The sequence below is a fragment of the Streptomyces mashuensis genome, assembly GCF_014654785.1.
GTDB lineage: Bacteria > Actinomycetota > Actinomycetes > Streptomycetales > Streptomycetaceae > Streptomyces > Streptomyces mashuensis.
This window is the reverse complement of sequence record NZ_BNBD01000013.1, coordinates 113277-165056: the sequence shown is the minus strand read 5'-3', so window position 1 is coordinate 165056 and position 51780 is coordinate 113277. Positions and strand designations below refer to the sequence as shown.

50 protein-coding genes (1 of these 50 cut by a window edge) are annotated in these 51780 nt (G+C 73.7%); 37 read left to right on the top strand and 13 right to left on the bottom strand.

The genetic code is table 11. From position 1 onward, the window contains the following. Together IE305_RS26140 and IE305_RS26135 are read left to right on the top strand one after the other, a co-directional pair. A partial coding sequence (locus IE305_RS26140; RefSeq protein ID WP_190132212.1) for an acetyl/propionyl/methylcrotonyl-CoA carboxylase subunit alpha occupies positions 1 to 1531 on the top strand: 1531 nt, incomplete at its 5' end. A gap of 4 nt (positions 1532 to 1535) precedes the next feature. Further along, a complete protein-coding gene (locus tag IE305_RS26135; protein ID WP_190132211.1) occupies positions 1536 to 2465 on the top strand; it encodes an AMP-binding protein in 930 nt (309 codons plus the stop codon). Positions 2466 to 2558: 93 nt separating this feature from the next. Here IE305_RS26135 and IE305_RS26130 read toward each other — a convergent pair whose 3' ends face one another. Beyond that, a complete protein-coding gene (locus IE305_RS26130) occupies positions 2559 to 3500 on the bottom strand; it encodes a hypothetical protein (RefSeq protein ID WP_190132210.1) in 942 nt (313 codons plus the stop codon). Between the two features lie 335 nt (positions 3501 to 3835). Between IE305_RS26130 and IE305_RS26125 the strand changes: the two genes are divergently transcribed. The 14 genes from IE305_RS26125 (at position 3836) to IE305_RS26060 (ending at position 18228) form a co-directional block, all read left to right on the top strand. Next, the gene (locus tag IE305_RS26125; RefSeq protein ID WP_190132209.1) at positions 3836 to 5326 is read left to right on the top strand and encodes an FAD-dependent monooxygenase; all 1491 of its coding nucleotides are present in this window, start codon (positions 3836 to 3838) and stop codon (positions 5324 to 5326) included. Positions 5327 to 5401: 75 nt separating this feature from the next. Next, positions 5402 to 5731 (top strand): TcmI family type II polyketide cyclase, encoded by a 330-nt coding sequence (locus IE305_RS26120; RefSeq protein WP_190132208.1) that lies wholly within the window; start codon positions 5402 to 5404, stop codon positions 5729 to 5731. A 37-nt stretch (positions 5732 to 5768) separates the two neighbouring features. After that, positions 5769 to 7037 carry a beta-ketoacyl-[acyl-carrier-protein] synthase family protein gene (locus tag IE305_RS26115; RefSeq protein ID WP_190132207.1) on the top strand — a complete coding sequence of 423 codons (1269 nt, stop codon included), beginning with the start codon at positions 5769 to 5771 and terminating at the stop codon, positions 7035 to 7037. After that, positions 7034 to 8251: a ketosynthase chain-length factor gene (locus tag IE305_RS26110; RefSeq protein ID WP_190132206.1), complete on the top strand. Its 1218-nt coding sequence runs from the start codon at positions 7034 to 7036 to the stop codon at positions 8249 to 8251. The genes IE305_RS26115 and IE305_RS26110 overlap by 4 nt, the downstream gene beginning before the upstream one ends. 153 nt (positions 8252 to 8404) lie before the next feature. Next, positions 8405 to 8674: an acyl carrier protein gene (locus tag IE305_RS26105; protein ID WP_190132205.1), complete on the top strand. Its 270-nt coding sequence runs from the start codon at positions 8405 to 8407 to the stop codon at positions 8672 to 8674. 152 nt (positions 8675 to 8826) lie between these two features. After that, the gene (fabG, locus tag IE305_RS26100) at positions 8827 to 9612 is read left to right on the top strand and encodes a 3-oxoacyl-ACP reductase FabG (protein ID WP_190132204.1); all 786 of its coding nucleotides are present in this window, start codon (positions 8827 to 8829) and stop codon (positions 9610 to 9612) included. Between the two features lie 50 nt (positions 9613 to 9662). Continuing rightward, positions 9663 to 10610: an aromatase/cyclase gene (locus tag IE305_RS26095; protein WP_190132203.1), complete on the top strand. Its 948-nt coding sequence runs from the start codon at positions 9663 to 9665 to the stop codon at positions 10608 to 10610. Between the two features lies 1 nt (position 10611). After that, on the top strand, positions 10612 to 12981 hold the full coding sequence (locus IE305_RS26090; protein ID WP_190132202.1) for an SDR family oxidoreductase: 2370 nt from the start codon (positions 10612 to 10614) through the stop codon (positions 12979 to 12981). Positions 12982 to 13101: 120 nt separating this feature from the next. Beyond that, the gene (locus IE305_RS26085) at positions 13102 to 14565 is read left to right on the top strand and encodes an MFS transporter (protein WP_190132201.1); all 1464 of its coding nucleotides are present in this window, start codon (positions 13102 to 13104) and stop codon (positions 14563 to 14565) included. Continuing rightward, on the top strand, positions 14562 to 15074 hold the full coding sequence (locus IE305_RS26080; RefSeq protein ID WP_190132200.1) for an acyl carrier protein: 513 nt from the start codon (positions 14562 to 14564) through the stop codon (positions 15072 to 15074). The genes IE305_RS26085 and IE305_RS26080 overlap by 4 nt, the downstream gene beginning before the upstream one ends. Further along, complete coding sequence (locus IE305_RS26075) at positions 15071 to 15838, top strand: 4'-phosphopantetheinyl transferase family protein (RefSeq protein WP_190132199.1); 768 nt, start codon at positions 15071 to 15073, stop codon at positions 15836 to 15838. Before IE305_RS26080 ends, IE305_RS26075 begins: the two co-directional genes overlap by 4 nt. Positions 15839 to 15844: 6 nt before the next feature. After that, positions 15845 to 17446 carry an acyl-CoA carboxylase subunit beta gene (locus IE305_RS26070; RefSeq protein ID WP_190132198.1) on the top strand — a complete coding sequence of 534 codons (1602 nt, stop codon included), beginning with the start codon at positions 15845 to 15847 and terminating at the stop codon, positions 17444 to 17446. Positions 17447 to 17474: 28 nt separating this feature from the next. After that, on the top strand, positions 17475 to 17723 hold the full coding sequence (locus tag IE305_RS26065; RefSeq protein WP_229891538.1) for an acyl-CoA carboxylase subunit epsilon: 249 nt from the start codon (positions 17475 to 17477) through the stop codon (positions 17721 to 17723). Positions 17724 to 17727: 4 nt separating this feature from the next. Further along, positions 17728 to 18228 carry a nuclear transport factor 2 family protein gene (locus IE305_RS26060; RefSeq protein WP_190132197.1) on the top strand — a complete coding sequence of 167 codons (501 nt, stop codon included), beginning with the start codon at positions 17728 to 17730 and terminating at the stop codon, positions 18226 to 18228. A gap of 22 nt (positions 18229 to 18250) precedes the next feature. On the opposite strand, the gene IE305_RS26055 is transcribed toward IE305_RS26060, so the two are convergent. Next, on the bottom strand, positions 18251 to 19135 hold the full coding sequence (locus tag IE305_RS26055) for an SCO6745 family protein (RefSeq protein ID WP_190132196.1): 885 nt from the start codon (positions 19133 to 19135) through the stop codon (positions 18251 to 18253). A gap of 204 nt (positions 19136 to 19339) precedes the next feature. On the opposite strand from IE305_RS26055, the gene IE305_RS26050 reads away from it, so the two are divergent. The 6 genes from IE305_RS26050 (at position 19340) to IE305_RS26030 (ending at position 23263) form a co-directional block, all read left to right on the top strand. After that, positions 19340 to 20632 (top strand): MFS transporter, encoded by a 1293-nt coding sequence (locus IE305_RS26050; RefSeq protein ID WP_229891537.1) that lies wholly within the window; start codon positions 19340 to 19342, stop codon positions 20630 to 20632. A 33-nt stretch (positions 20633 to 20665) separates the two neighbouring features. Then, positions 20666 to 21289 (top strand): DsbA family oxidoreductase, encoded by a 624-nt coding sequence (locus tag IE305_RS26045; protein WP_190132195.1) that lies wholly within the window; start codon positions 20666 to 20668, stop codon positions 21287 to 21289. A 62-nt stretch (positions 21290 to 21351) separates the two neighbouring features. Then, a complete protein-coding gene (locus IE305_RS26040) occupies positions 21352 to 21936 on the top strand; it encodes an NADPH-dependent FMN reductase (RefSeq protein WP_190132194.1) in 585 nt (194 codons plus the stop codon). Between the two features lie 142 nt (positions 21937 to 22078). Continuing rightward, positions 22079 to 22216, top strand: coding sequence for a hypothetical protein (locus tag IE305_RS26035; protein ID WP_190132193.1), 138 nt, complete (start codon positions 22079 to 22081; stop codon positions 22214 to 22216). Continuing rightward, on the top strand, positions 22213 to 22347 hold the full coding sequence (locus IE305_RS33580; protein ID WP_268255950.1) for a hypothetical protein: 135 nt from the start codon (positions 22213 to 22215) through the stop codon (positions 22345 to 22347). The genes IE305_RS26035 and IE305_RS33580 overlap by 4 nt, the downstream gene beginning before the upstream one ends. 1 nt (position 22348) lies before the next feature. Beyond that, positions 22349 to 23263 carry an alpha/beta hydrolase gene (locus IE305_RS26030; protein WP_190132192.1) on the top strand — a complete coding sequence of 305 codons (915 nt, stop codon included), beginning with the start codon at positions 22349 to 22351 and terminating at the stop codon, positions 23261 to 23263. A gap of 1 nt (position 23264) precedes the next feature. Here the strand turns inward: IE305_RS26030 and IE305_RS26025 are convergent, their stop codons facing one another. Beyond that, positions 23265 to 23609, bottom strand: coding sequence for a hypothetical protein (locus IE305_RS26025; RefSeq protein ID WP_190132191.1), 345 nt, complete (start codon positions 23607 to 23609; stop codon positions 23265 to 23267). A gap of 96 nt (positions 23610 to 23705) precedes the next feature. Between IE305_RS26025 and IE305_RS26020 the strand changes: the two genes are divergently transcribed. Continuing rightward, entirely contained in the window at positions 23706 to 24200 is a 495-nt protein-coding gene (locus IE305_RS26020; RefSeq protein ID WP_190132190.1) for a nuclear transport factor 2 family protein, read from the top strand. 279 nt (positions 24201 to 24479) lie between these two features. Further along, on the top strand, positions 24480 to 25952 hold the full coding sequence (locus IE305_RS26015) for a hypothetical protein (protein ID WP_190132189.1): 1473 nt from the start codon (positions 24480 to 24482) through the stop codon (positions 25950 to 25952). A gap of 56 nt (positions 25953 to 26008) precedes the next feature. On the opposite strand, the gene IE305_RS26010 is transcribed toward IE305_RS26015, so the two are convergent. Continuing rightward, positions 26009 to 28204 (bottom strand): alpha-N-acetylglucosaminidase, encoded by a 2196-nt coding sequence (locus tag IE305_RS26010; RefSeq protein WP_190132188.1) that lies wholly within the window; start codon positions 28202 to 28204, stop codon positions 26009 to 26011. Between the two features lie 254 nt (positions 28205 to 28458). On the opposite strand from IE305_RS26010, the gene IE305_RS26005 reads away from it, so the two are divergent. Continuing rightward, positions 28459 to 28917 (top strand): hypothetical protein, encoded by a 459-nt coding sequence (locus tag IE305_RS26005; RefSeq protein ID WP_190132187.1) that lies wholly within the window; start codon positions 28459 to 28461, stop codon positions 28915 to 28917. 101 nt (positions 28918 to 29018) lie between these two features. Beyond that, positions 29019 to 30245 carry a sensor histidine kinase gene (locus IE305_RS26000; protein ID WP_190132186.1) on the top strand — a complete coding sequence of 409 codons (1227 nt, stop codon included), beginning with the start codon at positions 29019 to 29021 and terminating at the stop codon, positions 30243 to 30245. Here IE305_RS26000 and IE305_RS25995 read toward each other — a convergent pair. Further along, on the bottom strand, positions 30242 to 30724 hold the full coding sequence (locus tag IE305_RS25995) for a GNAT family N-acetyltransferase (protein WP_190132185.1): 483 nt from the start codon (positions 30722 to 30724) through the stop codon (positions 30242 to 30244). The genes IE305_RS26000 and IE305_RS25995 overlap by 4 nt on opposite strands. A 68-nt stretch (positions 30725 to 30792) precedes the next feature. Between IE305_RS25995 and IE305_RS25990 the strand changes: the two genes are divergently transcribed. From IE305_RS25990 to IE305_RS25965, 6 genes are all read left to right on the top strand, one after another. Beyond that, positions 30793 to 31581 carry an exodeoxyribonuclease III gene (locus IE305_RS25990; RefSeq protein ID WP_190132184.1) on the top strand — a complete coding sequence of 263 codons (789 nt, stop codon included), beginning with the start codon at positions 30793 to 30795 and terminating at the stop codon, positions 31579 to 31581. Positions 31582 to 31644: 63 nt separating this feature from the next. Further along, the gene (locus IE305_RS25985) at positions 31645 to 31992 is read left to right on the top strand and encodes a DUF6247 family protein (RefSeq protein ID WP_190132183.1); all 348 of its coding nucleotides are present in this window, start codon (positions 31645 to 31647) and stop codon (positions 31990 to 31992) included. After that, positions 31989 to 32312, top strand: coding sequence for a hypothetical protein (locus IE305_RS25980; RefSeq protein WP_190132182.1), 324 nt, complete (start codon positions 31989 to 31991; stop codon positions 32310 to 32312). The genes IE305_RS25985 and IE305_RS25980 overlap by 4 nt, the downstream gene beginning before the upstream one ends. Before the next feature lie 206 nt (positions 32313 to 32518). Continuing rightward, on the top strand, positions 32519 to 34102 hold the full coding sequence (locus tag IE305_RS25975; RefSeq protein WP_190132181.1) for a flavin-containing monooxygenase: 1584 nt from the start codon (positions 32519 to 32521) through the stop codon (positions 34100 to 34102). Further along, on the top strand, positions 34099 to 34998 hold the full coding sequence (locus IE305_RS25970; protein WP_190132180.1) for an SDR family oxidoreductase: 900 nt from the start codon (positions 34099 to 34101) through the stop codon (positions 34996 to 34998). The genes IE305_RS25975 and IE305_RS25970 overlap by 4 nt, the downstream gene beginning before the upstream one ends. Positions 34999 to 35074: 76 nt before the next feature. Beyond that, positions 35075 to 35284, top strand: coding sequence for a hypothetical protein (locus IE305_RS25965; RefSeq protein WP_190132179.1), 210 nt, complete (start codon positions 35075 to 35077; stop codon positions 35282 to 35284). An 87-nt stretch (positions 35285 to 35371) separates the two neighbouring features. Here IE305_RS25965 and IE305_RS25960 read toward each other — a convergent pair whose 3' ends face one another. Next, complete coding sequence (locus IE305_RS25960; RefSeq protein ID WP_229891536.1) at positions 35372 to 38686, bottom strand: S41 family peptidase; 3315 nt, start codon at positions 38684 to 38686, stop codon at positions 35372 to 35374. 254 nt (positions 38687 to 38940) lie between these two features. Here IE305_RS25960 and IE305_RS25955 point away from each other — a divergent pair, with 254 nt between their 5' ends. The 3 genes from IE305_RS25955 to IE305_RS25945 all read left to right on the top strand — a co-directional run bounded on the left by IE305_RS25955 (position 38941) and on the right by IE305_RS25945 (position 42584). Then, the gene (locus tag IE305_RS25955; protein WP_190132177.1) at positions 38941 to 39549 is read left to right on the top strand and encodes a TetR/AcrR family transcriptional regulator; all 609 of its coding nucleotides are present in this window, start codon (positions 38941 to 38943) and stop codon (positions 39547 to 39549) included. A gap of 122 nt (positions 39550 to 39671) precedes the next feature. After that, the gene (locus IE305_RS25950) at positions 39672 to 41873 is read left to right on the top strand and encodes an MMPL family transporter (protein WP_190132176.1); all 2202 of its coding nucleotides are present in this window, start codon (positions 39672 to 39674) and stop codon (positions 41871 to 41873) included. Positions 41874 to 42113: 240 nt separating this feature from the next. Beyond that, positions 42114 to 42584, top strand: coding sequence for an NUDIX domain-containing protein (locus tag IE305_RS25945; RefSeq protein ID WP_190132175.1), 471 nt, complete (start codon positions 42114 to 42116; stop codon positions 42582 to 42584). A 42-nt stretch (positions 42585 to 42626) separates the two neighbouring features. On the opposite strand, the gene IE305_RS25940 is transcribed toward IE305_RS25945, so the two are convergent. From IE305_RS25940 to IE305_RS25910, 7 genes are all read right to left on the bottom strand, one after another. Further along, positions 42627 to 42995, bottom strand: coding sequence for a hypothetical protein (locus IE305_RS25940; RefSeq protein ID WP_190132174.1), 369 nt, complete (start codon positions 42993 to 42995; stop codon positions 42627 to 42629). A 159-nt stretch (positions 42996 to 43154) separates the two neighbouring features. After that, positions 43155 to 43955, bottom strand: coding sequence for an SDR family NAD(P)-dependent oxidoreductase (locus IE305_RS25935; RefSeq protein ID WP_190132173.1), 801 nt, complete (start codon positions 43953 to 43955; stop codon positions 43155 to 43157). A gap of 10 nt (positions 43956 to 43965) precedes the next feature. Further along, on the bottom strand, positions 43966 to 45156 hold the full coding sequence (locus tag IE305_RS25930) for a serine hydrolase domain-containing protein (protein ID WP_190132172.1): 1191 nt from the start codon (positions 45154 to 45156) through the stop codon (positions 43966 to 43968). Between the two features lie 108 nt (positions 45157 to 45264). After that, positions 45265 to 46026, bottom strand: a complete 762-nt coding sequence (locus IE305_RS25925) for an energy-coupling factor ABC transporter ATP-binding protein (protein ID WP_190132171.1) — start codon at positions 46024 to 46026, stop codon at positions 45265 to 45267. Between the two features lie 132 nt (positions 46027 to 46158). After that, positions 46159 to 46926 carry a cobalt ECF transporter T component CbiQ gene (cbiQ, locus tag IE305_RS25920; protein WP_190132170.1) on the bottom strand — a complete coding sequence of 256 codons (768 nt, stop codon included), beginning with the start codon at positions 46924 to 46926 and terminating at the stop codon, positions 46159 to 46161. A 1-nt stretch (position 46927) separates the two neighbouring features. Continuing rightward, positions 46928 to 48016: an energy-coupling factor ABC transporter permease gene (locus IE305_RS25915; RefSeq protein ID WP_190132169.1), complete on the bottom strand. Its 1089-nt coding sequence runs from the start codon at positions 48014 to 48016 to the stop codon at positions 46928 to 46930. A gap of 205 nt (positions 48017 to 48221) precedes the next feature. Beyond that, positions 48222 to 49418 carry a MarP family serine protease gene (locus IE305_RS25910; protein ID WP_190132168.1) on the bottom strand — a complete coding sequence of 399 codons (1197 nt, stop codon included), beginning with the start codon at positions 49416 to 49418 and terminating at the stop codon, positions 48222 to 48224. A gap of 229 nt (positions 49419 to 49647) precedes the next feature. On the opposite strand from IE305_RS25910, the gene IE305_RS25905 reads away from it, so the two are divergent. Both IE305_RS25905 and IE305_RS25900 read left to right on the top strand, forming a co-directional pair. Next, positions 49648 to 51423: a dolichyl-phosphate-mannose--protein mannosyltransferase gene (locus IE305_RS25905; RefSeq protein ID WP_190132167.1), complete on the top strand. Its 1776-nt coding sequence runs from the start codon at positions 49648 to 49650 to the stop codon at positions 51421 to 51423. 166 nt (positions 51424 to 51589) lie between these two features. Beyond that, positions 51590 to 51780, top strand: partial view of a penicillin-binding transpeptidase domain-containing protein gene (locus IE305_RS25900; protein ID WP_190132166.1) — the 5' end (the start) only. Its footprint extends 1420 nt past the window's final position; the window shows 191 of its 1611 coding nt (coding positions 1-191); its start codon is at positions 51590 to 51592; its stop codon lies off the right edge, out of view.

Below are 51780 nucleotides of genomic sequence, written 5' to 3'. Positions count from 1 at the left end.
CGTGCACCCCGGCTACGGGTTCTTGTCGGAGAACGCCGAGTTCGCCCAGGCCGTCCTCGATGCGGGGCTGACGTGGATCGGCCCGCCGCCGCAGGCCATCCGCGACCTGGGCGACAAGGTCGCCGCCCGCCACATCGCCCAACGCGCCGGCGCACCCCTGGTCGCCGGCACCCCCGACCCCGTCTCCGGCGCGGACGAGGTCGTCGCGTTCGCGCGCGAGCACGGCCTGCCGATTGCGATCAAGGCCGCGTTCGGTGGCGGCGGGCGCGGCCTGAAGGTCGCCCGCACCCTGGAAGAAGTCCCCGAGCTCTACGACTCCGCCGTCCGCGAGGCCGTCGCCGCGTTCGGCCGCGGCGAGTGCTTCGTCGAGCGCTACCTCGACCGCCCCCGGCACGTCGAGACCCAGTGTCTGGCCGACCAGCACGGCAACGTCGTGGTGGTCTCCACCCGTGACTGCTCCCTGCAGCGCCGCCACCAGAAGCTGGTGGAGGAGGCCCCTGCGCCGTTCCTGTCGGAGGAGCAGAACGCGGAGCTGTACCGCGCGTCGAAGGCGATCCTGAAGGAAGCCGGCTACGTCGGCGCCGGCACGTGTGAGTTCCTCGTCGGGCAGGACGGCACGATCTCCTTCCTGGAGGTCAACACCCGTCTCCAGGTCGAACACCCCGTCTCCGAAGAGGTCACGGGTATCGACTTGGTGCGGGAGATGTTCCGTATCGCTGATGGTGAGGAGCTCGGTTACGACGACCCGGAGATCCGTGGTCACTCGTTCGAGTTCCGTATCAACGGTGAGGACGCCGGCCGCGGCTTCCTCCCCGCCCCCGGCACGGTGACCACCTTCACCCCGCCGTCGGGCCCCGGTGTCCGCCTGGATGCGGGTGTGGAGTCCGGCAGCGTGATCGGCCCCGCCTGGGACTCGCTCCTGGCGAAGCTGATCGTCACCGGCGCCACCCGCGAGCAGGCCCTGCAGCGTGCTTCGCGTGCGCTGGCGGAGTTCAAGGTCGAGGGCATGGCCACGGTGATCCCCTTCCATCAGAAGGTCGTCACCGATCCCGCCTTCACCAGCGACCCCTTCCGCGTCCACACCCGCTGGATCGAGACCGAGTTCACCAACGACATCACGCCCTTTGCGGGTGCGGTGGACGCTGATGCCGATGAGGCGGGTGGCCGGGAGACGGTGGTCGTCGAGGTCGGTGGCAAGCGTCTGGAAGTGACCCTTCCTGCTGCCCTCGGCACGCTGTCGGCCCAGACCATGGGCGCCGCCGGTGGCGCCAAGCCCAAGCGTCGCGCCGCCCGCAAGTCCGGCCCCGCCGCCTCCGGCGACGCGCTCGCCTCGCCGATGCAGGGCACGATTGTGAAGGTCGCGGTCGAGGAAGGCCAGCAGGTCAAGGAAGGCGACCTCGTCGTCGTCCTGGAGGCGATGAAGATGGAACAGCCCATCAACGCCCACCGCTCCGGCACCATCAAGGGCATCACCGCCGAGGTCGGCGCCTCCCTCACCTCCGGCGCCGTCATCTGCGAAATCAAGGACTGAGACGATGAGCGTCACCACCCTGGCCGACCGGCCGGCCGGCCCGGACGCCGCCGCTCCGGCGGCCGTCCCCGCCGCCGTCGCCCGGCACGCCGCGGCCGCCCCCGCCCGTACCGCCGTGCGGGCCCACGACGGCGCCCTCACCTACGCGGGCCTCGACCGGCAGGCCGGCCGGCTCGCCGGGCGGCTGCGCGCCCTCGGGGTACGGGCCGGGGACTGCGTCGCCGTGTGCCTCCAGCCCTCGGCGCGGCTCGTCGTCGCGCAGCTCGCGGTCCTCAAGGCCGGCGCGGGTTACCTCACGCTGGACCCCCGGGACAGCCGTGAGCGGCACGCGGCGCTGCTCGGCCGGACCACCGCCGGGGTGGTGATCACGCAGGAGCTGTACGCCACTCGCTTCGGCACCTGCTTCGACGGCGTGCGGTCGGTCGTCCCGCTGGTCCTGGACGCCGCCGCGCTGGCCGCTCCGGCCGGGCCGGCGGCGCCGCCCGTGGACGTAGGGGCAGGTGACGCCGCCTACTTCCTGCCCGTCGGCGGTGAGGCGCTGTGCGTGCCGCACCGGGTGCTGACGGCGCTGATCGACGACGGGCGTTTCCTTCCCGTCCGCCCCGGTGACGTGGTGCTCCAGCACGCGCCGTTCACCGCCGACGGCACGGCGGTCGGCACGTGGGCGCCGCTGGCGGCCGGGGCACGGCTGGTCGTGGCGCCGCCCGGGGACCTGACGCCGCGCGAACTGGCCGACCTGGTGGCCGAGGAGGGCGTCACCGTGCTGCGCGTCACCGCGCGGACGCTGCGCGACCTGGGGCCGGCGCTGTTGCCGGGGCTGGGCGGCCGGCTGCGCTGCCTGGTGGTGGGCGGCGGTGCTCTCACGGAGGACGAAGCCGCCGCCGTACGGGGGCAGTTGCCGGGCACGGAGCTCGTGGAGACCGAGAAGGTCTGAGCGGATTCAGGCAGAGATTCAGGCGGAGATTCAGGCAGAAGGGGTGGGGGCCGGCAGTGCGCCGGCCCCCACCCCTGTTTTCCGTGGAGCTCCTCAGCCCGCCGTCGTCCGTACCCGGCCGTCGAACGTCTCCTGCACGTCCGCCTCGTGGTAGTACGTGCGTCCCGACCTGCTCAGCCGCCGCCAGCCCCGCTGGCTGGCGTGGCGGTAGACGCTGCCCGGCGCCATGTCCCACAGGCGCGCGATGTCCGCGGCGCTCAGCCACCGCGTACGCGCCACGCCCGGCGTCGCACCTGCACCTGCACCCGTACCCGTACCCGTTCCCGCACCCCCGCCGGTGCCCCGCAGCCGCCGGCTCAGGGCCAGCCACTGGCTGCCCTCCCAGTGGTGTGCGGCGTCGGCGTCGCACGTGATCGCCGCCGGCTGTTCGGGCCGGTCGGAGCTGACGACGGCGACGAGCGTGCCGTCGCAGCCCGCCTCGGCGCAGGGGCCGAGCGCCACCCGGCGCCGGGTGCGCGGGTCGACGACGCGTCGCGCTCGCCGGGTGACCTGCGCGATCTCCTGCGAGACCTCGCCGGCGGCGGGGTGGGCGGCCAGCCAGTCGGCGTGCCGGACCAGGAACAGGGCCAGGTGCACGGGTGTGCGCGGAGGGGCCGGCAGGCGGCGCTGCTGGGCTACCAGCGCCGCCCACGCGCCCAGGACGCCGGTGATCGCCGAACGGGCCTCCGAGGCCGCGACGTTGAAGGGCAGGCCGGGCAGCGGGCCGCCGGAGACCTTCTCCCGCGGCTGGTCCGAGCCGCCCAGCAGCCGCCCGCACTCCTCGTACAGGGCCGGCAGCCGGGTCAGTTCCAGCGACAGCCGTGCGCGGCACGCCTCGCACAGCCCGCTGCCGGGCGCCGCGAGCCGGCGCGCGAGGCCGGACGCCTCGCGCCGCTCGCAGCCGGCCCCGGGGCAGGCCGCGGCCGTGCGCCGGACGACACCGTTCGCGTGGTGCGCGTGGTGGGCGTGGTGGGTGTGGTGGGCGTGGTGGTCCATGGGTCCCCCATCTCATAGACGGAACAGCACTCGGACCGTAGGGACCGGCCGCTCCCACCGGCAAGGAATGACCCTGCATTTGTAGGTCTCCTGTCCCTCCCGACAAGGGCCGAACGGACCCTTGCGGACTCCTGACGGTAATTCACAGACCTCTGTAACTTCGCCCCTTGAAGCCCGCCCCGAAAGCGAAGAAGCTTTTCACTAACGTCCGCAGAGTTGTCGAAAGAGCCCATCGGATCGACGAATTCAACGACGATTCAACGATCGTTGAGCGACGGTTGAACGACGGTTCCAAAGACGGTTCCCGAAGGAAAATTCACAGCAAGGAGAGGTCCATGGACGCTGCGGTGATTATCGCGGGCGCCGGGCCGGCCGGGCTCATGCTCGCCGGTGAACTGCGGCTCGCGGGTGTCGAGGTCATTGTCCTCGAGCGCCTCGCCGCCCGTACCGGGGAATCCCGCGGGCTGGGATTCACCGCCCGCACGATGGAAATCTTCGACCAGCGCGGACTGCTGTCCCGATTCGGCGAGGTGGAGACCAGCAACGTCGGGCATTTCGGTGGCCTGCCGGTCGACTTCGGGGTGCTGGAGGGCGCGCACCAGGCCGCCAAGTCCATTCCCCAGTCGCACACCGAGTCGGTGCTGGAGGAATGGGTCGTCGAGCTCGGCACCGACCTGCGCCGCAGCCACGAGGTGCTGTCGTTCAAGGACACCGGCGACGGCGTCGAGGTCGAGGTCCGCGGCCCGGCGGGGGAGCAGACGCTGCGCGCCCGCTACCTGGTGGGCTGTGACGGCGGCCGCAGCCTGATCCGCAAGGCCGGCGGCTTCGACTTCCCGGGCACCGCCGCCACGCTGGAGATGTTCCTCGCCGACATCAAGGGCGTCGACCTCGAGCCCCGCATGATCGGTGAGACGCTGCCCGGCGGCATGGTGATGGTGGGCCCGCTGCCCGGCGGCGTCACCCGCATCATCGTCTGCGAGCGCGGCACCCCGCCGCAGCGCCGCACCAGCCCGCCGTCGTGGGAGGAGGTCGCCGCCGCCTGGCAGCGGCTGACCGGCACCGACATCTCGCACGCCGAGGCGGTCTGGGTCAGCTCCTTCGGCGACGCGACCCGCCAGGTCACCGAGTACCGGCGCGGCAACGTCTTCCTGGCCGGCGACTCCGCCCACATCCACCTGCCCGCCGGCGGGCAGGGCATGAACACCAGCATCCAGGACGCGGTCAACCTCGGCTGGAAGATGGCCGCGGTCCTCAACGGCCACGCCCCCGAGTCGCTGCTCGACACGTACCACGACGAGCGGCACCCGGTCGGCAAGCGGCTGCTGATGAACACCCGCGCCCAGGGCCTGCTCTTCCTGTCCGGCGCCGAGGTGCAGCCGCTGCGCGACGTCCTCACCGAGCTCATCGGGTACGAGGAGGTCAGCAGGCACCTGGCGGCCATGGTCTCCGGCCTGGAGATCCGCTACGACGTCGGCTCCGGCGGCCACCCGCTGCTGGGCAAGCGCCTGCCGCGCCTGGAGCTGGTGCACGAGCGCGGCGCCCGGGCCGGCGAGAAGACCGACAGCGTCACGCTGCTGCACGCCGGCCGCGGCATCCTGCTCGACCTGGAGGACAACGCGACGCTGCGCGCCCGCGCCGCCGCGTGGTCCGACCGCATCGACATCGTCACCGCCGTCCCGCACGGCGTCACCCCGGGCGGCGACCTCGACGGCACCTCCGCCGTCCTGGTGCGCCCCGACGGCTACGTGGCCTGGGCCGCCCCCGGCAGCCACCACGACCTGCCCATGGCGCTCGAGCGCTGGTTCGGCACGCCCCTGGGCGCCTGACCGCACCGGACGCGCACCGGACCTGCCCCGCACCTGCGACACCCCGCACCCGTACCCCTCCCCGAGGAGACCCACATGCACAGCACCCTGATCGTGGCCCGGATGGACCCCGGTTCCAGCACGGACGTCGCCAAGCTGTTCGCCGAGTTCGACGGCACCGAGATGCCGCACCGCATGGGCACCCGCCGGCGCCAGCTGTTCTCGTACCGGGGCCTGTACTTCCACCTCCAGGACTTCGACACCGACAACGGCGGCGAGCTCATCGAAGAGGCGAAGACCGACCCGCGGTTCGTGCAGATCAGCGAGGACCTCAAGCCCTTCATCCAGGCGTACGACCCGGCGACCTGGCGGTCCCCGGCCGACGCCATGGCCACCCGCTTCTACACCTGGACGGCCGCCAAGTGAGGCTCCCGTCCGCCGACACGAAGGGAGGCGCCCTCCAGTGGGTCGCCGGGTAGTAATCACGGGAATCGGAGTGCTGGCACCGGGCGGTATCGGCACCAAGAACTTCTGGAGCCTGCTGAGCGAGGGGCGCACCGCCACCCGCCGGATCTCCTTCTTCGACCCCTCGCCGTTCCGCTCGCAGGTCGCCGCCGAGGCGGACTTCGACCCGGAGCTGCACGGCCTGGGCCCGCAGGAGATCCGCCGGATGGACCGCGCCGCCCAGTTCGGCGTGGTCACCGCGCGCGAGGCGCTGGCCGACAGCGGCCTGGACCTGGCCGGGTTCGACCCGTACCGGGCGGGCGTGACCATCGGCAGCGCGGTCGGTGCCACCACCGGCCTGGACAACGAGTACCGGGTCGTCAGCGACGACGGCCGGCTGGACCTCGTGGACCACACGTACGCCCCGAACCACCTCTACAACCACTTCGTGCCGAGTTCGTTCGCGGCCGAGGTGGCGTGGGCGACCGGCGCCGAGGGCCCGGCCACGGTGGTGTCGACCGGCTGCACCTCCGGCATCGACTCCGTCGGCCACGCCGTGGAGCTGATCCGCGAGGGCACCACCGACATCATGATCACCGGTGCGACGGACGCCCCGATCTCGCCGATCACGATGGCGTGCTTCGACGCGATCAAGGCGACGACCTCGCGCAACGACGACCCCGAGCACGCCTCGCGGCCCTTCGACGGGACCCGCAACGGCTTCGTGCTGGGCGAGGGCTCGGCCGCGTTCGTCCTGGAGGAGCTGGAGAGCGCGAAGAAGCGCGGCGCCCGCATCTACGCGGAGATCGCCGGCTACGCCTCGCGCTGCAACGCCTTCCACATGACCGGTCTGCGCCCCGACGGCCGCGAGATGGCCGAGGCCATCAAGGTCGCGCTCGACGAGGCCCGGATGAACCCGGAGCAGATCGACTACATCAACGCGCACGGCTCGGGCACCAAGCAGAACGACCGCCACGAGACCGCCGCGTTCAAGCTCAGCCTCGGCGACCACGCGTACCGCACGCCGGTCAGCTCCATCAAGTCGATGGTGGGCCACTCGCTCGGCGCCATCGGCTCGATCGAGATCGCCGCGTCGGTGCTGGCCATGGAGAACAACGTGGTGCCGCCCACCGCCAACCTGCACACCCCCGACCCGGAGTGCGACCTGGACTACGTCCCGCTCACCGCCCGTGAGCACCGCACGGACGCCGTCCTCACGGTCGGCAGCGGCTTCGGCGGCTTCCAGAGCGCGATGGTGCTGGCCCGACCCGAAAGGAGCCTGGCGTGACCGCCAAGGTAGTAGTCACCGGCATCGGCGTCGCCACGCCCAACGGGCTGGGCGTGGACGACTACTGGGCCGCCACCCGCGTGGGCAGGAACGCCATCGGCCGCGTCACGCGCTTCGACCCGGAGCAGTACCCGTCGAAGCTGGCGGGCGAGATCCGCGAGTTCGTGGCCGAGGACCACCTGCCCAGCCGGCTGATCCCGCAGACCGACCGGATGACCCGGCTCGCCCTGGTCGCCGCGGACTGCGCGTTCACCGACGCGGGCGTGCGCCCCGGCGACATCCCCGAGTTCGACATGGGTGTCGTCACGGCCAGCACCTCCGGCGGCTTCGAGTTCGGCCAGAACGAGCTGAAGAAGCTGTGGAGCCAGGGCAGCCAGTACGTCAGCGCGTACCAGTCGTTCGCCTGGTTCTACGCGGTCAACAGCGGCCAGATCTCCATCCGCAACGGGATGCGCGGCCCCAGCGGCGTGGTCGTCAGCGACCAGGCCGGCGGCCTGGACGCCATCGCGCAGGCCCGCCGTCAGATCCGCAAGGGCAGCAAGCTCATCTTCTCCGGCGGCTTCGACGCGTCGATCTGCCCCTGGGGCTGGGTCGCGCAGATCGCCGGCGGCCGCATGACGACCAGCGAGGACGCCGACCGCGCGTACCTGCCGTTCGACGCGAACGCCAGCGGCTACGTGCCGGGCGAGGGCGGCGCGCTGCTCATCCTGGAGGACGCGGAGGCCGCCCGCGGCCGTGGCGCGGAGAACGTCTACGGCGAGATCGCCGGCTACGGCGCCACCATCGACCCGAAGCCGGGCAGCGGCCGCGAGCCGGGCCTGCGCCGGGCGATCGAGGCGGCCCTGGCGGACGCCGGGCTGGCGCCGGGCGACATCGACGTCGTCTTCGCCGACGCCGCCGGCACGCCCGAGCTGGACCGCATCGAGGCCGAGGCGATCAGCGCCGTCTTCGGCCCGGGCCGGGTGCCGGTCACGGCGCCGAAGACGATGACGGGCCGGCTGTACTCCGGTGCCGCCCCGGTGGACGTCGTCGCCGCGTTCCTGTCGATGCGCGAGGGCCTGATCCCGCCCACCACCAACGTGGAGCTGTCGCCCGCGTACGACATCGACCTGGTCACCGGCGCCGCGCGCACCGCGAACGTCCGGGCCGCGCTCGTGCTGGCCCGCGGCCAGGGCGGCTTCAACTCCGCCGTCGTCGTGCGCGCCGCGGACTGACGCCCGCACCGCCCGCACCGCGCCACCGCGTCACCGCCCCACCCCACAGGCCGCCCGTCGCGGCCCCGTCCACCCACGTCTCCCGGGCCGCGGCGGGCCCCTTCAGACCCTTCGCACCCCAGTGGTGCGGCATTCCTCCCGAAAGGACCGATCATGTCGAACCTGGAGTTCACCCTCGAGGACCTCAAGCGCATCCTCCTGGAGGGCGCCGGCGCCGACGAGGGCGTCGACCTCGACGGCGACATCCTCGACACCGACTTCGAGGAGCTGGGCTACGAGTCGCTGGCCCTGCTGGAGACCGGCGGCCGCATCGAGCGCGAGTACGGCGTGGAGTTCGACGACGACACCCTCGCCGAGAACCGCACCCCGCGCGCCCTGGTCGCCACCGTCAACGCCCTGCTCTCCGAGCGCGTCGCGGCCTGAACCGCCCCGCGGTCCCGCGCCCCGGGGCGTGCGCCGCGCCGGTCAACGGCGCCCGGCGCGGCGCACGCCCCGGCCCCGCCCCCGTAGGACCCGCACCACCCGCAGCACCCGTAGATCCGCAGCACCGCACCCACCCTCGTAGGAGTCACGCCATGTCGCAGCAGGACCAGCGCGTCGCCGTCATCACCGGCGCCACCAGCGGTATCGGCCTCGCCGCCGCCCGCCTCCTGGCCTCGCAGAACCACAAGGTCTTCATCGGCGCCCGCAACGCCGACAACGTCGCCGCCACCGTCAAGGAGCTCCAGAACGAGGGCCTCGACGTCGACGGCACCACCCTCGACGTCCGCTCGGCGGACAGCGTGCACGCGTTCGTGCAGGCCGCCGTGGACCGCTTCGGCACCATCGACGTCCTGGTGAACAACGCCGGCCGCAGCGGCGGCGGCGTCACCGCCGACATCGACGACGAGCTGTGGCACGACGTCATCGACACCAACCTCAACAGCGTCTTCCGCATGACGCGCGAGGTCCTCAACACCGGCGGCATGCGCCACAAGAACCGCGGCCGCATCATCAACATCGCCTCCACCGCCGGCAAGCAGGGCGTCGTCCTCGGCGCCCCCTACTCGGCCTCCAAGCACGGCGTCGTCGGCTTCACCAAGGCCCTCGGCAACGAGCTGGCCCCCACCGGCATCACCGTCAACGCCGTCTGCCCCGGCTACGTCGAGACGCCGATGGCCCAGCGCGTCCGCCAGGGCTACGCCTCGGCCTACGACACGTCCGAGGACGCGATCCTGCAGAAGTTCCAGTCGAAGATCCCGCTCGGCCGCTACTCCACCCCGGAGGAGGTCGCCGGCCTCGTCGGCTACCTGGCCTCCGACACGGCCGCCTCCATCACCTCCCAGGCGCTCAACGTCTGCGGCGGCCTCGGCAACTTCTGATCCCGCCCGCACCGCCCCGCCCGTCACCGAAACCCGAGGAGCACCCGACCATGCCGCAGTCCGCTCTGCGCGAGGTGGAGCACGAGATCACCATCTCGGCCCCGGCCGCAGCCGTCTACGAGCTGATCGCCGACGTCACCAACTGGCCGCGCATCTTCCCGCCCACCATTTACGTGGAGCGCGAGGACCTGGGCGACGACGCCGAGCGCATCCAGATCTGGGCCACCGCCAACGGCGAGGCCAAGAACTGGACCTCGCGCCGCACCCTCGACCCCGAGGGCCTGCGCATCACCTTCCGCCAGGAGATCTCCGCCCCGCCGGTCGCCACCATGGGCGGCACCTGGATCATCGAGCCGCTGGCCGACGGCACCTCCCGCGTCCGGCTGCTGCACGACTACCGGGCCGTCGACGAGAAGCCCGAGAGCCTGGCGTGGATCGACGAGGCCGTCGACCGCAACTCCCGCTCCGAGCTGGCCGCGCTCAAGACCAACGTCGAACTCGCCCACGCCGCCGAGGAGGTGACCTTCTCCTTCGAGGACACCGTGCAGATCAACGGCTCGGCCAAGGACGTCTACGACTTCATCAACGACGCCCACCTGTGGTCCGAGCGGCTGCCGCACGTCGCCACCGTCCGCCTGGAGGAGGACACGCCCGGCCTCCAGACCCTGGAGATGGACACCCGCGCCAAGGACGGCTCGACGCACACCACCAAGTCGTACCGCGTCTGCATCCCCGGCCGGAAGATCGCCTACAAGCAGGTCACCCTGCCGGCGCTGATGACGCTGCACACCGGCTACTGGACGTTCCGCGAGAACGAGCAGGGCGTCGCCGCCTCCTCGCAGCACACCGTCGTGCTCAACACGGAGAACATCACGAAGATCCTCGGCCCCGACGCCGGGATCGCCGAGGCGCGGGAGTACGTGCAGACGGCGCTGAGCACCAACAGCACCGCCACCCTCAACCACGCCAAGGCCCACGCCGAGCAGCTGCAGGGCTGACATGACGGGCCACTTCACGGAAACCCAGGTGATCGTGGTCGGCGCCGGCCCCGTCGGGCTGATGCTCGCCGGGGAGCTGCGCCTGGGCGGCGCCCAGGTGACCGTCCTGGAGCAGCGCACCGAGCCGACCACCGAGTCGCGGGCCTCCACGCTGCACGCCCGCACCATGGAGATCCTCGACAGCCGGGGTCTCCTGGAGCGGCTCGGCACCGTGCCGAACGACGTCATGGGCCACTTCGGCGGCATCCCGCTGGACCTCACCCTGCCCACCCCGTACCCGGGCCAGTGGAAGGTCCCGCAGATCCGCACCGAGGAGCTCCTCCAGGAGTGGGCCACGGAGCTGGGCGCGGTGGTCCTGCGCGGCCACGAGCTGCGCGCGGTCACCGTCACCGGCGACCACGCGGAGGCCGAGGCCACCGGCCCCGGAGGGGAGACGGTGCGGCTGCGCGCCAAGTGCATCGTGGGCTGCGACGGCGAGAACAGCGCCGTGCGCCGCCTCGGCGGCTTCGCCTTCCCCGGCACCCCGGCCGGCCGCGAGCTGCTGCGCGCCGACGTCGACGGCATCGACATCCCGGGCCGCCGCTTCCAGCGGCTGCCCGGCGGGCTGGCCATCGCCGCCCGCCGGCCCGACGGGGTCACCCGCGTCATGGTGCACGAGTTCGGCCGCAAGGCGGAGCCCCGCACCGGCGACATCCCCTTCGAGGAGATCGTGGACGCGTGGAAGCGCGTCACCGGCGAGGACATCTCCCACGGCACCCCGCTGTGGGTGAACGCCTTCACCGACGCGTCGTTCCAGGCCGCCGCCTACCGCGACTACCGGCTCCTGCTGGCCGGCGACGCCGCGCACCAGCAGATGCCCATCGGCGGCCAGGCCCTCAACCTCGGCCTGCAGGACGCCGTCAACCTCGGCTGGAAGCTGGCCCTCCAGGTCTCCGGGCGCGCCCCGGACGGCCTGCTGGACAGCTACCACACCGAGCGGCACGCCGTGGGCCGCCGCACCCTGAGCAACATCGCCGCCCAGGCGATGCTGCTGCTGGGTGGCGAGGAGGTGGAGGCCTCCCGCGACGTGCTGGCCGAACTCATCGGCCACGAGCGGGTCCGCGCCCACCTGGCCGGCATGATCTCCGGCCTCGACGTCCGCTACGACGTGGGGGAGGGCGGCCATCCGCTGCTCGGCGCCCGGCTGCCGCACCTGCCGCTGCTCACCGCCGGCGGCCCCACCACCTCCACCGCCCTGCTGCGCTCCGGCACGGCCCTGCTGCTGGACCTCACGGGCGACGTGGCCCGCGCCGCACGCCTGGCCGCGGCCGCCGCGCCCTGGACCGGCGTGGTCACGCCGGTCGCCGCCCGCCCCGCCGACGACGCCGGGGCGGCGGACACCGGAGCCGGCGCCGTGCTCGTACGCCCCGACGGGCACGTCGTCTGGGCCGGGCCGCAGGACACCGACGACACGACGGGGCTGGTCACCGCCCTCGCCCGCTGGTTCGGCGAGCGGGCCGGCGGCACGGACGCCACGACCGCGGCCGCGACCCCGGCCATGACCGCGGCCATGACTGCGGACGTCACCAGGAAAGCCCCCGACACCCGCCACAGGAACAGGAGTACCCCCATGGGCACGCTCAACGGCAAGACCGCGCTCGTCACCGGCTCCAGCCGGGGCATGGGCCGCGCCGCCGCCCTCCGGCTGGCCCGCGAGGGCGCGCTCGTCGCCGTGCACTACAACAGTGACAAGGACGCCGCCGACGAGGTCGTCGCCACCATCGAGAAGGACGGCGGCCGCGCCTTCGCCGTCCGCGCCGAGCTCGGCGTCCCCGGCGACGTGCACGAGCTGTTCCTCGGCCTGGAGAAGGGCCTCAAGGAGCGCACCGGCGGCACCGACCTGAACATCCTCGTCAACAACGCCGGCGTCATGGGCGGCATCTCCGCCGAGGACACCACGCCCGAGGTGTTCGACCGGCTGGTCGCGGTCAACGCCAAGGCACCGTTCTTCATCATCCAGCGGGCGCTGAAGAACATGCCGAACGGCGGCCGCATCGTCAACATCTCCTCGGGCCTCACCCGGTTCGCCAACCCCGAGGAGATCGCCTACGCGATGACCAAGGGCGCCGTCGAGCAGCTGGCCCTGCACTACGCCAAGCTGCTGGGCCCCCGCAACATCACCATCAACAGCGTCGCCCCGGGCATCACCCGCAACGGCAACCCGGCGTTCGGCATCCCCGAGGTCGTCGAGCAGATGGCCGGCCTGTCGGCCTTCAACCGGGTCGGCGAGCCGGAGGACGTCGCCGACGTGGTGGCGTTCCTGGCGAGCGACGACGCCCGCTGGATCACCGGCTCCTTCGTGGACGCCACCGGCGGCACCCTGCTCGGCTGACCCCGGGCCCGCCACGGGCCGGCCGCCACCCCCGTGCGGCCGGCCCGGCCCCCTCAGCCCTTCGCCCCCGCCTTTCCCCCGGCCTTTCCCCTGGCCCTTCCCCTGGTTCGGAAACCGGACATGAACCGCTCGACGACCCTCACCTCCTCCGTCGCCGCGGCGTCCGCCGGCCGGTGGAGCCCCCGCCTCTGGGGCCTGCTGCTGGTGCTCGCCGGCAACATGCTCATCGACGCGCTCGAAGTGTCCGTGGCGGTCGTGGCTCTGCCCTCGGTCGGTGACGACCTCGGCCTGCCCCCGACGTCCCTGCAATGGGCGATGAGCGGCTTCGCGCTGGGCTTCGGCAGCCTCATGCTGTTCGGCGCCCGCGTCGTCGCCCTGCTCGGCCGTCGCCGCATGTACCTGCTGGCGCTGCTCGGCTTCGCCGCCGCCTCCGTCATCAGCGCCCTCGCGAGCGACCCGGCGCTGTTCGTCGCGACCCGCTTCGCCAAGGGCTTCTGCGCCGCCCTGACCGCCCCCACCGGGCTGGCCATCCTGTCCACCACCTTCGCCGAGGGCCCCGACCGCGACCGCGCCGTCTCGGTCTACACCCTCGCCGGCGCCAGCGGCTTCACCGCCGGCCTGCTCCTGTCGGGCGCGCTGACGTCCGTCGACTGGCGCCTGACCTTCGTCTTCCCCGCCCCCGTGGTGCTGGTGCTGTACGCGTTCTGCCTGCGCCTGGTGCCCCCCGACCCGCAGCCCGGCGGGCCCCGGCGCTACGACGTCGCCGGCGCCGCCACGTTCAGCGGCGCCCTGCTCGCCCTCGTGTACGGCATCGCGTCCGTGCCCCAGCACGGCTGGGGGAGCGCCCGGGTCTGGGCGTCCTTCGCCGCCACGGTGGCGCTGCTGGTGGCGTTCACCACCGTCGAACGGCAGGTGCCGCAGCCCCTCGTGCGGTTCTCCGTGCTCGCCGACCCCGCGATGCGGCGCTCGGCGCTCGGCGCCGCCGCCCTCAACGGCTCGTACCTGGGCCTGCTGTTCATCGTCACCGTGCAGACCCAGGACCACCTGGGCTGGGGGCCGATGCGCACCGCGCTCGCCATGGTGCCGGCCAGCCTCCCGCTGGCGGTCACCGCGCTGCTCTCCGGCCGGCTGGTACGCCGCTTCGGCGCGCCCCGGCTGATCGCCGTGGGCGCCGCCGGCCCGCTCCTGGGCTACGCGCTGTACCTGCGGCTGCCCGCGCACCCGCACTACGCCACCGACGTGCTGCCGACGATGCTGCTGGTGGGCGCCGGTTTCGTGGCCTCCTTCGCCGCCCTCAACATGCAGGCGGTCTCCGGCTTCCCCGCCGACCGGCGCGGCGAGGCCAGCGGCGTCTACCAGACGGCCGTGCAGATCGGCGCGGCGCTGATGCTCGTGCTCACCGCCGCCCTGGTCGAGGGCTACGGGGCGCCCACGGGCGCCTCCGCCCGGGCCGTGGCGGACGGCTTCCGGCCCGCCGTACGGCTCGTCACGGCGGTGGGCCTGCTCGGCCTGCTCGTCGCCCTCACCGGCGTCCTCCCCCGGCGCCGGCCCGCGGACACCCCCCTCCCCGAGGAACGGACATGACCACCGACCACGGCACGAAGGCCCTCGACCCCGCGGTCGACGACCCCTTCAACACCTTCCCCGCCTTCGACTTCGACCTCGACTTCGCCGTCGAGCCCGGCTTCGACCTGGACTTCGACCTCGAACTCGCCGACCTCGACGGCTACGGGGACGCCCCCGCCGCCCCGGTGACGGTCCCGGACCGCACGGTCCTGGCCTCCGTCGGGCTGCGCGAGCGCACCCGCATCATCGACACGTACGTCCGCCAGGAGCTCGGCCGCGTGCTGGGCGTGGCCCCGGAGAACGTCGACACCACCGGCCGCACCATGAACAGCCTGGGCATCGGCTCCATCAACGGGCTCGAACTCCAGGCCCGCATGGAGGCCGCCCTGGGCGTCGACGTGGACCTCCAGCGGCTGCTGCGCGCCAACTCCGCCGCCGAGCTGATCGACTGCCTCGCCGGCCAGCTCGGCCCCGAGGACAGCCCCCACAAGCGGCAGCCCGGACCGGCGGCAGCGGGCACCGCATGACCGCGGCGCTCCTCACCCGGCCCGTCGTCGACCACGACGCGCTCGACCTGTGGCTGGCCGCGGCACCGCGGGCCGAGGCCGTGGACCGGCTGGACCTGTCGGAGCTGAACGACGCCGAGCGCACCCGCGCGGCCTCCTTCATCCGCCCCACCGACGGCGCCACGTACGCCACCGCGCACATCGCCCTGCGCCGGCTGCTCGGCGCGTACCTGGGCATGGACCCGGCGGACGTGCCGTTCGTGCGGCAGCCCTGCCCCGGCTGCGGCGGGCCGCACGGCCGGCCCGCCGTGGCCGAGACGGACCCGCCGCTGCACTTCTCCCTCTCGCACAGCCACGGCCTGGTGCTGGTGGGAGTGGCGGCCCGGCCCGTGGGCGCGGACGTCGAACGGCTGCCGCGCGCGGAGACCGCCGCCGTCTGCCTGCCCCGGCTGCACCCGCGCGAACGGGACGAACTCGGCTCGTTGCCCGAGGAGTCGCGGCCGCTGGCCTTCGGCCAGCTGTGGACGCGCAAGGAGGCGTTCCTCAAGGGCCTGGGCACCGGCCTCAGCCGTGGCCCCGACGTCGACTACCTCGGCTCCGACGTGGCCCGCCGCCCGGCCGGCTGGACCGTCCTCGACGTCCCGGCCGGCAAGCACCACAACGCGGCCGTCGCGCTGCGGGGCGACGCCCCCACCGAGCTGACGCTGCGCCGCGTCCCCGCGGAGGCCCTCTTCGCGGGCGGCCGGATCGACCGGCCTTCCCCACGACCCTTCACCGGAGAGTGAGACACCATGCCTGTTGCCGGCAAGACCGCCACGAGCCCGGCGGACCAGCGGAGCGAGTGGACCCTCCGCGAGCGCGTCGAGGAGCTCCAGCTCATCAGGGACGAGGCGTACGAGGGCCTGGACCCCAAGGCCACGGAGCGCCAGCACGCCAAGGGCAAGCTGACCGCGCGCGAGCGCATCGGCCTGCTGCTGGACGAGGGCTCGTTCACCGAGGTGGAGACCCTGCGGCGGCACCGCGCCTCGGGCTTCGGCCTGGAGGACAAGAAGCCGTACACGGACGGTGTGATCACCGGCTGGGGCACCGTCCACGGCCGTACGGTCTTCGTGTACGCGCACGACTTCCGGATCTTCGGTGGCGCGCTGGGCGAGGCCCACGCCTCCAAGATCCACAAGATCATGGACATGGCCATCGCGGCGGGTGCTCCGCTGGTGTCGCTCAACGACGGTGCGGGTGCCCGTATCCAGGAGGGCGTGTCGGCGCTGGCCGGCTACGGCGGCATCTTCCAGCGCAACACCAAGGCGTCCGGCGTCATCCCGCAGATCAGCGTGATGCTCGGCCCCTGCGCCGGCGGCGCCGCGTACAGCCCGGCGCTCACGGACTTCGTGTTCATGGTCCGTGAGACCTCGCAGATGTTCATCACCGGCCCCGATGTGGTCCGCGCCGTCACCGGCGAGGAGATCACCCAGAACGGCCTGGGCGGCGCCGACGTGCACTCGGCCACCTCCGGCGTCTCGCACTTCGCGTACGACGACGAGCAGAGCTGCCTGGAGGACGTGCGCTACCTGCTGTCGCTGCTGCCGTCCAACAACCGCGAACTGCCGCCCGCCGTCCCGGCCGAGGACGCCGCCGACCGGCGCACCGACGCCCTGCTGGACCTCGTCCCCGACGACCCGGGCCGCAGCTACGACATCCGCGCCGTCATCGAGGAGATCGTCGACGACGGCGAGTACTTCGAGGTGCACCCCGCCTGGGCCACCAACATCGTCTGCGCGCTGTCCCGCCTCGACGGCGGCGTCGTCGGCATCGTGGCCAACCAGCCGGCCTCGTACGCGGGCGTCCTGGACATCGAGTCCAGCGAGAAGGCGGCGCGGTTCGTGCAGTTCTGCGACGCGTTCAACATCCCGCTGGTGACGCTCGTCGACGTGCCCGGCTTCCTGCCCGGCGTCGACCAGGAGCACAACGGCATCATCCGCCGCGGCGCCAAGCTGCTGTACGCGTACTGCAACGCGACCGTGCCGCGCATCTCGCTGGTGCTGCGCAAGGCGTACGGCGGCGCGTACATCGTCATGGACTCGCGCTCGATCGGCGCCGACCTGGCGCTGGCCTGGCCCAGCAACGAGATCGCCGTGATGGGCGCCGAGGGCGCCGCCAACGTCATCTTCCGCCGCGAGATCGCCGCGTCCGACGACCCGGAGGCGGTGCGCCAGCAGAAGATCAAGGAGTACAAGGCCGAGCTGATGCACCCCTACTACGCCGCCGAACGCGGCCTGGTGGACGACGTCATCGACCCCGGCGAGACCCGCGCCGTCCTGATCCGCTCGCTGGCCATGCTCCGCGCCAAGCACGCCGACCTGCCGTCGCGCAAGCACGGCAACCCGCCGCAGTGACCTCGGCGACGAGACGAAAGGCACAGCCGTGAGCACCGACCCGATCGTCCCCGCCGTTCCCGTGATCCGCGTCGAGCGCGGTGTCGCCGGGCCCGAGGAGCTGGCCGCGCTGACCGCGGTGCTGCTCTCCCGTACGGCCGCCGGCGCCGACCCCGACGACCTGGCGCGCCACCACCGGGCCACCGCCCTGTGGCGCCGCCCCGAACGCAGCCCCCGCTTCCCCGGCCCCCGCAGCTGGTCCGCCGCCCCGGCGGGCCCCACCACCGCCAGGAGATAAGGCCATGACCCTGCCCCAGGACGAACTCGCGGAATTGCGCGCCCAGGTCCGTGAACTGACGGACCGGGCGGCCATCAACGAGCTCCTCGACCGCTACATCGTGCTGCTCGACACCCAGGACGAGAACGGCTTCGACGACACCTGGCCGCCGACCGTCTTCACCGACGACGTCCGCATGACCTTCCCCGTCGGTACCTGCGAGGGCCTGTCCGACGTGGCACAGCTGCACCACGTGGCGAAGAACCGCTTCGCGCGGACGCTCCACCTGAGCTCGAACCACACCGTCGCCCTGGACGGTGACCGGGCCGAGGTCAGGCTGCACGTCGTGGCCACGCACGTGCACCACCCGTCGGGCGAGGACCGCCCCCACTTCGACATCGGCGGCTACTACAAGGGCGAGGCCGTGCGCACGGAGGCCGGCTGGCGGCTGCGCACCTGGGCCTTCCACCTGGTGTGGAGCACCGGACCGGGCCCGGACGGGGGCTGCGCGGTGGAGAGCCCCTGACCGGTGCCCGCCCCGGACCGCCTCACTTCCGCGCGAAGGTGCCCAGCAGGGCCTCCGGGAAGGCACCGGAGGCCACGGCAGCCGCGTTGAACTCCGCGGCGAGGCGGGTCAGGCGCTCGACGCCCTCGGCGCCCAGCCGGGCGTAGGGCGCTGCGTCGAGCCGGTCGGTCTCCTCCTCCAGCTCCTCGCGCATCCGCACCCCCTCCGGCGTGAGGGCGCCCGACCCGTCCAGGAAGCCCCGGACGCGCAGGGACTCCTCGGCGCCGGCCCAGTCCTCCTCGGTCCAGCCGCGCTTGGACATCACGGCCTCCTTGGGCATGCCGTCGCTGCTCGCGCAGTGCGACACCAGCGCCTCCAGGCCGCTGAGCCCGGCGTGCTGGAGGGCGATGCCGTGGGCGTCGCCGCGGTGCTCGCGCAGCACGGTGGCGGCGTGCCACAGCGCGAGGTGCGGGTCCTCCGGGACCGGCTGGTCGGCCTGGGCCGCCGACATCGGCCGGCCGGGCATGGCGCAGCCCTCCACCGCCCGCAGCGCCAGCTCCGCCGCCTCCGCCATCTCGCGCGAGCCGACGAGCACGGAGCCCAGCACCCGGCGCAGGGTCGTGTCGGCCGCGGCCAGGCGCAGCCCGGTCACCTCGGCGGGGGTGACCCGCTCCCACACGGCGGGGAAGTGGCCGGAGACCATGCGGTGGTGGAAGCCGTGGAAGACGGCGGTGACCGTGGCGGCCGACACCGCGCCGAGCGGTGCCGCGCGCCCGGCGAGGTAGGAGCCCATGGGCCCCGTCACGCCGCGGGCGGCCAGCTCCGCACCGAAGTCCGGCGAGAAGTAGATCGTCGAGTGCAGTGAATTGAGCGGTGTCTGGCAGTGTCGACCGGCGAGCCTCGGCAGTGACGTCGAAATGGTGGTCATGGTCGCCGAGATTAACCAGCGGCCGCTGTCCGGGAAAGTGAAGAACTTCAGAGCAACGTGAAATGTTCGTCCGGTCCGCGACAAATCTTTTTCCGGCAGGGAGAACGGACGCGGGAATTCCGAGAATATGGTGCCCGGAGTCCGCCGGAGCCTCATCACCCCCACCCACCGAGTTCGGACACACAAACGTTAGGACCACCCGTGGTGACCACCGACAATCCGACGACCCGGGGAGGCCGGCCGGCGCCGCGGGCCGGCTCCCGCCCCGTACTGGCGACGCTGCTGCTGGCCAGCATGCTCACCACCATGGCGGGCGCCATCATCGCGCCCTCGCTGCCCGCCATGGAGAAACATTTTTCATCCGTCGACAACGCCGCATTCCTGGTCCGCCTGGTCCTCACCATTCCCGCACTGGCGATAGCCATCGGCGCGCCCTTCGTCGGAACGCTGGTCGACCGCGTGGGCCGCAAGCCCGTGCTGGCCTTCTCGGTCGGGCTCTTCGGAATTGCCGGCGGGTCGGGCCTGGTGCTGGACGACCTGTACGCGATCCTCGCCGGCCGGCTGCTGCTGGGCGTGTCGGTCGCGGGCATCATGACCGCCACCACCACGCTCGTCACCGACTACTACCCGGGTGAGTCCCGCTCCCGCGTGCTCGGCCTCCAGGCGGGCTTCATGGGCTTCGGCGGCGTCGCCTTCCTCTCCTTCGGCGGCGTGCTCGCCGACATGAACTGGCGCGGCCCCTTCGCCATCTACCTCGTCGCGCTGCCGCTGACCCTGCTCGTCCTGCGCTACGTCACCGAACCGCCGGCCGTCGCGGCCGGGCGCGGTGCCGACGGCAGGCCCGCCGGGGCCCGCATGCCGTCGCTGGCCTTCGGCATCTACGCCCTCGTGCTCGCCTCGCAGGTGATGTTCTACACGATCCCCTCCCAGCTGCCCTTCTACCTGGAGGACATCGGCGGCATCGGCGCCAGCGGCGCCGGCCTGGCCATCGCCCTGATGAGCCTGGCCAACGCCCTCGTCGGCCTCAACTTCGGCCGCATCCACAAGCGGTTCGGCGTCCGCCCCGTCGCGGTGGCCACCTTCACGCTGCTGGCCCTGGGCTTCGCCGCCATCGGCAGCTCCTCGCACGTCGCCCTCGTCCTCGTGGGCCTGGTGCTCGTGGGCTCCGGCATCGGCATGCTCATCCCCAACCTCAACACCTGGCTGGCCTCCCGCACGCCCGCCGCCATCCGCGGCCGCGTCCTCAGCGGCGTCACCTCCTGCCTGTTCCTCGGCCAGTTCCTCTCCCCGGTCCTGAGCCAGCCCGCGACGGGCCGCCTCGGCATCGACGGCATCTACCTCGCCGCAGCCGGCCTGGGCATCGCCGTCGCCGTCGTCCTGCTGCTGACCTCCGCCGGCCGCAAGGACCCCGCCGACGCCCCTGCCGACGCCCCCGGCACCGGCCCCGCCGCCCCGGCGGCCGCCCACCCGGCCCCGGACGCCGCCGCACAGCGCTGACCCGCCGCGCCACACGACCCGAAGAGAGACCTCATGCCCTCCGCCACCACGCGCCGCGTCGACATCGTGCTCGACATCATCTGCGCGCACTCCTACATCGGCTACGCCCGCTTCCTGCGCGCCGTCCGCCGCTTCCGCGACGCCGGCGGCGACGTGGACGTGCACCTCCACCCCTTCCGGCTGGACCCCGACGCCCCGGCCGCGGGCGAGCCCCTGCTGCAGGCGCTGGAGCGCAAGTTCGGCAGCGGCGTCTTCGACGAGACCGCCCGCGTGGCCGCCCACGCCGCGCACGACGGACTCGTCCTCGACTACGCGAACGCCGTGCACACCGACACCTTCGAGGCCCACCGCCACATCGCGCTGGCCGCCGGCCAGGGCCTGGCCGAGCAGGTCACCGAGCGGTTCTTCCGCGCCTACTTCACCGACGGGGTCAACATCTCCGACCCCGCGACGCTGGACCGCCTGGCCCGCGAGACGGGCCTGAAGACCGGCGACGACCCGCAGGCGTGCGCCGACGAGGTGCGGGCCGGGCTCGAACACGTACGGCGCAGCGGTGTGCGCTCCGTGCCGGTCTTCGTCTTCGCCGGCGGGCCCACGCTCTCCGGCGCCCAGCCGGAGGACACCTACCTGGCCGCCCTGGAGCAGGCGGCGGGCTGACCGCCCTCCGCCGCCCCTTCCCGTCCCCGCATCCCTGTCCCCATCACCCGAGGAGTACCCCCGTGTCCCAGTCCCCCCTGAAGCTCGCCGTCGTCCTGGCCAGCGTCCGTGAGGGCCGCTTCGGCCCGACCGTGGCCAACTGGTTCGTCAAGCAGGCGCAGGTGCGCGACGACTTCGAGGTCGACCTGATCGACCTGGCCGACCACGAGCTGCCCTACGTGCTGTCGCAGCAGCCGTCGGCCGAGGTCGCCGAGGCCCTGGCGAAGGTCACGCCGCGCCTGGAGCAGGCCGACGCGTTCGTCGTCGTCACGCCCGAGTACAACCACAGCTTCCCGGCGTCGCTGAAGAGCCTGATCGACTGGCACTACACCCAGTGGCAGGCCAAGCCGGTCGGCTTCGTCTCGTACGGCGGCCTCTCCGGCGGCCTGCGCTCCGCCGAGCAGCTGCGCCCCATCTTCGCCGAGCTGCACGCCGTGACCGTGCGCGACGCGGTCAGCTTCCACGTCGCGTGGGAGCAGTTCGACGCCAACGGCGAGCCGAAGGACGAGGTCGCGCCGGCCGCCGCCGCCACGACGCTGCTCGACCAGCTCTCGTGGTGGGGCGACACCCTGCGCGAGGGCCGCGCCCGCCGCCCGTACGGCAAGTAGTCCCGGACCGCAGGCCCGGCCCGCACGCCGCGGGCGCCCTTCCTCCGCACCCACCGCGGGGCAGGGCGCCCGCGGCTTTCGCGTCCCCGCACCCCCCACGCCTCGCTTCCCCACCCGTCGCATCGGACCAAGGAGAGACAGCATGGCCAGCCACCATCCCCCTTTCAGGACGCCGGGCGCGCTGCGCGCCGGCGTGCTGCGCGCCCGGGCCCGCCGGGCCGTCCTCGGACTGCTCGTCCCGCGCGCCCCGCGCCCGGACGGGAAGGGGAGCCGGGCGTGACGACCACCGACACACTCGACCGCCGCGACTCCGCGGTCACCGACGAGCCGTTCACGATCGTGGCGTGGCTGCTGGCCGGCGAGGACGACGAGTCCGCGCTCGACCCGCACATCGTCCGGGGGATCGACTGACATGGCCGCCGCCCTCACCGAGCCGCCCGCGCTGCCGCACAGCGGCGGCCCCGACGTCGAGGACGTCGTCCTGGAAGCCGACGGCGTGCCCCTGTCCGGGCTGCTCGCCCGGCCCCGCGGCACGCCCCGCGCCACCGTCGTGGCCATCCACGGCGGCGGCATGCGCGCCGGTTACTTCCACGGCCTCAGCCACGGCGGCCAGTCGCTGCTGACCCTCGCCGCGGGCCTCGGCTTCACCGCGCTCGCCCTGGACCGGCCCGGCTACGGCCTGTCCGCCGGCCACCTCCCGGACGGCGCGACCCTCGCCGAACAGTCCCGGCTGCTGCACGCCGCGCTCGCCGGTTTCGCGGACACGTACGACACCGGGGCCGGCGTCTTCCTCATGGCCCACTCCTACGGCGGCAAGCTCGCGCTGCACGCGGCGGCGGACGAACGCGGCACGGACCTGCTGGGCCTGGACATCTCCGGCATCAGCCACCGCTACGCCGTCGACCTGGCGCTGGTCGGCGACATCCACGGCCTGCGCACCTGGCCGCTGCACTGGGGGCCGCTCGGCCTCTACCCGCCGGGCACGTTCCGCGCGGCGAAGCCGCTCGTCACGCCGATGCCGGGCCGCGAGGCCGCCGAGGCACGGCGCTGGGCGCGGGACTTCCCGCGGCTGGCGGGGCGGGTGCGGGTGCCGGTGCGGTTCACATTTGCGGAGCACGAGGGGTGGTGGCACCACGACGAGGAGACCATCGCCTCCATGCGGGGCCTGCTGAGCGAGGCACCGCGCGTCGTCGTCGACCGCCAGCCCCGCGCGGGCCACAACATCAGCCTCGGCTGGGCGGCCCGCTCGTACCACCTGCGGGCACTGGCGTTCGTGGAGGAATGCGTCCTGGACCGCGAAATGGGCAACCCCCCACCCCGCCGCTGACTCACCCCAGCCGACTCCGGGCCCCACCGGGCCCCTTCCCGGCCCGCGCCCGCCGCCGCGCCCGCTCCGGCAGCGCGGCCACCTCCCGCCCGGCCCCTTGCCGGGCCCGCTCCCACGCCTGCCGCGCGAGCAACGCCCGCACGGCGGCGGGCACCCGGGCGCACGCCCGCCGGCACCGCTCGCTGCCGCAGTGCAGCGGCGAGGCGGGCCGGCCGGGCCCGTACGTCATGGCCTTGGGCGGCAGGTAGGCGGCCCCGCAGCCCAGGCACCAGAAGACGGGCCGCAACGGCAGCGCGGCGGACGCTTCGTCGCGCTTGTCGTCGCGCTCGTCATCGCGTGAGCTCACGTACCCACGGTAGGCCCGGGCACCCCGCCGCACCGGGTCTTTCGCCGATCCGCCCCCGCCCCCGGCCTCCACTCCGACCGAAGGGATCCCACCCCCATGACCGACGTACTCGCCGTGCTCGCCGACGAGGTTGCCCAGTTGCGCCGTGAGGTGCGGGCCCTGACCGACAAGGCGGCGATCGTGGCGCTGGTCGACCGGTTCGTGACCGGGCTCGACCATCCTGATCCGGACTTCTGCGACGAGGACTGGTTCCGGTCCGTCTTCACCGAGGACGTCGTCCTCGACCTGCCCAACGGGAAGCACCACGGCGTCGCCGGGCTGCCCGGGTTCTTCCGGGCGCCCAAGCTGATGTGGGACCGGACCCATCACTTCACCGCCAACTGCGTCGTGGAGACCGACGGCGCCGGCGACCGGGCCGTCGTACGGGCCAACGTGCACGCCACGCACGTGCCGCACCCGGGCGACGAGCGGCCGTTGTTCACCGGTGGGGCCACCTACGGCGCCACCGCCGTCCGCACCCCCGACGGGTGGCGGCTCGGCAGTCTGACCACGTCCGTCGTCTGGATCGAGGGCGCGCCCGACGCCCACTGACCTGGCGTCAGCCGACCACGCCCCGCCCGGCCTTCACCGCCGGGCGGGGCCTTTCTCCGTTTGTCCAGACCTTAAACATTGTGTGATCCAGATCATCTCCTCCGGGCGGAAGAAACGGTTCTGCACTGTGTGGGGCGCATGGCACGATCATGCGGATCGCACCGCGACGTCCCCCCGGCGTCTCCGCGGCGATCCCCCTTCCCGTTTGCCGTGTGACGCGGCCCGAGGGCTTCCGCATGCCTCGACGCCGCCCCCACCTCACGCTCCCGAGGACCCACTTTGCGCAATGCCGCCAGGTTTGCCGTTTTACCTGCCCTGACCGCCGTCTCCCTGCTCGCCGTCACCGGCTGCTCGGGAGCGAGTGACCCCTCCGCCGCCAAGGCCGCCGACGCACAGCCCGTGGCCGCCGCCTCGTCCGCGACGTCGCCGCAGCTCGCCGTCGCCGCCGCACCCGCCGGTGCCGGCGCACCCAGCGCCGTCGCCCACCCGTCCGGCGGCAGCGCCGGCAACGGCGGTGCGCGCGCGGCCTCCTCGTCCCTGCGCGTCGCCTCGTTCGACAAGCGCAACGGGCACGCCGTCATCGCGCCCACCGCCAAGAAGCCGAAGGAGAGCAAGGCGCCCAAGGGCGTCGCCCCCCAGCAGCCCGACAAGGGCGACAACGCCAAGGTGGCCGTCGGCGACGTCATCGCCAGCGCCCCCGCCCCCGGGGCCCCGCGCGGCGTGCTCGCCAAGGTCACCGAGGTGCTGCGCACGACCGACAAGGGCACCGAGGTCAGCACCGAACCCGCCACCCTCGACGCCCTCCTGGGCGACTCCGAGGCCAAGGGCGAGGTGCCCGTCGACCCGTCGTCGGTCGTCGTCCAGCCGCTGCTGCCCGGCGTCAAGGTGTCGTGGGCCAAGCCCGACGGCATCAAGGTCGGCCCGCAGGGCGCCAAGGTGCCCCTGGGCAACCTCCGCCTGGACGTCGGCGCCACCCTGCCCACGCCCAAGGGCTCGCCCGTCACCGGCGAGGCGTCCGCCACCGGCTTCGTGCAGCTCGCGCCGACCGTGGACTTCGCCTACGACGGCAAGGGCCTCGGCGGCCGCGGCCCCGGCACGGCCTCCCTGTCGCTGTCCGGCGACTGGTCGTCCCAGTGGGAGCTCAAGGGCCAGGCGGCCGCCACCACCGCGGACAACCCCATCCGCATGCCGTTCGCCAAGCTGCACGCGGACCCGGTCATCCAGGTCGGGCCCGTGCCCGTCGTCGTCAACCTCGACATGACCTGCTACCTCAAGGTCGACGCCGAAGGAAAGCTCAGCGTCGACGTGAAGCAGGACCTCAAGGGCGACTTCAAGGTCGGCGGCGCCTACAGCTGGGGCAAGGGCTGGTCCGGCATCAGCCAGGCCAACTGGAACGCCACCCCGGTGACGGCCACCGCCAGCGCCTCCGGCAAGGTCAAGGCCGCTCTCGGCGCCGAGGCGTCGGTCGGCCTCTACGGTGCCGTCGGCGTCAGCGCCGACCTCGCGCCGTACCTGCGCGCCGAGGCCGAGGGCACCGCCTCCGCCTCGTCCGACGGCAAGGCGTCCGCCTCCGGCAAGTGGGGCGCGTACGGCGGCGTCGACGTGACCGGCGCCCTCTCGGCCCACCTGAAGATCTTCGGCACCCCGCTGTTCGAGAAGCGCATCCCCTTCGACATCTACCACCGCGAGTGGAAGCTCGCCGGGGGAGAGGGATCCGTCTCGACGGCACCGAAGAAGGCCGTGAAGCAGTAACACGCACTACAGAGAGAAGGGGCGGGAGACCCACCGGTCTCCCGCCCCTTCCGCGTTCACAGCCGCGACGCCACCGTCCGCGCCAGCCGCACCACGTCCCCCGCCGGCTGCGTCCGCAGCGCCGGCGGCTTCCGCGTCCAGCCGTCCTCCAGCGCGTACCAGTCCACCGGCCGCGGCTCCCGGTTCTCCGCCAGTGCCGCCGCCAGCTCCGTGAAGTACGTGCTCCAGCGCAGCCGGTAGAGCCCGCCCACCAGCCCCGACCACTCGCGGTTGGCGTAGTCGTGCAGCTTGCCGGCGTCCGCCGAGGCGCGCGGGCCCCACACCGTCAGCAGCGACAGCGCGTCCGCCGCCAGCCGCTCCCGTTCCTCCGCGGTCGCGCCCCAGGCCCGCGCGTCGGCCACCCAGCGGCCCAGCAGGTGGCGTTCGTCCGTGGCCACCAGCCGTTCCAGCAGGTCCATCCAGTCCAGCCACTGCTGTGCCAGCGCCCCGAACCGCTCCTCGTCCCCGTCCTCGTACGCCGCGCGCAGCCGCGGCAGCAGCAGCCGGCTGCGGTTGGACACGCACTGCCGGGCCACGTCGAGCAGGTCGTAGCGGTACGCCGTGCTGGTGCGCAGCGCCGGCGCGACGGCCAGCAGCGCGGGCAGGGCCCGTTCGAACTCGGCCGCGTCGTACCGCAGGGCGCGCGGCGACCAGCTCGCCGCCCGGTCCACGGCCAGGTCGGGGCGGGCGCCGAAGAGGCCGTCGGCCTGCTCGCTCCAGCCGTCCGCGCGCGTCGTGCCGTACGCGGTGCGGCGCAGCACGTCCCATGCGCGGGCCGCCTGCGCGTCCGCGCCGCCGTACCGCTGCACGGGCCACGCCGCGAACCATGCGGCGAGGTCCACGGGGCCGTCCGTCCAGGCGAGGTCGGAGAAGAGCGCGAACGCGGCCGGGTTGTTGTCCGCGGCCTCCGGCATCAGGGCGATGCCGCGCAGTGCGCTGCCCGGCTTGGTGCGCCACCGGTGGTAGAGCGCGGCCCAGTCGGGGGCGTTGGCGCCGAGCGCGGTGTGCCCGCCGAAGTTCCAGATGGTGCCGAACGCGTAGGGCGTGCCGCCCCAGTCGGCCTCGCGGTCGGTGACGGCGGGGTAGTGGTCGGGGACGCCGTCGAGGACGAGCATGCCGGAGCGGTCGACGGCGTCGAGGATCTCGCGCCGCGGGTTCTTCTGCCAGCCGAGGATGGCCCAGGTGGCGCCGGGGTGCGCGGTGCGCAGCGCCTGCTGCACGGCCCGCGCGGCCGTGCCGACGGGCACGTCGCCGGGGGTGCCGCCCTCGTGCAGCAGGTCCATCTTGTACATCGACGTGGCGCCGTACAGTTCCTGCTGCACCGCGTAGTAGGTGCGGGCGACGGCGGCGAAGTGGGGCGTGCGCGGGTCGAGCCAGTCGGGGCGCGGGAAGCCGCCCCAGTCGCCCTGGGGGACGGTGCGCGCGCCCGGGTTGCGGGCGGCGAAGCCGGGCGGGACGGTGCCGAACCAGCCGGGCAGCACGGGCGTCATGCCCAGCTCGCGCAGCCGCCGCACGATCTTCCGCGCGAGGGCGGCGCGCCGTTCGAGGAGCGCGGCGCTGAGGGGACCGCCGTACGACGCCATGTTCTGCATCAGCCACCACGGCTGGTGGGCGGGGCCGGGCAGCCAGGCGCGCAGCTCGTCGTCGTGGTGGCCGTGGCGCAGGAAGGTGCGGTGGTGGACGGCGTCGGCGCCGGCGTACACGAGCACCTCGTTGAAGCCGTGCAGCGCGAGGACGTCGATCTCGCGCTCCCAGTAGTCCCAGCCGCGGTACGGGCCGGTGTAGCCGTCGTTGGTGTCGTTGAGGGCGAAGCGGTGGACGGCGTTGGCGGTACGGGCGAGGGGCGCCGGCACGGCGGGGAGGCGGGCGGGCAGGGAACCGGTCTGCTCGCCGCTCCACGACAGGTGCGCGTGCGCGACCTGTCTGAGGTAGTGGTGGAAGCCGGTGAGCTGCACCGCGGGGGTGGTGCCCTCGACGGTGATGCGGCCGGTGCCGCCGGTGACGCGGAAGTGGTCGTGGCCGCCGCGCCGGGGCACGGTGCGGAACACGACCTGGTCGTGGTGGCGGGGGAAGCGGCGGGCCAGGGCCGCGGCCGCGGGCCCGCCGGCGGGGGCGGCCGCGGAGGCCCGGCCCGCCGCGCCGAGAACGGCCGGGGCGCCGAGGGAGCCGAGGGCTCCGAGGGCGCCGAGAAGCGAACGCCGGGCAATGTGCATGAGTGACCTCCACCGTCGCGCGTCGCGCTGTGCCGTGCGCCGCCGCACGCCGCCGTACGTCGTGCCGTGCGCGGGGCACGGCGGCGGGATGGCACGTTCGGACTGGACCGGACCACTTGAGCCCGGCGATCCTATGAGCCGGTGTCGCCGTCCGGTCAAGGGCACGGGCGGCGGTGTCGGCCACGCCGGTTACATTTGGCACGAATGGCCCCACGGGCCGTTGACCCGCCCGCCCCGACGGCATGAGGTGTCCCGTGCGACCACTCAACGCGACGCTCGCGGCCGCCGGCCTGGCCCTCGTGGTGCCGCTGGGCCTGCTGCTGTGCGGCTGCGCGGACCCCGGCGGGCTGCGGGTGACCGGGCCCGCGGAGAGTCCCGTGGCGGGCACGCTGCCGGTCGAGGTCGTGGCGGGCCCCGGGCAACCGCCGGTGCGGCGCCCGGCGTCCTTCGTCATCGGCGGCAGCGTGCGCCTCGCCGGGCTGCGCTGGCTGTCCTGGGGCGGTCCGCGCGCGGAGGCCACGGGTGAGGTGTCCGGCGACTGGTGCGCCCCGGCGTGCGGGGAGAAGCCGTACCCGGCGCGGGTCGTGTTCGCCGGCCTGGTCCGGCAGGATCGTTTCGCCTACTACGGCCGGGCCGAGGTACGGGCCGAGGGGGTGCCGCCGGAACAGCACCGGGAGCTGCGCAACCTGCGCCTGTACGTCCCCCGGCACTGACGCCGGAGCGCGGGGGAGCGCGGGGGAGCACGCCGGCGCGCACCGCAGCACGCCCGAGCACGTCGGACACGCACACACCGCCGGAACGGCCGAGGACGAGGATGGGACTGAGGACGAAGATCGGGGTGGCGATCACCGCCACCGCGGCGCTGGTCGCCGTCCTCATGGGCCTGCTCGTGCACGCGCGCACGGCCGAGGGCCAGCTGAGCACCGCCGTCGACGCGCTCGACCAGCGGCTGCGCTCGGCCGCGGAGGACCACGCGGCGGGCCTGGACCGGCCCCGCGTCATGATCAACCCCGCCCGCCTGCCGGAGCCGCTGCGGAAGGCCGTGGCCAAGGGGCGCCGCGCCACGTACCTGGACCGCTCCGGGCCCGAGCCGGAGCTGTGGGCGGCCACGCCCGTGGGGACCGACGTCGTCGCCCTCAAACACTCCTACCGGCGCCAGGTCCGCGCCATGGAGGACCTGGACGAGGTGCTGTGGCTGGCCGGCGGCGTCGGCACGGCCTTCGCGGGGCTGGTGGGCGTGGCCCTGGCCACGGTCGTCGGCCGCCGCCTGACCGCGGCGGCGCGCACCACCGAGCGCATAGCCGAGGGCGACCTGTCCGCCCGCCTCGCACCGCGCGGCGGCAAGGACGAGGTGGCCCGCCTCACCCACGCCGTGAACACGATGGCCGACGCCCTGGCCGCCCGCCTCCAGGCGGAGCGCGAGGTGACCGCCAACATCGCGCACGAACTGCGCACCCCCGTGGCCGGGCTGGTCGCCGCCGCCGACCTCCTGCCGCCGGGCCGCCCGGCCGAACTGGTCCGCGACCGGTCCCACCGGGTGCGGGCGCTGATGGAGGACGTCCTGGAGGTGGCCCGCCTGGACGCGGACACCGAACGCCCCGAGACGGACCTCCGCTCCCTGGCCGAACTGGCCCGCCGCGCGGTCCGGGCCGTCGGCCCGGCGACCCCGGCGGTCACCGTCACCGTCCTCCGCGAGTGCCTCGTCGAGACCGATCCACGACGCGTGGAGCGGGTCCTCGTCAACCTCGTCACCAACGCCTTCCGGCACGGCGCCGCCCCCGTGACCGTCGAGGTCGACGGCGGCCTCGTCCGGGTCCGCGACAGCGGCCCCGGATTCCCCACCGGGCTGCTGACGGGCGGACCGCAGCGGTTCCGCAGCGGCTCGGGCTCCGGGCTGGGCCTCGGCCTGACGATCGCCGCGGGCCAGGCCCGCGTCCTCGGCGCCCGGCTGACGTTCACCAACCCGCCGGAGGGCGGCGCGGAGGCCACGCTCGACCTGAGCGACGCGGTACGGGACCGCGAGCCATCGGACACGGCCTAGGGTCCGAACGGCTTCGTGAAGCAGCGGCTCCCCTCGTGGTCCCGGTACAGGCCGAACTTGGCCGCCGCGGGCGCGTAGCCGCTCGACAGGTAGAGGGATATGGCCTCGGGCTGCCTGCTCCCCGTCTCCAGGACCATGCGCCGGCGCCCGGCCCGGCGCGCGTCGTCCTCCAGCGCCGCCAGCACCCGGCGCGCGAGCCCGCGCCCGCGCATCCGCGGCACCACGTACATCCGCTTCAGCTCCGCGTCCCCGTCCGCGTAGCCCCCGCCGTTCCGGTCCATCGCCCGCCAGCCGCCGCAGGCCACCGCCTCGCCGCCGGCGTCGTACACGATGAGATACAGGCCACGCGGCGGGCGGAACTGCGCCGGGTCCAGCGGGGTCGCGTCGCCCCCGCCGTACAGCCCGGCGTACAGCTCTTGCGCCTGGTCAGCGAGTTTCACCGCGTCGGGGTGGTCGTACGCGACCGGGATCATCCGCATGCCGGGCATGGTAGGGGCCCGCGCCCGGGGCGGGGCAGGGGGAGCCGCGGCTCGGTTAAGGTGCCCTGGTGCTCACCGTAACCACCGCAAACGTGAATGGACTGCGCGCCGCGGCCAAAAAGGGCTTCGTGGAGTGGCTGGCGCGGACCGATGCCGACGTCGTCTGCCTCCAGGAGGTCCGGGCGGAGCCGCACCAGCTCCCCGACGAGGTGCGCGAGCCCGCCGGCTGGTACGTGACGCACGCCCCGGCCGCGGCCAAGGGCCGGGCCGGCGTCTCCCTCTACTCGCGCCGCGAGCCCGACGCGGTGCGCGTGGGCTTCGGCTCGGCCGAGTTCGACGGCAGCGGCCGCTACGTCGAGGCCGACCTGCCGGGCCTGACCGTCGCCAGCCTCTACCTGCCCTCGGGCGAGGCGGGCACCGAGCGGCAGGACGAGAAGGAACGCTTCATGGCCGAGTTCCTGCCGTACCTCGTCGGCCTCAAGGCCCGCGCCGCCGCCGAGGGCCGCGAGGTGCTGGTCTGCGGCGACTGGAACATCGCCCACACCGAGGCGGACCTGAAGAACTGGAAGGCCAACCGCAAGAGCGCCGGCTTCCTCCCCGAGGAGCGCGCCTGGCTCGGCAAGGTCTTCGAGGAGTACGTGGACGTGGTCCGCGCCCTGCACCCGGACGTCGCCGGCCCCTACTCGTGGTGGTCCTACCGCGGCCGGGCCTTCGACAACGACTCGGGCTGGCGGATCGACTACCACGTGTCGACCGCCGGGCTGGCCGCCAAGGCCGTGAAGGCCGTGGTCGAGCGGGCCACGTCGCACGACCTGCGATGGTCGGATCACGCGCCGGTGACCGTCGCCTACCTCTAGCATGGGCTGCACGCAGGCGGTATCCCGCGCCAGGAAGCACAGCCCGTATGGAGGAGGGCCGCGATGACCACCGCTGCCATGGGGGAGCCGGGCATCCCGCCCATGCCGGAGAGAACGCCGAAGGCTCTCCGGGAAGCCATCGTTCAGCACGCCCCTCAGCTCCTGCCCGATTTCGATGCGCATTGGAAGCGGTACGTCGCCGACGCGTACGACATCACCACCGTGCCCGCCTTCATGGCGAGGTGGTGGGGCGAGTACGCGATCGCCCGCGATCCGGAGCTCGACGCCCACGTCACCGCTCTCGAACACCGCGCTGCCCACGAGTGCACCGATGCCGCCGAAGCCAAGGCGCTTCTGGAAGAAGCGTCCAACATCCGCCACATGGCGGCCCGCACGGAGCCCGGTCAGTGACCAGCGGGTTCATGGGGCCGCCCTGGCAGATGGACTGGACTCTCAAGGCTCAGGCCGCACGTGACGCGCTGCCCGAGCATGTACGGAAGATGGTCGACGCAGCCCGCGCAGAGCTGGTCACGGCGGACGACCCGTACTTTCGCGGGCTCGACACGGATGCAGTCCTGTCTGCAAGCATGCGGGTCGAACCCGTCAGGTCCAGCCAGCCGAAGGGGCCTCGTGTTCTGTACTTCGACCACGGGCATGGTTGGCTGAAGTACACGTTCGTGCGGCGGACCGAGGATCCGCAGATCATCGTGGAAGAGATCTTCTGGCAGTGACGGCCTGGGCCCGTCACGGCCGTCTTCGGCGCCGCGCAGAGCTGACCCCCGCCCTCCCCGCCACCCCGTAACCCGCGGTATCCCGCGTCTACCGCTGCCTCGGGGGGCTGCCCTACGCTCTCGACTGTGCCAGTGAACGATGGCAACAACGGCCAGCGCTCACCGGCATGTTCGGGCAGCGTCGAGCGGTTCTCCGGGGAGGCGGCATGGTCGGGCACCACACGGAACGTCCTGGGTCGGAGCGGTCCGGGGCGGAGCGTCCCACGCGGCACGTGCGCGTCGCGGTGATCGGGTCCGGGTTCGGCGGGCTCGGCGCCGCCGTCCGGCTGCGCCGCGAGGGAATAACGGACTTCGTCGTCCTGGAGCGCGCCGGCGCCGTCGGCGGCACCTGGCGCGACAACACCTACCCGGGCTGCGCCTGCGACGTCCCCTCCCACCTCTACTCGTTCTCCTTCGCGCCCGAGCCCGCCTGGCCGCGCAACTTCTCCGGCCAGCCGCACATCCGCGCCTATCTGGAGCGTGTCACCGACACGTACGGCATCCGGCCGCACCTGCGCCTCAACAGCGAGCTGCGCGCGGCCCGGTGGAACACGGAAACGTTCCGCTGGGAGCTGGAGACGAGCGGCGAGGAGGACTGGACCGCCGACGTCGTCGTCTCCGCGACCGGCGCCCTCTCCGACCCCGTCATCCCGGACGTGCCGGGCCTCGACGGCTTCCCCGGCGCCGTCTTCCACTCCGCGCGCTGGGACCACGGCGCCGAGCTGCGCGGCAAGCGCGTCGCCGTCGTGGGCACCGGCGCCTCCGCCATCCAGATCGTGCCCGCCCTCCAGCCGCTCGCCGGCCGCCTCACCCTGTTCCAGCGCACCCCGCCGTGGGTGCTGCCGCGCGCCGACCGGGCCATCACTGCCGCCGAGCGGTGGCTGCACAGCACCGTGCCCGCCAGCCGGCTGCTGCGCCGCGGCCTGCTGTGGGGCATCCGCGAGGCGCAGGTCGGCCTCTTCACGAAGCGGCCGGACCAGCTGGGCCTGATGGAGCGCGTGGCCACCGCCCACCTGCGCAGGAGCATCAAGGACCCCGCGCTGCGCGCCAAGCTGACGCCGGACTACCGCATCGGCTGCAAGCGCATCCTGCTGTCCAACGACTACTATCCGGCGCTCACGGCCCCCAACACCGACGTCGTCGCCTCCGGCCTCGCCGAGGTGCGCGGCTCCACACTCGTGGCCGCCGACGGTACGACCGCCGAGGCCGACGTGATCGTCTTCGCCACCGGCTTCCACGTCACCGACATGCCCATCGGTACGCGCATCACCGGCGCGGAGGGCGTGACGCTGACCGAGGCGTGGCGCAAGGAGGGCGCCATGGCCGCGCTGCGCGGCAGCACCGCCGCCGGCTTCCCCAACCTCCTCACCATCGTCGGGCCCAACACGGGCCTCGGGAACAGCTCGATGATCCTCATGATCGAGTCGCAGCTGAACTACCTGGCCGACTACCTCCGCCAGCTCGACGTCCTGGGCGGCACGGCCGCGCTCGACGCCCGCCCCTCGGCCGTACGGGCCTGGAACCGCAAGGTGCAGAAGCGGATGGAGCGGACGGTGTGGAACACCGGCTGCAAGAGCTGGTACCTCGACGCCAACGGCCGCAACAGCACCCTGTGGCCGGGCACGACGGCGGAGTTCCGCAAGGCCACGCGCCACGTCGACCTCACCGAGTACCAGGTGCTGCGCCCGCCCCGGGCCCGGCGGAGCCCGGCCGCCACCACCACCGCCTCGTCGGCCGAGGCCGCGCGATGAGGGCCGCGAGGGGCCTGCACGGCCAGGTCGCCGTCGTCACCGGGGCGGCGCGCGGCGTCGGCGAGCAGCTCGCCCGCAAGCTGGCCGCGCGCGGGGCGCGCGTGGCGCTGGTGGGGCTCGAACCGGACGAACTGCGCCGCGTGGCCGCCTCCTTGCCCACCGAGTCCGCCGTCTGGCACGCCGACGTCACCGACCACGAGGACATGGCGGAGGTCGCGGCCGAGGCCGCCGGCCGCTTCGGCCGGATCGACGTCGTCGTGGCCAACGCCGGCGTGGCCACCGGCGGGCTGCTGGAGAGCTCGGACCCCGACGCGTGGCGGCGCGTGGTCGAGGTCAACCTCGTCGGCAGTGCGGTCACCGGCCGGGCCTTCCTGCCCGCCCTCGCGGAGAGCCGCGGCTATCTGCTCCAGATCGCCTCCCTGGCCGCCATCGCGCCGGCGCCGCTGATGACGGCGTACTGCGCGTCCAAGGCGGGCGTGGAGGCGTACGCCCACAGCCTGCGCGCCGAGGTGGCCCACCGGGGCGTACGGGTCGGGGTGGCCTACCTCAGCTGGACCGACACCGACATGGTGCGCGGCGCGGACGAGGTCGGCGTGATGCGCGAGATGCGGCAGCGCGCGCCCTGGCCGCTCAACCGCACGTACCCGCTGGGCCCCACCGCCGACCGGCTGGTGGCCGGCATCGAGCGCCGGTCGGCCCACGTCTACGGGCAGGGCTGGCTGCGGGTGATGCAGCCGTTGCGCGGCGCGCTGCCGGCGCTCGTGGCGCTGGGCGGCGCCCGGGAGATGCGCCGGATCGCGCCCCGGCTGAGGGGCTTGCGGCCGGGGCTGGTGGGCGCGGGCGGCGCGGCGGCCGCCGGGCGTCCGGCCACGGCGGCGGACACACAGCGTAACTGATCGAAATGCGGCCTGTGTCCGGGTATGTGAGGCTGGTCGCGGCCCACTTACCCCCTCTCCCTAGGAGTTGAACAACATGGGCATGAAGGACAAGGCGCAGCAGGCCCGGCAGCAGGCGCAGGACAAGATGCAGGGCGCCAAGCAGCAGGCCAAGCAGCGCGGCCAGCAGGGTCGGGAGAACATCCAGCAGAAGGGCCAGCAGGGCCAGCAGCAGGCCCAGCAGAAGGGCCAGCAGGGCCGTCAGCAGGCCCAGGAGTCGCTGGACGACCTCGACGACCTGCAGTGAACGGCTCTGCAGTGAACGGCTGACATGCCGCCGAGGGGCGCGCCCGGTCCACCGGGCGCGCCCCTTCCGTACGCCCCCGTACTGCCCCTACGGGCTCCGCGGCGGCAGCTCGGGCCGGCGCAGGTCCGGCACCCCGGAGTAGTCCGGCGGTTCGGCGGCGCCGTGCCGTTCCAGCAGGTCGAGGGCGACCCGCACCGCGTCGTCCAGCTGCCGGTGGCGGCCCTCGGCCCAGTCCAGCGGCGTCCGGTCGATCTCGATGTCCGGCTCCACGCCGTGGTTCTCCACGCCCCACCCGTACGTGTCGAACCAGGCCGCGTTCATCGGCACGGTGATGTGCGTGCCGTCGCCCAGCCGGTGCCGCCCGGTCATGCCGACGACGCCGCCCCAGGTGCGCAGGCCCACCACGGGCCCGATGCCCTGGAGCCGGAACGCCGCCGTGATCATGTCGCCGTCGGACGACGTCATCTCGTCCGCGATCGCCACGACCGGGCCGCGCGGCGCGTTGCTCGCGTACGACACCGGCTGCGCGTCGCGCGTCAGGTCCCAGCCGATGATGGTGCGGGTGAGCTTCTCCACCACCAGCTCGCTGATGTTGCCGCCGGCGTTGCCGCGCACGTCCACGATGAGCGCGGGCAGCGACATCTCGCGGCGCAGGTCGCGGTTGAACTGCGCCCAGCCGGAGCCGCCCATGTCGGGGATGTGCAGGTAGCCGCACTTGCCGTCGCTGAGTGTGCGGACGACGGCGCGGCGCTTGGCCACCCAGTCCTGGTAGCGCAGCGGCCGTTCGTCGATCAGCGGCACCACGGCGACGCGCCGCGGGTGCGCCTCCGGCCCGGGCGGGACGAAGCTGAGCTCGACGGTCGTGCCGCCCGCGCCCGCCAGCAGCGGGTACGGGCCGGCCACCGGGTCCACGGGCCGGCCGTCGACGTGCGTGAGCGTCCAGCCCTCGCGGACCCCGGTGCCGGCCAGCGGCGAGCGGGCCTTGGAGTCGGACGACTCGCCCGGCAGGATGCGCCGGACCGTCCACGAACCGTCCTTCTGCCGCGTGAAGTTGGTGCCGAGCAGGCCGATGGCGCGCTGGTAGTGCGGCGGGCCCTCGTTGCGGCGCGCCGGAGTGACGTACGCGTGCGAGGTGCCCAGTTCGCCCAGCACCTCGCGGAGCAGGTCGGCGAACTCGTCGGGGGACGCCACCCGTTCGACGAGCGGCCGGTACTGCTCCAGCACACCGTCCCAGTCGACGCCGCACATGCCCGGGTCCCAGTAGTAGGCGCGCGTGATCCGGCCGGCCTCGTCGTACGCCTGCCGCCACTCGGCGCCGGGGTCCGCCTCGTGCAGGATGCGCCGCATGTCGACGAAGACGGTGCTGTCCAGGTCACCGGCCTCGGTGGCGGGCACGACCCGCAGGTCGCCCTCGTCGTTGAGGACGAGCCGGGTGCCGTCGCCGCTGACCGCGAACCAGTCGAGGCTGCCGCTCAGTTCGGAGCGCTTGCCCTTGCACAGGTCGAAGTGTTCCAGCGTGGGGCGCCCGGAGGTGTCGGTGGGGTTGACGAACGTCTCGCCGAGCGCGCCGGAGATCGGCCAGCGCAGCCACACCAGGCCGCCGCCGCTCACCGGGTGCAGCGAGGAGTACTTCGAGGCCGCCACCGGGAACGGCGTCACCCGGCTCTCCAGCCCCTCCACCTCCACCATCACCGCGCCCTCGCTGTCCCCGATGTCGTCCAGGTCCAGCCCGCCGCCGGGCGGCCGGCCCTCCGTGGTGAGCGCGAACGGCGACGGCGTGGCCGACGACAGCGGTACGAGGTAGGGGCGGCAGCCCAGCGGGAACGACAGGTCGCCGGTGTGCACGTCGTACACCGGGTCGAAGCCGCGCCAGGACAGGAACGCCAGGTAGCGGCCGTCGCGCGTGAACACCGGCTGCTCGTCCTCGAAACGGCCGTTGGTGACGTCCACGACCGTACGGGCGCCGCTTCCGGTGCCGTTGCCCGCGCCGTTGCCCGTGCTCGTGCCGTTCGTGAGCCGGGCGATGCGGATCTTCCGCAGCGAGCGGCCGATGCCCGGGTGCGACCAGGCGAGCCACCCGGAGTCGGGCGCGAACGCCAGGTCCCGTACCGGCCCGTTGTCGGACCGGATCAGCTCCTCCACCTCGCCGTTCCCCTCCGGGGAGGCGTCCACCAGCAGCAGCCGCCCGTCGTGCGCGGCCACGGCCAGCCGCCGGCCGTCCGGCGAGGCGATCAGCTCCTGCACCCGTCCCAGCTGCCCGGCCGCCAGCCGGCGCGGCGCGGACGGGCCGGCGGCGCGCGGCAGCTGGGCGATCTCCACGGCGTCCTCGCCCGCCACGTCCGTCACGTACGCCACCTGCCCGGTCGACCCGAGCATCTCGGGCAGCCGGACGCGGACCCCGGGCGTGTCGGCGATGGCACGGGCCGGCCCGTCGCGGTGCGTGAGCCAGTACAGGCTGCCGCGGACGCCCACCGCGCTGGCCCGGCCCGTGGTGTCCACGGCCAGCGACGAGACGTGCTGCGCCGCCTGCACCTGGTACCGGCGGCGGCCCGCCCGCGCCCCGCCGAGCCGCAGGTCCAGGCGGCGCGGCGTACCGCCGGGCGAGAAGTCCTCCACCAGCCACACGTCGCCCGCGCACTGGTAGACCACGCGCTCGCCGTCGGTGGCCGCGTGGCGGGCGTAGAAGTCGTCGTGGTCGGTGTGGCGGCGCAGGTCCGTGCCGTCGGGGGTGCAGGAGTAGAGGTTGCCGACGCCCTCGTGGTCGGAGAGGAACGCGATGCGGTCGCCGACGAACATCACCGAGTCGAGGTGGCCGCCGATGTCCGGCACCAGCCGCCGCTGCTCGGCACCCAGCAGCCACAGCCGGCCCGTGGCGCCGCCGCGGTAGCGCTTCCAGCTCGCGGGCTCGTGCGGCGGCTTCCCGGCCAGCAGCAGCGTGGCGTGCTCGCCGCCCACCTCGCCCATGGCGATGTCGGAGACCGGCCCCCAGGGCAGGCGCAGGCCGGGGCTGCCGTCGGTGGGCAGCCGGTAGGCCCAGGAGAAGTACGAGAACGGCTGGCCGTGCGAGGACACGGCGAGGATGTCGTGCGCCTCGTCGCCGCGGTCGGACGGCGCCCAGCCGCACACGCGCGTGTCGGTGCTGCCCCAGTAGCCGAGCCGGCGCGCCGAGCCGCCGCCCACCGGCACCAGGTACACCTCGGGGTCGAGACTGCGCCAGTTGGTGAAGGCGATGTGCGTGCCGTCGGGGGAGAAGCGGGGGTGGCCGGCGCGGGTCCGGTCGACGGTCAGCCGCCAGGGGCGCGTGGCCCCGCCGCCGATAGTGGCCAGCCACAGGTCGTCCTCCGCCACGAAGCAGAGGAGATCGCCGTGGAGGTGAGGAAAGCGAAGGTAGGCATCACTCACTGCGCCCGACTGTTCGCTTCTCCGCCCGCGCGGCGAGCCTGCGGGTTTCGTGATCGTCTGCGGCCCGGAGGCCGCGCGTGCGTCGCTCACCCAACCATGGTTTCGGCCCCTTTGGGCGGCGGCAACTCGGTCCGTGACCGAAAACACCATCGAAACGACTCCGTTTCGGTGGCCGGAAGTCGTACGCTCGTATCGGTACGAAACCGTTTCGTACGCGTAGGACCACCGCCGGGCGTGGTGTGAGGAGGAGCGGCATGACAGAGGACTCGTCGAGGACACCGGCGCGCCGCACCCGCCTGACGCCCGAGCGGGAGTCCGAGCTGTACGAGGCGGTGCTCGCGCTGCTGCGCGAGGTCGGCTACGACGGCCTGACGATGGACGCCGTCGCCACCCGTACGCACGCCAGCAAGGCCACCCTCTACCGCCAGTGGAAGGGCAAGCCGGAGCTGGTCGCGAGCGCCCTGCGGCACCAGCAGCCGGTGAGCCTGGCGGACATCGACACCGGGTCCGTCCGCGGCGACCTCCAGGCCATGGTCTGCGACGCCGAGGAGGACCGCATGGTGGAGGACGCCGCGCTCATGCGGGGCCTGCACCGGGCCGTCCACGACAACGCCGACCTGAAGCAGGCGCTCCGCCGGCTGCTGATCGAGCCGGAACTCGCCGCGCTGGACGCCATGCTGGGGCGCGCCGTGGACCGGGGCGAGGTCGCGCCGGACAATCCGGCGCTCGGGTACGTGGCGCACCTGATGGTGGGCGTCTTCATGGCCCGCCCGCTCATCGACGACACGCCCGTCGACCCCGCGTACCTCTCCGGCTACATCGACGCCGTGGTCCTCCCCGCCCTCGGCGTCCGGCCCTGCTGACGTCCCCGACTCCCCATCCGGGCTCCACCTGACGCGTACCGCTCCCGTCGGGCCGGGCCGCACCCCCACACCCGATCACGCAATCGATCACTCATCCGATCCGACGGGAGCACCACGCCTCGATGGCCACGTTCCTCTACCGACTCGGCCGGCTCGCCTTCCGGCGCCGCTGGTACGTCGCCCTGATCTGGGTGACGCTGCTGGCGCTCGCCGGCGCGGGCGCCGCCTCGGCGGGCAAGTCCACCGACAACTTCTCCATACCCGGCACGGAGGCGCAGCGCGCCTTCGACCTGCTCGAACAGCGCAACCCCGAGATGAAGGCGGACGCCGCGACGGCCCGCATCGTCTTCAAGGCCCCCGAGGGCCAGCGCATCGACGAGGGCCGCAACAAGCAGGCCGTCGAAGACGTCGTGCACGCCCTCCGCGGGCCGCAGCTGGCCGGCGTCGCCAACCCGTTCACCACGCAGGCCGTCAGCAAGAAGGACGGCCGCACCGCGTACGCGTCCGTGACCTACAAGGTCAAGGCCAACGAGCTGACGGACGAGACGCGCGACAACCTCAAGGCCGCGCCCGAGGCCGGCCGGGCCGCCGGGCTGACCGTCGAGACCGGCGGCAGCGCGCTCCAGGCCATGCCGCAGTCCGGCTCGACGGAGATCATCGGCATCGCCGTCTCCGCCGTCGTCCTGCTGATCACCTTCGGTTCGCTGGTGGCCGCGGGCCTGCCGCTGCTCACCGCCATCATCGGCGTCGGCATCGGCGTCTCCTCCATCACCGCCCTGGCCGCGGCGCTCGACCTGGGCAACAACACCGCCACTCTCGCCACGATGATCGGCCTGGCGGTCGGCATCGACTACGCCCTCTTCATCGTCTCCCGCTACCGCGCGGAGATCGCCGAGGGCCGCGAACGCGAGGAGGCGGCCGGCCGGGCCGTCGGCACGGCGGGCTCGGCGGTCGTCTTCGCCGGCCTCACCGTCGTCATCGCGCTGGCGGGCCTCGCCGTCGTCAACATCCCCATGCTGACGAAGATGGGCATGGCCGCGGCCTTCACCGTCGCCCTCGCCGTGCTCATCGCGCTGACCCTGATACCGGCGCTGCTCGGCTTCGCCGGCCGCCAGGTGCTGGCCCGCAAGGTCCGCAAGGGCAAGGCGGTTCCGGCAGGCGACGAGAAGCCGAACATGGGCACCCGCTGGTCCCGGTTCGTGCTGCGCCGTCCGGTGATGGTGCTGCTGGTGGGCGTGCTGGGCCTCGGCGCGATCGCGGTGCCGGCCGGCTCCCTGGTGCTGGGCCTGCCCGACGAGGGCTCGCAGCCGGTGAACACGACGCAGCGCAAGGCGTACGACCTGATGAGCGAGGGCTTCGGCCCGGGCCTCAACGGCCCGCTGCTGCTGGCCGTCGACACGAAGGACAGCAAGAACCCGCAGGGCGCGGCCGACGCCGTGGTGAAGACGGTCCAGGGCCTGGACGACGTCGCGGCGGTGGTGCCGGGCCGGTTCAACGAGGCGCACGACACGACGACGATCACGGTCGTCCCGAAGTCGAAGCCGAGCGGCGAGCAGACCGAGAAGCTGGTCCACGACATCCGCGCCGCCCGCGCCGACGTCGAAGCGAAGACGGACGCCAAGGTCCTGGTCACCGGCACCACCGCGGTCAACATCGACGTGTCGCAGAAGCTGAACGACGCGCTGCTGCCGTACCTGGCGCTCGTCGTCGGCCTGGCGTTCCTGCTCCTGATGGTCGTCTTCCGCTCGGTGCTGGTGCCGCTGAAGGCGGCGCTGGGCTTCCTGCTCTCGGTGGTCGCCGCGCTCGGCGCGGTGGTGGCCGTCTTCCAGTGGGGCTGGCTGAGCGGCGTGTTCGGGGTCGAGGAGACCGGCCCGATCATGAGCATGATGCCGATCTTCATGGTGGGTGTCGTCTTCGGCCTGGCCATGGACTACGAGGTCTTCCTCGTCACCCGCATGCGCGAGGCGTACGTCCACGGCGAGCGCCCCGGCCAGGCGGTCGTCACCGGCTTCCGGCACGGCGCCCGGGTGGTGACGGCGGCGGCCGTCATCATGATCAGCGTGTTCGCGGGCTTCATCGGCTCGTCCGAACCCATGATCAAGATGATCGGCTTCGGCCTGGCCATCGCGGTGTTCTTCGACGCGTTCGTCGTCCGCATGGCCATCGTCCCGGCAGTCCTGGCACTCCTGGGCGAGCGGGCCTGGTGGCTCCCGAAGTGGCTCGAGCGCGCCCTGCCGAACGTCGACGTCGAGGGCGAACAGCTCCAGAAGCACCTGGCGCCGGCGGCGGAGCGGCCGGAGGACCGCGAACCGGCGAGGGTGTGACATGACGTGAGGGGGGTGGGGCCGAGGCCCCACCCCCCTTGCCTGTCAGCAGTGGGCCAGCCCGGAAAGCGGGTCATGGGGCGTGTCGACGTTGCCGCCCCACACGTAGGCCCCGTCGACCCTCGGCACTGGCAACCCCGCCCCCGCCCACACAGGCTGCTCCGGCCCGGCGAACGGGGCGTCAACCCACCGGGTGGGAACGGGGGTAAACCTCTGCGGTAGGCGGGGAAGGCTGACCACGTGGCCCGTACCGAGTACTACGACGACCCCGGCGCGCCCGAGCCCAACAGTCTGGTCGCGGCCGCGTCGGCCGTCGTCGCCGACGCGGAGGGGCGCATTCTGCTTCAGCGGCGGCGGGACAGCGGGCTGTGGGCGTTGCCCGGTGGGGCGATGGAGATGAGCGAGTCGCTGCCCGGCGCGGCCGTGCGCGAGGTCAAGGAGGAGACCGGGCTGGACGTGGAGATCACCGGGCTCGTGGGCACGTACACCGACCCGCGGCACGTCATCGCGTACAGCGACGGCGAGGTGCGCCGCCAGTTCAACGTGTGCTTCACGGCCCGCATCACCGGTGGCACGCTCGCTGTCTCGGACGAGTCGACCGAGCTCCGCTTCGTCCCGCCGGCCGAACTCGACGCGCTGCCGATGCACCACACCCAGCGTCTGCGGATCCGGCACTACCTGGAGCGGCGCACGGCGCCCTATCTGGGGTGACCGGGCCGCCACCCCCAGGGGTGGCGGCCCGGTCGTCGTCCGTCAGCGGTGGATCGTCACGCAGGCCACGTCGATGCCCTCGATCGAGCCGCAGACCTTGTTGCCGTTGTTCATGATGCGGTTGTAGTCGAAGCGCCAGGACTGGCCCTTCTTCAGGCGGGGGCCCGTGTGGGTGCGGCCGTCCCAGTTGCTGGAGATCATGCCGCGGCCGACCGTGCTGCCCTTCTTGTTCGTGACGACCGCGTAGTTGACGCGCAGGCCCGAGCCGTTGACGTAGATGCACGTCGTGCCGTGACAGCCGGTCGCGCTGAGGACGCCCGGGCCGGGGGACGCGGCCGCCGGGGCGACCGCCGCGGTGAGGGCGGCCGTGGTGGCGGCCAGGGCGAGGGCGGTCCGCTGGAGCTTGTTCATCGGGTCTCCCTGAGCGGTTGGTGTCCGTCGGTGGGACCACCGTCGCACCGGTCGCATCGGACGCGCCGCCGTACCGGGCGTCCCCGGGAGTCCCTGGGACGCGCCCCGCGCCCACCAGCGGTGATGCGCCGCCCCACGCGGCAGCCGTGGGACGCGTGGTCAGAGCCGGCCGCGGCGCAGGGCCGCGCGGAGGCCCACGTTGCCGATGAGGATGCCGCCGTCCACCGGGAGCGTCACACCCGTGATCCACGCCGCGTCCCGCGACGCGAGGAACGCCACCGCCGCCGCCACGTCCTCCGGCCGGCCCACCCGCCCCAGCGGGTAGTGCTCCGCGGCGCGCGCCAACGACGCCTCCCAGCCGTCCCAGTTGGGCGTGCGCACCGTCCCCGGCGCCACCAGGTTCACGCGTACGCCCCGGCCCGCGCACTGCCCCGCCAGGGTGCGGGTGAGGGACGCCAGGCCCGCCTTCGCCGCGCTGTACGCGTGGTTGCCGAAGTCCTGCTCGCCGTTGACCGAGCCGACGTTGACGATCGCGCCGCGGCCCTCCGCCGCCGCCAGGTGCGGCATCGCCGCCCGCGCGCAGCGGAACGCACCCGTGAGCGTGACGTCCACGTCCTCCGCCCACACCTCGTCGGGGAAGTCCTCCAGCAGCGGCGGGTCCGGGTGGCACGACAGCGCGTTGTTGACCAGCACGTCCAGCCGGCCGAAGCAGTCCACCGCGCGGGCCACCGCCGCCTCCACCGCGGCCCCGTCGGCCACGTCGCACGGCGCCGACTCCGCCCGCAGCCCGTCCGCCCGCAGCGCCGCCGCGGCCCGCGCCGCACGGTCCCCGTCCAGGTCGGTGACCAGCACCCGCGCACCCTCCGCGGCGAACCGGCGGGCCGTGGCCTCGCCGATGCCGCGCCCCGCCCCCGTGATGAACACCGCCCAGCCGTCGAACCGCGTCGCCGTCGCCGTCATGCGGGCAGCCTTACCCCGCGAGCGACCTCGCAACCGCGCGCACCAGCGCCTGCGCCCGCGGGTCGGCGGTGACGTTCTTCTGCATGCCGTTCGTCACGTACCCGAACGCGATCCCCGACTCCGGGTCGGCGAACGCCAGCGAGCCGCCCCGCCCCGGGTGACCGAACGACCCCGGGCCGAGCAGCGGGCACGCCGGCCCGTGCAGCATGTAGCCCAGCCCGAAGCGCGTGTTCACCAGCAGCACCCGGTCCTGGCCCGCCGACTCCTCCGTCCGCGCCACCGTCAGCGTGGCCGGCGCGAACAGCCGCCGCCCGCCGTCCACCACGCCCGTCAGCGACGCGTAGAAGCGGGCCAGCGCGTCGGCCGTGGCGACGCCCGCCGACCCCGGCAGCTCCGCGGCGCGGTATGCCGCGTCGTTCTCGTCCGCGTGCGGCTCGATCGCACCGAACGCGCGGCGCGTCAGCGACGACGGGTCGGCGTACGCGTCCGCCACCGCCTTCTTCGGCCGCACCCGCAGGCCCGGCGCCCCGCCGTCCACAGGTGTGGATATGGCGGCGATGCGGCCCACCCGGTGCTGCTCCGTCTCCGGCACGCCGATCCACAGGTCCAGGCCCAGCGGCCCGGCGATCTCCTCCGCCACGTACGTGCCCACCGACCGGCCCGTCACGCGCAGCACCAGCTCGCCGATCAGCCAGCTGAACGTCTGCGCGTGGTAGCCGTGGTCCGTGCCCGGCTCCCACGCCGGCGCCTGCGCCGCGACCGCGCGCGGCCCGCTGACGCCGTCGACCGCCTCGGCCGGGGTGAGCGGCGTGTCCAGCACGGGCAGCCCGGCCCGGTGCGCGAGCAGGTGCCGTACGAGCACGCGCTCCTTGCCCGCCGCCTTGAACTCCGGCCAGTACGTGCCGACGGGCGCGTCCAGGTCCACCTGGCCCCGCTGGTGCAGCAGCAGGAGCACCGCGGCGGCCACGCCCTTCGTGGCCGAGCGCACGACCTGCGCGGTGCCGCGCGACCACGGCTCCGCGCCGCCGTCGCCGGGCTCGGCGTCACCGTCCCTGGTGCCGGCCCACAGGTCGACGACCCTGCGCCCGTCCCGGTAGACGGCCACGGCCGCGCCGCGCTCGCCGCGCCGGGCGAAGTTGTCCGCGAAGGCGTCCCGGACCGGCTCGAAACCGTCCGCCACCGTCCCCTGGACGTCCACCACTGTTGCCCGCTCCACTGTGCTGTCCCACCGTGCCGATCACTGCAAAACCACCCACCATGGTGCAACGCGCCCAGGGGTGCTCCCGACCGCGGGGGGACCCGCCCGCCCTCAGCGGCGGGCGGGCGCCGCCACCGACCGGGGGTCGAAACCGAAGGGCAGCTCCAGGCGGTGCGCCCGCATCAGCTCGTCGTCGCACAGCAGTTCACCGGTCGGGGCGTCCGCGGCGATCACGCCGCCGCTGAGGATCACCGACCGCTCGCACAGCTCCAGCGCGTACGGAAGGTCGTGCGTGACCATCAACACAGTCACGTCCAGCGAGCGCAGCACGTCGGCCAGCTCGCGCCGGGAGGCCGGGTCGAGGTTGGACGACGGCTCGTCCAGGACGAGGATCTCCGGCCGCATGGCCAGCACGGTGGCCACGGCCACGCGGCGGCGCTGCCCGAACGACAGGTGGTGCGGCGGCCGGTCCGCGAACCCGGCCATGCCCACCCGCTCCAGCGCCTCCTGCACCCGCTCCTCCAGCTCGGCGCCGCGCAGCCCGGCCGCCGCCGGGCCGAACGCGACGTCCTCCCGCACGGTCGGCATGAACAGCTGGTCGTCGGGGTCCTGGAAGACGATGCCGACCCGGCGCCGCACCTCGGCCAGGTGGGCCTTCTCCACCGGCAGCCCCGCCACGTGCACCGACCCGGCGCCCCCGCCGAGGATGCCGTTGAGGTGCAGCACGAGGGTGGTCTTGCCGGCGCCGTTGGGCCCGAGCAGCGCCACGCGCTCGCCGCGCCCGATGGTCAGGTCGACGCCGAAGAGGGCCTGGTGGCCGTCGGGGTACGCGAAGGCGAGGCCGGAGACCTGGAGGGAGGGGGGTGGGGTCATCGGGGTTCCTTCTCAGGGGGACGGGTGCGGGTACGCCCAGGGGTGCGGCTACGGGGGCGGTGTGCCCTAGGGGCGCGGGGGCGGTGCCCTACGGGGACGGGCGCGGTGCCCTACGGGTGCGGGGGCGGTGCCCTACGGGTGTGCCGCCCACGCCGTCAGGGTCACCGCGAGCGCGGCCAGCGGCAGGGCCGCCGCCCGTGCCCACTGCGCGCCGGTCGCGGTGACCTCCTGGATCACCGGCATCGTGCCCGTGTAGCCGCGGCTGACCATGGCCAGGTGGACGCGTTCGCCGCGCTCGTACGAGCGGATGAACAGGGCCCCCGCGGACTTCGCCAGCACCCCCCAGTGCCGGACGCCGCGCGCGGTGAAGCCGCGGGACTCGCGGGCGATGCGCATGCGCCGCATCTCGTCGGTGACGACCTCGCCGTAGCGCAGCATGAACGCGGCGATCTGCACGAGCAGCGACGGCAGGCGCAGCCGCTGGAGGCCGAGCAGCAGGGCGCGCAGCTCGGTCGTGGCGGCGAGGAGGACGGACGCGGCGACGCCGAGCGTGCCCTTGGCGAGGATGTTCCAGGCGCCCCAGAGGCCCTCCTGGCCGAGGTGCAGGCCCAGGACGGTGACCCGCGGGCCGGGCACGACGAACGGCAGCAGCAGGGCGAACGCCACGAACGGCACCTCGACGAGGAGGCGGCGCAGCAGGAAGCCGGCCGGGACGCGGGCGGCGGCCGCGACGCCGGCGAGCAGCAGCGCGTACAGCGCGAAGGCCCACAGGGCCTCGCGGGGGGTGGCGACGACGGCGAGGACGAAGCAGAAGACCGCCGCGATCTTGCAGTGCGGGGGCAGTGCGTGGACGGGCGAGGACGTCGCGCGGTAGAGCGGGTGGGAGTGGCCGGCACCCATGTCAGGCCGTCCCGGCGGGGTCGGGGGAGCGGTCGGTGGCCCGGTCGGCGGCCCGGTCGCGGCGGCGTACGACGAGGAAGACGCCGGTGCCGGCGGCGAGGGTCGCGCCGACGCCGATGACGCCGGCGAGGCCGCCGGACAGGCGGCTGTCGGAGACGTCCTTCACCTGGTAGTCGGCGAGCGGCGAGTCCTTGGCGGCGTGCTCCTTCGTGGTGCGGTCGATGCCCTTGTCGTGGGCGACCTTCTCCAGGCCGTCGGGGCTGGTGGAGGCGTAGTAGCTGACGAAGCCGGCGAGGACGACGGCGGCGGCGAGGCCGCCGGCCAGCAGCGGCCGTACGGAGCGGCGCGGGGTGGCGGCCGGGGCGGGGGCGGTCGCCGGCGTGGCCGTGGTGACCTGCCCGTCCGCGGTGCGCAGCTCCAGCGGGCGGGCGAGGCCGCGGGCGCCGTGCACGAGGTCGGGCCGGACGGCCATGACGGCGCTGACCGTCAGCGCGGTGATCACGGCCTCGCCGATGCCGATGAGGACGTGCACGCCCACCATGGCGGTGAACACCTGGCCGAGCGGCACGTCGGTGGTGCCGCCCAGCGCGTAAATGAGGGTGAAGGCGCAGGCCGCGGCGGGCACCGACACGAGGGCGGCGGCGAAGGCGGCGGCCGGCACGGCGCGGCGGCGCCGCGGCAGGACCTTCACCAGCAGCCGGAACACGGCGTAGGCGACGACGGTGGTGACGACCGCCATGTCGGTGATGTTGACGCCGAGCGCGGTGAGGCCGCCGTCGGCGAAGAGCACGCCCTGCATGAGCAGGACGACGGATATGCACAGCACGCCCGTGTACGGGCCGACGAGGATCGCCGCGAGCGCGCCGCCCAGCAGGTGGCCGCTGGTGCCGGCGGCGACGGGGAAGTTCAGCATCTGTACGGCGAACACGAAGGCGGCCACCAGGCCGGCCAGCGGGGCCGTGCGGTCCGTGCCCTGGGCGTCCGACAGCTCCCGCCGCGCGCCGCGCAGGCAGACGGCGACGGACGCGGCGGCGACCGCCCCGGTGCCGAGGGACACCGGGGCGTCGATGAATCCGTCCGGTACGTGCATGGGGGGCGCTCCGTCCCGCTCGATCGGCTGGAAGATCACGACGGCCGGCCGGATCGCGTGACCGGATCGCCTGGCCGGATCGCTTCGGTCGTTGTCGTGAACCGCTCGATGATAGGCGCGCGCTGCGAATGAGTGGCAAGAGCGTGCGCCCTGCGACTGCGCGCCCCTGGCGTGACGGGCACCCTTAAGGGGATCTACCGGGCGTTCACAGGGCCGCCCTGCTGCCCGTGCTCACCGGTGTCGTGGCGGCGGCGGCCCGCCGCGCGTCGTCGGCGACCTGCCCGGCGGTGAGGGCGTACCCCGTCTCGGGGTCGGCGGTGGAACGGGCGAAGACGACCCCGTACACCTTCCCCTCCGGGGTGAGGAGGGGGCCGCCGGAGTTGCCGGGGCGGACGGTGGAGCGGACGGAGAAGACGTCGCGGACCGCGATCTCGTCGCCGTAGATGTCCTTGCCCTCGGCGCGGACCTGGTGGGCGACGACGGCGGCGCGCAGGTCGAGGCCGCCGTTCTCGGGGAAGCCGGCGACGACGGCGGGGGAGCCGCGGCGGCCCGACGTGTCGAACGGCAGGGCGGGCGCGGTCAGGCCGGGCACGTCGAGCACCGCCACGTCGGTGCGCGGGTCGAAGAGGACGACCTTGGCGCGGAGGGCGCGGCCGGTGCCGCCGACGCGGACGGTCGGCTCGGTGACACCGGCGACCACGTGCGCGTTGGTCATGACGTGCTCGCGGGCGTACACGAAGCCGCTGCCCTCCTGGCCGCGGCGGCCCCCGCCGACGTCGGCGACGCCCTCGATCTTGACGACGCTGCTGCGCGCCACCTTCAGCACCTCGGGCGTGACGGCGTCGCCCGACGGCTCGGGGACGCTCGTGGCGGGCTCGTTGACGAAGGGGTTGAACACCTGCGGGAAGCCGGCGCCCTGAAGCGCCCGGGTGGTGCGGCCGAACCAGGTCGGCGCCTCCTCGGGCATGGCCCGCTGCACGGCCTGGAGCAGCGCGGACTCCTTGACCTCGCGGGTGAGCAGCGTGGAATTGGCGGACAGCAGCACGCTGCCGGCCATCCAGCCGACGAGCAGCACGGCCACCGTGTTCAGCGCGGCGCCGCCGATCCCGTCCACGCCGCGCACCGGCGCCCACGTCAGCCGGGCCCGCAGCCGCCACGCCAGCCGCGCGGCCAGGGCGTGCCCCAGCGCGGCCGGCAGCAGCACGACGAGCACGGCCACGACGGCGGCCAGCCGTGTGCCGGGCTCGAAGGGCTCCAAGGCGACGGGCAGCACCCACACGCCCAGCACGGCACCGCCGAGAAAACCGGCGAGCAGCACGGCGCTGGCCACCAGCCCGCGCCGGTACCCGGAGACGGCGTAGGCGAGGACGATCACCACCAGCAGCAGATCGATCAGGTTCAACGCGGAGCCCTTCCCTTACACACGCGCCCCCCGATCGCGCCCACGGTCGTGGGACTTGGAAATACGCGGCCGGGGCGCGCACGGTTCCCGATCACGGCACATTCATGGCGTACGACACGTATCCACCCCTCTCCCTCCCGAACCGGTGCAGGACCGGCGCATCCCTCCCGCGCACCACCCCGCGCGGCGCCCCCGGGACCGGGCGGGGGTCGTTCCCTACGATGGCGCGGTGAGCAGTGACACCGCGACGCACGCCCGGACGGCCGGGACCGCAGACGGGCAGCAGCCCCCGTGGCAGCGCCGGCTGCGGCGGTTCGGCTACGGCGACCCCGCCGGCCGCACCCCGCAGCCCGGAGCGCGGGAGCGGCTCGTACCGCCGTTCCCCGAGCCCGGCACCCGGCTCTGGGAGGCGATGGGCGTAGCGCCCGACGCGGCCCTGCGGCTCGCCCGCTCCATGAGCTGGGCCGGGCCCCTGCTCGTCGCGCTCTTCGCCGGCCTGCTCCGCTTCTGGCACCTGGGCAGCCCCAACGCCGTCATATTCGACGAGACGTACTACGCCAAGGACGCCTGGGCCCTGTGGCAGTTCGGCTACGAGGCCGACTGGCCGAAGGACGCCAACGACCAGATCATCGCCGGGCACGCCACCCTCGGCGACGCCCCCGCCTACGTCGTGCACCCGCCCGTCGGCAAGTGGGTCATCGGCGCCGGCGAATGGCTGTTCGGCCTGAACCCCTTCGGCTGGCGGTTCATGGTGGCGCTGCTCGGCACCGCCTCCGTGTTCCTGCTCTGCCGCATCGGCCGCCGCCTCTTCCGCTCCACCCTCCTCGGCTGCCTCGCCGGCGCCCTGCTGGCCATGGACGGCCTGCACTACGTCATGAGCCGCACCGCGCTGCTCGACACCGTGCTCATGTTCTTCGTGCTCGCGGCCTTCGGCTGTCTGCTCGCCGACCGCGACGCCACCCGCGCCCGGCTCGCCGCCGCCCTGCCCGACGGCCCCGACCCCGGCACCTCCCTGCCCCACCCCGACGCCGGCGACCGCCTGCGCCCGGGCCTGCGGCCCTGGCGACTGGCGGCCGGCGTCCTCCTCGGCCTGGCCTGCGCCACCAAGTGGAACGGCATCGTCTACCTGGCCGCGTTCGGCCTGCTCACCGTCCTGTGGGACCTCGGCGCCCGGCGCACCGCCGGCGCCCGCCGGCCCTGGCTGTCGACGCTCCGCCGCGACGTGCCCTGGGCCTTCCTGGCCACCGTGCCCGTCGCCGTCGCCGTCTATCTCGCCTCCTGGACCGGCTGGTTCACCCACAGCGGCACCTACGACAGGACCACCGGCTGGAAGCACAGCGGCTACATGCGCCACTGGGCCGAGACCGAGGGCGGCCACGGCACGGACTACCCGTTCGCCGGCGTCGTCAACCCGCTGATCAGCCTCTTCCACTACGAGAAGCAGGTCTGGGAGTTCAACACCAATCTCTCCTCGCCGCACACCTACCAGTCCAACCCCTGGAGCTGGCTGGTCCAGTCCCGGCCCGTCTCGTACTTCTACGAGTCGCCCGGCCCCGGCAAGGACGGCTGCCCCGCCGACGCCGCCGAGAAGTGCGCCCGCGAGGTCCTCGCTCTCGGCACGCCCCTGCTGTGGTGGACCGCCTGCTTCGCCCTCGCCTACCTCCTGTACCGCTGGGCGCTGCGCCGCGACTGGCGGGCCGGGGCGGTGCTGTGCGGGGCGGCCGCCGGCTACCTGCCGTGGTTCCTGTGGCAGGACCGCACCATCTTCGTCTTCTATTCGGTCGTCTTCGTCCCGTTCCTGTGCCTGGCCGTGGCCATGCTGACGGGGACGCTCCTCGGCCCGCGCGGCGCCTCCGAACGGCGCCGGGTCCTGGGCGCGGTGGGGGCCGGCACGCTCGTCCTCCTCATCGCCTGGAACTTCATCTACTTCTTCCCGCTCTACAGCGGCCAGGCCATCCCCCTGGAGGCGTGGCGCAACCGGATGTGGTTCGACACCTGGATCTAGAACCGGGTCCGGACCGGGGCCCAGGGCCCCGCGGCGTGATCCTTCACACCGTCGCATTTGAGTCAATTTCCCCGCCCATTACCTGCCTCCTGCCCCATCCGTCCCCGTAGAGTGCGCGTTCGGTGTCCCTGACACAGGACGCCGGGACCAGGGGGAGGGATCAGGGATGCGCAGAGGCGCGAAGATCGCGACGGGGGTCGTGGCCGCAACACTGGTGGGGGCCGCCGGAGTCGGCGCCTACAGCCTCGTCGACGCCGTCACCGACACCGGCGAGGCACAGGCGGCGCCCGTACGGACCGGGCCGCCCACCGCGGACGAGACCGAGCGCACCGCGCGCGACTTCCTCGCCGCCTGGGC

Excerpts from the sequence above, each read along its gene's own strand:
- IE305_RS25985 (WP_190132183.1), top strand. The coding sequence starts at position 31,645 with ATGACCACCGCTGCCATGGGGGAGCCGGGCATCCCGCCCATGCCGGAG.
- IE305_RS26070 (WP_190132198.1), top strand. The coding sequence starts at position 15,845 with ATGCCTGTTGCCGGCAAGACCGCCACGAGCCCGGCGGACCAGCGGAGC.
- IE305_RS26045 (WP_190132195.1), top strand. The coding sequence starts at position 20,666 with ATGCCCTCCGCCACCACGCGCCGCGTCGACATCGTGCTCGACATCATC.
- IE305_RS25925 (WP_190132171.1), bottom strand. The coding sequence starts at position 46,026 with ATGACCCCACCCCCCTCCCTCCAGGTCTCCGGCCTCGCCTTCGCGTAC.
- IE305_RS26090 (WP_190132202.1), top strand. The coding sequence starts at position 10,612 with ATGACGGGCCACTTCACGGAAACCCAGGTGATCGTGGTCGGCGCCGGC.
- IE305_RS25935 (WP_190132173.1), bottom strand. The coding sequence starts at position 43,955 with ATGACGGCGACGGCGACGCGGTTCGACGGCTGGGCGGTGTTCATCACG.
- IE305_RS26030 (WP_190132192.1), top strand. The coding sequence starts at position 22,349 with ATGGCCGCCGCCCTCACCGAGCCGCCCGCGCTGCCGCACAGCGGCGGC.
- IE305_RS25950 (WP_190132176.1), top strand. The coding sequence starts at position 39,672 with ATGGCCACGTTCCTCTACCGACTCGGCCGGCTCGCCTTCCGGCGCCGC.
- IE305_RS26085 (WP_190132201.1), top strand. The coding sequence starts at position 13,102 with ATGAACCGCTCGACGACCCTCACCTCCTCCGTCGCCGCGGCGTCCGCC.
- IE305_RS26055 (WP_190132196.1), bottom strand. The coding sequence starts at position 19,135 with ATGACCACCATTTCGACGTCACTGCCGAGGCTCGCCGGTCGACACTGC.
- IE305_RS25955 (WP_190132177.1), top strand. The coding sequence starts at position 38,941 with ATGACAGAGGACTCGTCGAGGACACCGGCGCGCCGCACCCGCCTGACG.
- cbiQ (WP_190132170.1), bottom strand. The coding sequence starts at position 46,926 with ATGGGTGCCGGCCACTCCCACCCGCTCTACCGCGCGACGTCCTCGCCC.
- IE305_RS26130 (WP_190132210.1), bottom strand. The coding sequence starts at position 3,500 with ATGGACCACCACGCCCACCACACCCACCACGCCCACCACGCGCACCAC.
- IE305_RS26020 (WP_190132190.1), top strand. The coding sequence starts at position 23,706 with ATGACCGACGTACTCGCCGTGCTCGCCGACGAGGTTGCCCAGTTGCGC.
- IE305_RS26095 (WP_190132203.1), top strand. The coding sequence starts at position 9,663 with ATGCCGCAGTCCGCTCTGCGCGAGGTGGAGCACGAGATCACCATCTCG.
- fabG (WP_190132204.1), top strand. The coding sequence starts at position 8,827 with ATGTCGCAGCAGGACCAGCGCGTCGCCGTCATCACCGGCGCCACCAGC.
- IE305_RS25965 (WP_190132179.1), top strand. The coding sequence starts at position 35,075 with ATGGGCATGAAGGACAAGGCGCAGCAGGCCCGGCAGCAGGCGCAGGAC.
- IE305_RS26125 (WP_190132209.1), top strand. The coding sequence starts at position 3,836 with ATGGACGCTGCGGTGATTATCGCGGGCGCCGGGCCGGCCGGGCTCATG.
- IE305_RS26075 (WP_190132199.1), top strand. The coding sequence starts at position 15,071 with ATGACCGCGGCGCTCCTCACCCGGCCCGTCGTCGACCACGACGCGCTC.
- IE305_RS26035 (WP_190132193.1), top strand. The coding sequence starts at position 22,079 with ATGGCCAGCCACCATCCCCCTTTCAGGACGCCGGGCGCGCTGCGCGCC.
- IE305_RS26105 (WP_190132205.1), top strand. The coding sequence starts at position 8,405 with ATGTCGAACCTGGAGTTCACCCTCGAGGACCTCAAGCGCATCCTCCTG.
- IE305_RS26060 (WP_190132197.1), top strand. The coding sequence starts at position 17,728 with ATGACCCTGCCCCAGGACGAACTCGCGGAATTGCGCGCCCAGGTCCGT.
- IE305_RS25995 (WP_190132185.1), bottom strand. The coding sequence starts at position 30,724 with ATGCGGATGATCCCGGTCGCGTACGACCACCCCGACGCGGTGAAACTC.
- IE305_RS25970 (WP_190132180.1), top strand. The coding sequence starts at position 34,099 with ATGAGGGCCGCGAGGGGCCTGCACGGCCAGGTCGCCGTCGTCACCGGG.
- IE305_RS25975 (WP_190132181.1), top strand. The coding sequence starts at position 32,519 with ATGGTCGGGCACCACACGGAACGTCCTGGGTCGGAGCGGTCCGGGGCG.
- IE305_RS26120 (WP_190132208.1), top strand. The coding sequence starts at position 5,402 with ATGCACAGCACCCTGATCGTGGCCCGGATGGACCCCGGTTCCAGCACG.
- IE305_RS26135 (WP_190132211.1), top strand. The coding sequence starts at position 1,536 with ATGAGCGTCACCACCCTGGCCGACCGGCCGGCCGGCCCGGACGCCGCC.
- IE305_RS25940 (WP_190132174.1), bottom strand. The coding sequence starts at position 42,995 with ATGAACAAGCTCCAGCGGACCGCCCTCGCCCTGGCCGCCACCACGGCC.
- IE305_RS25915 (WP_190132169.1), bottom strand. The coding sequence starts at position 48,016 with ATGCACGTACCGGACGGATTCATCGACGCCCCGGTGTCCCTCGGCACC.
- IE305_RS26000 (WP_190132186.1), top strand. The coding sequence starts at position 29,019 with ATGGGACTGAGGACGAAGATCGGGGTGGCGATCACCGCCACCGCGGCG.
- IE305_RS26080 (WP_190132200.1), top strand. The coding sequence starts at position 14,562 with ATGACCACCGACCACGGCACGAAGGCCCTCGACCCCGCGGTCGACGAC.
- IE305_RS26010 (WP_190132188.1), bottom strand. The coding sequence starts at position 28,204 with ATGCACATTGCCCGGCGTTCGCTTCTCGGCGCCCTCGGAGCCCTCGGC.